At 42.6% G+C, this 57671-nt stretch carries 52 protein-coding genes, 4 pseudogenes and 2 other annotated features; of the genes and pseudogenes, 9 read left to right on the top strand and 47 right to left on the bottom strand.

Going from position 1 to position 57671, the window contains the following annotated elements; translation table 11 throughout:
* Positions 1-30 precede the first annotated feature (30 nt).
* From NXM86_RS03565 to msrA, 5 genes and pseudogenes are all read right to left on the bottom strand, one after another.
* Positions 31-414, bottom strand: coding sequence for a hypothetical protein (locus tag NXM86_RS03565; RefSeq protein WP_498958624.1), 384 nt, complete (start codon positions 412-414; stop codon positions 31-33).
* A gap of 228 nt (positions 415-642) precedes the next feature.
* A pseudogene (gene pheT, locus NXM86_RS03560) lies at positions 643-3056 on the bottom strand (phenylalanine--tRNA ligase subunit beta).
* A 16-nt stretch (positions 3057-3072) separates the two neighbouring features.
* Positions 3073-4107, bottom strand: coding sequence for a phenylalanine--tRNA ligase subunit alpha (gene pheS / locus NXM86_RS03555; protein WP_498958623.1), 1035 nt, complete (start codon positions 4105-4107; stop codon positions 3073-3075).
* 142 nt (positions 4108-4249) lie between these two features.
* Positions 4250-4486, bottom strand: a binding site (T-box leader).
* A gap of 119 nt (positions 4487-4605) precedes the next feature.
* Positions 4606-5370, bottom strand: a complete 765-nt coding sequence (locus tag NXM86_RS03550) for a TrmH family RNA methyltransferase (RefSeq protein ID WP_081188833.1) — start codon at positions 5368-5370, stop codon at positions 4606-4608.
* A 3-nt stretch (positions 5371-5373) separates the two neighbouring features.
* On the bottom strand, positions 5374-5901 hold the full coding sequence (msrA, locus tag NXM86_RS03545; protein WP_015864756.1) for a peptide-methionine (S)-S-oxide reductase MsrA: 528 nt from the start codon (positions 5899-5901) through the stop codon (positions 5374-5376).
* Positions 5902-6076: 175 nt separating this feature from the next.
* Between msrA and sspI the strand changes: the two genes are divergently transcribed.
* A complete protein-coding gene (gene sspI, locus NXM86_RS03540; RefSeq protein ID WP_015864757.1) occupies positions 6077-6292 on the top strand; it encodes a small acid-soluble spore protein SspI in 216 nt (71 codons plus the stop codon).
* Positions 6293-6567: 275 nt separating this feature from the next.
* Here sspI and NXM86_RS03535 read toward each other — a convergent pair whose 3' ends face one another.
* The 24 genes and pseudogenes from NXM86_RS03535 to NXM86_RS03420 all read right to left on the bottom strand — a co-directional run bounded on the left by NXM86_RS03535 (position 6568) and on the right by NXM86_RS03420 (position 30317).
* Positions 6568-7653 (bottom strand): M42 family metallopeptidase, encoded by a 1086-nt coding sequence (locus tag NXM86_RS03535; RefSeq protein ID WP_498958622.1) that lies wholly within the window; start codon positions 7651-7653, stop codon positions 6568-6570.
* A gap of 66 nt (positions 7654-7719) precedes the next feature.
* Entirely contained in the window at positions 7720-8205 is a 486-nt protein-coding gene (locus NXM86_RS03530) for a dUTP diphosphatase (protein ID WP_062753162.1), read from the bottom strand.
* Between the two features lie 12 nt (positions 8206-8217).
* Positions 8218-8469 (bottom strand): DUF1294 domain-containing protein, encoded by a 252-nt coding sequence (locus tag NXM86_RS03525; RefSeq protein WP_498958621.1) that lies wholly within the window; start codon positions 8467-8469, stop codon positions 8218-8220.
* Between the two features lie 64 nt (positions 8470-8533).
* Entirely contained in the window at positions 8534-8890 is a 357-nt protein-coding gene (gene rplT, locus NXM86_RS03520) for a 50S ribosomal protein L20 (RefSeq protein ID WP_062679218.1), read from the bottom strand.
* Positions 8891-8915: 25 nt separating this feature from the next.
* Positions 8916-9110 (bottom strand): annotated as a pseudogene (gene rpmI / locus NXM86_RS03515) (50S ribosomal protein L35).
* A 21-nt stretch (positions 9111-9131) separates the two neighbouring features.
* Positions 9132-9704, bottom strand: coding sequence for a translation initiation factor IF-3 (infC, locus tag NXM86_RS03510; protein WP_285755524.1), 573 nt, complete (start codon positions 9702-9704; stop codon positions 9132-9134).
* Between the two features lie 43 nt (positions 9705-9747).
* Positions 9748-9881: a sequence feature (ribosomal protein L20 leader region), on the bottom strand.
* A gap of 167 nt (positions 9882-10048) precedes the next feature.
* Entirely contained in the window at positions 10049-11983 is a 1935-nt protein-coding gene (gene thrS / locus NXM86_RS03505; RefSeq protein ID WP_062679219.1) for a threonine--tRNA ligase, read from the bottom strand.
* A 349-nt stretch (positions 11984-12332) separates the two neighbouring features.
* Positions 12333-13205 (bottom strand): putative sporulation protein YtxC, encoded by an 873-nt coding sequence (gene ytxC / locus NXM86_RS03500; RefSeq protein ID WP_498958620.1) that lies wholly within the window; start codon positions 13203-13205, stop codon positions 12333-12335.
* A gap of 98 nt (positions 13206-13303) precedes the next feature.
* Entirely contained in the window at positions 13304-14239 is a 936-nt protein-coding gene (gene dnaI / locus NXM86_RS03495) for a primosomal protein DnaI (protein WP_041269723.1), read from the bottom strand.
* Positions 14240-14254: 15 nt separating this feature from the next.
* Positions 14255-15640, bottom strand: a complete 1386-nt coding sequence (locus tag NXM86_RS03490; protein ID WP_062679220.1) for a replication initiation and membrane attachment family protein — start codon at positions 15638-15640, stop codon at positions 14255-14257.
* Between the two features lie 73 nt (positions 15641-15713).
* Complete coding sequence (gene nrdR, locus NXM86_RS03485; protein ID WP_015864769.1) at positions 15714-16175, bottom strand: transcriptional regulator NrdR; 462 nt, start codon at positions 16173-16175, stop codon at positions 15714-15716.
* Positions 16176-16243: 68 nt separating this feature from the next.
* Positions 16244-16642, bottom strand: coding sequence for a hypothetical protein (locus tag NXM86_RS03480; protein WP_062679221.1), 399 nt, complete (start codon positions 16640-16642; stop codon positions 16244-16246).
* A gap of 136 nt (positions 16643-16778) precedes the next feature.
* Entirely contained in the window at positions 16779-17153 is a 375-nt protein-coding gene (gene speD, locus NXM86_RS03475) for an adenosylmethionine decarboxylase (RefSeq protein WP_003248680.1), read from the bottom strand.
* Positions 17154-17618: 465 nt separating this feature from the next.
* A complete protein-coding gene (locus NXM86_RS03470; protein ID WP_015864771.1) occupies positions 17619-18647 on the bottom strand; it encodes a glyceraldehyde-3-phosphate dehydrogenase in 1029 nt (342 codons plus the stop codon).
* A gap of 122 nt (positions 18648-18769) precedes the next feature.
* The gene (coaE, locus tag NXM86_RS03465; RefSeq protein ID WP_062753170.1) at positions 18770-19369 is read right to left on the bottom strand and encodes a dephospho-CoA kinase; all 600 of its coding nucleotides are present in this window, start codon (positions 19367-19369) and stop codon (positions 18770-18772) included.
* Positions 19370-19474: 105 nt separating this feature from the next.
* Complete coding sequence (gene mutM / locus NXM86_RS03460; protein WP_089098009.1) at positions 19475-20299, bottom strand: DNA-formamidopyrimidine glycosylase; 825 nt, start codon at positions 20297-20299, stop codon at positions 19475-19477.
* A 15-nt stretch (positions 20300-20314) separates the two neighbouring features.
* Complete coding sequence (gene polA, locus NXM86_RS03455) at positions 20315-22951, bottom strand: DNA polymerase I (RefSeq protein ID WP_081188837.1); 2637 nt, start codon at positions 22949-22951, stop codon at positions 20315-20317.
* Positions 22952-23045: 94 nt separating this feature from the next.
* The gene (pnpS, locus tag NXM86_RS03450; protein ID WP_171699279.1) at positions 23046-24803 is read right to left on the bottom strand and encodes a two-component system histidine kinase PnpS; all 1758 of its coding nucleotides are present in this window, start codon (positions 24801-24803) and stop codon (positions 23046-23048) included.
* Positions 24796-25500 (bottom strand): response regulator transcription factor, encoded by a 705-nt coding sequence (locus tag NXM86_RS03445; protein WP_171699278.1) that lies wholly within the window; start codon positions 25498-25500, stop codon positions 24796-24798. The genes pnpS and NXM86_RS03445 overlap by 8 nt, the downstream gene beginning before the upstream one ends.
* An 87-nt stretch (positions 25501-25587) precedes the next feature.
* Positions 25588-26058 carry a MaoC/PaaZ C-terminal domain-containing protein gene (locus NXM86_RS03440; RefSeq protein WP_205424507.1) on the bottom strand — a complete coding sequence of 157 codons (471 nt, stop codon included), beginning with the start codon at positions 26056-26058 and terminating at the stop codon, positions 25588-25590.
* A gap of 82 nt (positions 26059-26140) precedes the next feature.
* Complete coding sequence (gene mdh / locus NXM86_RS03435; RefSeq protein WP_015864778.1) at positions 26141-27079, bottom strand: malate dehydrogenase; 939 nt, start codon at positions 27077-27079, stop codon at positions 26141-26143.
* A 22-nt stretch (positions 27080-27101) separates the two neighbouring features.
* Entirely contained in the window at positions 27102-28376 is a 1275-nt protein-coding gene (gene icd, locus NXM86_RS03430) for an NADP-dependent isocitrate dehydrogenase (RefSeq protein WP_171699276.1), read from the bottom strand.
* Positions 28377-28450: 74 nt separating this feature from the next.
* Positions 28451-29569 (bottom strand): citrate synthase, encoded by a 1119-nt coding sequence (gene citZ, locus NXM86_RS03425; protein ID WP_062679226.1) that lies wholly within the window; start codon positions 29567-29569, stop codon positions 28451-28453.
* Between the two features lie 292 nt (positions 29570-29861).
* Positions 29862-30317, bottom strand: coding sequence for a DUF441 domain-containing protein (locus NXM86_RS03420; RefSeq protein WP_062679227.1), 456 nt, complete (start codon positions 30315-30317; stop codon positions 29862-29864).
* A 112-nt stretch (positions 30318-30429) separates the two neighbouring features.
* Here NXM86_RS03420 and ytvI point away from each other — a divergent pair, with 112 nt between their 5' ends.
* On the top strand, positions 30430-31548 hold the full coding sequence (gene ytvI, locus NXM86_RS03415; RefSeq protein ID WP_062754959.1) for a sporulation integral membrane protein YtvI: 1119 nt from the start codon (positions 30430-30432) through the stop codon (positions 31546-31548).
* 48 nt (positions 31549-31596) lie between these two features.
* Here ytvI and NXM86_RS03410 read toward each other — a convergent pair whose 3' ends face one another.
* The 7 genes and pseudogenes from NXM86_RS03410 to dnaE form a co-directional block, all read right to left on the bottom strand.
* Positions 31597-31986, bottom strand: a complete 390-nt coding sequence (locus NXM86_RS03410) for an FxsA family protein (protein ID WP_015864784.1) — start codon at positions 31984-31986, stop codon at positions 31597-31599.
* Positions 31987-32054: 68 nt separating this feature from the next.
* Positions 32055-33818, bottom strand: coding sequence for a pyruvate kinase (gene pyk / locus NXM86_RS03405; protein ID WP_062754960.1), 1764 nt, complete (start codon positions 33816-33818; stop codon positions 32055-32057).
* A gap of 30 nt (positions 33819-33848) precedes the next feature.
* A complete protein-coding gene (gene pfkA, locus NXM86_RS03400) occupies positions 33849-34808 on the bottom strand; it encodes a 6-phosphofructokinase (RefSeq protein ID WP_015864786.1) in 960 nt (319 codons plus the stop codon).
* A 171-nt stretch (positions 34809-34979) separates the two neighbouring features.
* Positions 34980-35957, bottom strand: a complete 978-nt coding sequence (gene accA, locus NXM86_RS03395; RefSeq protein ID WP_015864787.1) for an acetyl-CoA carboxylase carboxyl transferase subunit alpha — start codon at positions 35955-35957, stop codon at positions 34980-34982.
* Positions 35942-36814 (bottom strand): acetyl-CoA carboxylase, carboxyltransferase subunit beta, encoded by an 873-nt coding sequence (accD, locus tag NXM86_RS03390; RefSeq protein WP_015864788.1) that lies wholly within the window; start codon positions 36812-36814, stop codon positions 35942-35944. Before accD ends, accA begins: the two co-directional genes overlap by 16 nt.
* Before the next feature lie 78 nt (positions 36815-36892).
* Positions 36893-37489: a FadR/GntR family transcriptional regulator gene (locus tag NXM86_RS03385; protein WP_089098014.1), complete on the bottom strand. Its 597-nt coding sequence runs from the start codon at positions 37487-37489 to the stop codon at positions 36893-36895.
* 168 nt (positions 37490-37657) lie between these two features.
* A pseudogene (gene dnaE, locus NXM86_RS03380) lies at positions 37658-40968 on the bottom strand (DNA polymerase III subunit alpha).
* A 108-nt stretch (positions 40969-41076) separates the two neighbouring features.
* On the opposite strand from dnaE, the gene ytrH reads away from it, so the two are divergent.
* Positions 41077-41418 (top strand): sporulation membrane protein YtrH, encoded by a 342-nt coding sequence (gene ytrH / locus NXM86_RS03375; RefSeq protein ID WP_015864790.1) that lies wholly within the window; start codon positions 41077-41079, stop codon positions 41416-41418.
* Positions 41415-41924, top strand: a complete 510-nt coding sequence (ytrI, locus tag NXM86_RS03370) for a sporulation membrane protein YtrI (protein WP_015864791.1) — start codon at positions 41415-41417, stop codon at positions 41922-41924. Before ytrH ends, ytrI begins: the two co-directional genes overlap by 4 nt.
* A gap of 45 nt (positions 41925-41969) precedes the next feature.
* On the opposite strand, the gene NXM86_RS03365 is transcribed toward ytrI, so the two are convergent.
* Positions 41970-42917: a DHH family phosphoesterase gene (locus NXM86_RS03365; protein ID WP_015864792.1), complete on the bottom strand. Its 948-nt coding sequence runs from the start codon at positions 42915-42917 to the stop codon at positions 41970-41972.
* Positions 42918-43041: 124 nt separating this feature from the next.
* On the opposite strand from NXM86_RS03365, the gene NXM86_RS03360 reads away from it, so the two are divergent.
* A complete protein-coding gene (locus NXM86_RS03360) occupies positions 43042-43353 on the top strand; it encodes a YtpI family protein (RefSeq protein ID WP_089098016.1) in 312 nt (103 codons plus the stop codon).
* A gap of 25 nt (positions 43354-43378) precedes the next feature.
* On the opposite strand, the gene NXM86_RS03355 is transcribed toward NXM86_RS03360, so the two are convergent.
* Together NXM86_RS03355 and NXM86_RS03350 are read right to left on the bottom strand one after the other, a co-directional pair.
* Positions 43379-44689 carry a CBS domain-containing protein gene (locus NXM86_RS03355; RefSeq protein WP_062679264.1) on the bottom strand — a complete coding sequence of 437 codons (1311 nt, stop codon included), beginning with the start codon at positions 44687-44689 and terminating at the stop codon, positions 43379-43381.
* Positions 44690-44816: 127 nt separating this feature from the next.
* Positions 44817-45497: a metal-dependent hydrolase gene (locus tag NXM86_RS03350; protein ID WP_015864795.1), complete on the bottom strand. Its 681-nt coding sequence runs from the start codon at positions 45495-45497 to the stop codon at positions 44817-44819.
* Positions 45498-45625: 128 nt separating this feature from the next.
* Between NXM86_RS03350 and NXM86_RS03345 the strand changes: the two genes are divergently transcribed.
* The gene (locus NXM86_RS03345; RefSeq protein ID WP_062754962.1) at positions 45626-46720 is read left to right on the top strand and encodes a M24 family metallopeptidase; all 1095 of its coding nucleotides are present in this window, start codon (positions 45626-45628) and stop codon (positions 46718-46720) included.
* A gap of 71 nt (positions 46721-46791) precedes the next feature.
* Here NXM86_RS03345 and ald read toward each other — a convergent pair whose 3' ends face one another.
* From ald to NXM86_RS03330, 3 genes are all read right to left on the bottom strand, one after another.
* On the bottom strand, positions 46792-47913 hold the full coding sequence (ald, locus tag NXM86_RS03340) for an alanine dehydrogenase (RefSeq protein ID WP_062679238.1): 1122 nt from the start codon (positions 47911-47913) through the stop codon (positions 46792-46794).
* A 211-nt stretch (positions 47914-48124) separates the two neighbouring features.
* Complete coding sequence (locus NXM86_RS03335; protein ID WP_015864798.1) at positions 48125-48886, bottom strand: SDR family oxidoreductase; 762 nt, start codon at positions 48884-48886, stop codon at positions 48125-48127.
* A 120-nt stretch (positions 48887-49006) separates the two neighbouring features.
* Complete coding sequence (locus tag NXM86_RS03330) at positions 49007-49150, bottom strand: hypothetical protein (protein ID WP_015864799.1); 144 nt, start codon at positions 49148-49150, stop codon at positions 49007-49009.
* Between the two features lie 113 nt (positions 49151-49263).
* On the opposite strand from NXM86_RS03330, the gene NXM86_RS03325 reads away from it, so the two are divergent.
* Positions 49264-49713, top strand: coding sequence for a universal stress protein (locus NXM86_RS03325; protein WP_015864800.1), 450 nt, complete (start codon positions 49264-49266; stop codon positions 49711-49713).
* A 23-nt stretch (positions 49714-49736) separates the two neighbouring features.
* Here NXM86_RS03325 and argH read toward each other — a convergent pair whose 3' ends face one another.
* Both argH and NXM86_RS03315 read right to left on the bottom strand, forming a co-directional pair.
* Positions 49737-51116, bottom strand: coding sequence for an argininosuccinate lyase (argH, locus tag NXM86_RS03320; protein ID WP_015864801.1), 1380 nt, complete (start codon positions 51114-51116; stop codon positions 49737-49739).
* Positions 51113-52321 (bottom strand): argininosuccinate synthase, encoded by a 1209-nt coding sequence (locus NXM86_RS03315; protein ID WP_015864802.1) that lies wholly within the window; start codon positions 52319-52321, stop codon positions 51113-51115. Before NXM86_RS03315 ends, argH begins: the two co-directional genes overlap by 4 nt.
* A gap of 189 nt (positions 52322-52510) precedes the next feature.
* On the opposite strand from NXM86_RS03315, the gene NXM86_RS03310 reads away from it, so the two are divergent.
* Both NXM86_RS03310 and NXM86_RS03305 read left to right on the top strand, forming a co-directional pair.
* Positions 52511-52825, top strand: a complete 315-nt coding sequence (locus NXM86_RS03310; RefSeq protein WP_015864803.1) for a hypothetical protein — start codon at positions 52511-52513, stop codon at positions 52823-52825.
* A 158-nt stretch (positions 52826-52983) separates the two neighbouring features.
* Positions 52984-54641, top strand: a pseudogene (locus NXM86_RS03305) (acetate--CoA ligase).
* Positions 54642-54687: 46 nt separating this feature from the next.
* Here NXM86_RS03305 and NXM86_RS03300 read toward each other — a convergent pair.
* From NXM86_RS03300 to NXM86_RS03290, 3 genes are all read right to left on the bottom strand, one after another.
* Positions 54688-55203: a MogA/MoaB family molybdenum cofactor biosynthesis protein gene (locus tag NXM86_RS03300; RefSeq protein WP_062679240.1), complete on the bottom strand. Its 516-nt coding sequence runs from the start codon at positions 55201-55203 to the stop codon at positions 54688-54690.
* Positions 55204-55273: 70 nt separating this feature from the next.
* The gene (locus NXM86_RS03295; protein WP_062754972.1) at positions 55274-56467 is read right to left on the bottom strand and encodes an acetate kinase; all 1194 of its coding nucleotides are present in this window, start codon (positions 56465-56467) and stop codon (positions 55274-55276) included.
* 214 nt (positions 56468-56681) lie between these two features.
* On the bottom strand, positions 56682-57671 hold the full coding sequence (locus tag NXM86_RS03290) for a class I SAM-dependent methyltransferase (protein ID WP_015864806.1): 990 nt from the start codon (positions 57669-57671) through the stop codon (positions 56682-56684).

Here is a 57671-nt window from a genome sequence, read left to right as displayed (position 1 = left end):
CCCGTCTGTTCGAGTATAAAACAAAAAACACTACCAGATATGTGGAAGCACCATCAACGACAGCCATCCCACGACGGATAGCCCCACTATCGTCCACGCAGCGAGGCGGGAACGAAGACGTGTTCCGAGCCAAAACACAATAATCCCCACTAACATGATGAAATTGGGAAAACTGAAAAGCGACGCGTGAAAATAAAAAATATCGAAACAAACAACCGTAACTAACGTCAAAACAATAAACGGCTTGTTCCCACGAAGCCGCGGAAACGCACGCGCCATAGCCTCTTGAACGAAAAATAGCGTGATGCTCCAGCTAAACAGGAACGGCCACCCGATGAAAGAAAAAGTACGAAACGGAATATAGAAAAGGAGATCACCGCTTTCCTCTACATTGCCAAAAAGAAAACTTGCCAAAAAAATATATCCGTAAAGAAGGCCCGCGGCGCTAAGGAATTGCCATAAATATGGTCTAGGCCTGGATTCGCCAATAAAATAGGACATTTTCTTTCCTCTTCCTCCATGCTATTCCCATAAGCGATCATAACAAAACAATAAGGTATATTTTCTTCGCTGCTACATGAAGCTCCCCTCTTTGCAAAAAATCCCCCGCCTTATGTTTCCGCATAAGACGAGGGATTCTATTTATCCGCGCAATGTCGCGCCGAATTGCTGTTCCACTGCTTGGATCACTTTTTCATGAACGGCGGTTACTTCTTCGTCTGTTAATGTGCGTTCCGGATCATAATAACGGAGCGAGAAGGCGATCGATTTTTTGCCGTCTGGGAGGCGGTCACCCTGGTAGACGTCGAAAATGGATACTTCTTTTAATAGCTCGCCGCCCGCTTCGATAATCGCTTTTTGCAGCTCGCCGGCGACGACGTTTTCATCGACGACAAGGGCGATGTCGCGGGTGATCGACGGGAAGCGCGGAATCGGCGAGTAGCGGATATCCTCGACTTCCGCGTTTAACAAGTCGGTCAAGGCAAGTTCAAAGACATATGTTTCTTTTAAATCATATTCTTTTTGCACGACCGGATGGAGCTGACCGACAAACCCAATCGTCTTGCCATCTAGCAAAATATGAGCGGTGCGTCCCGGATGCATATGCTCGCGTTTTGCTTGTTTATATTCAATGCGGTTCGTTAAGCCTAGCAATTCGAACAATCCGTCTAAAATGCCCTTGACTACATAGAAATCAACCGCTTTTTTCTCACCTTGCCATAAGTGGGCGTGCCATACGCCTGTTAAGACTCCGGCGAGACGTTCTTTTTCGCTTGGCAGTTCTTTTCGCCATTGGCGAGATATACCGCTCCTGTTTCATAGACGGCGACGTTTTCGACTTGGCGCGCGCGGTTATAGCTCGCTACTTCCAACAGATGAGGCAGCAAGCTTTGACGAAGGACGCTTCGTTCTTCGCTCATCGGCAGCGCCAAGCGGATCGGTTCCGCCGTTTCTAACGCGAACATCATCGCTTTTTCCTCGCTTGTCAGAGAGTACGTAATCGCTTGGAACAGGCCAACGTCTTCTAAGTAACGGCGCACTTGCCGGCGTTTTGCTTGATAAGGGGTCAATTTGCCCGGTTTTGCTTCCGCGACTGGCAAGGTTGCCGGCAGACGGTCATAGCCGTACAATCTCGCTACTTCTTCAATAATATCTTCTTCAATCGAAATATCCCGACGGCGTGATGGAACGGTAATCGTAAATGTTCCGTTATCTTCGGTAAACGCAAATTGCAAGTTCGTTAAAATCGTTGCGACTTCGTCTTTCGTAATCATCGTGCCGAGCACGCGGTTAATGCGGTCCAACGTAATGGTGACCGTCACTTCTTTCTCTTTTAACGTATTGACTTCAACAATGCCGCCAACCACTTCACCGCCAGCGTACTCTGCCATTAACGCGGCGGCGCGTTCGAGTGCTTCTTTTGTCCGTGCCGGGTCAATGCCTTTTTCAAAGCGCGTGCTTGCTTCACTGCGCAAGCCGTGATCTTTCGATGCTTTGCGAATGACAGGGCTCGTGAAATAAGCCGATTCGATAAACACCGTTGTAGTGTCATCTCGTACTTCGGAATTCGCACCGCCCATGACGCCAGCCAGCGCCACTGGGTCCGTACCGTTTGTAATCACAAGGTGGTCTTCCGTTAACGTACGCTTCGTATCATCCAATGTGACAATTGTTTCGCCTGCTTTCGCGCGGCGGACAACAATCTCCTTCGAACCGAGACGGTCATAGTCAAACGCATGAAGCGGCTGGCCGTACTCCAGCAAAATGTAGTTCGTAATATCGACAACGTTGTTATGCGGACGGATTCCTGCCGCCATCAGGCGCGTTTGCATCCAAAGCGGCGACGGGCCGATTTTCACGTTTTTCACAATGCGTCCTGCATATAATGGATTGTCTTGGGGCGCATCGACGCGCACAGAAATATAATCATGGACATTTTCGTTATTTTCTTGAAGCTCAATGGTTGGAAGTTTCACGTCTCTCCCTAAAATCGCCGCCACTTCATATGCGACGCCAATCATGCTTAAGCAATCGGCGCGGTTTGGCGTAAGTCCAAGTTCTAACACTTCATCGTCTAAATTTAATAATTCCAATGCATCGGCGCCAACCGGTGCGTCGCTTGGAAAGACGAAAATGCCATCAGCGTACTCTTTCGGAACTAATTTTGATTCAACACCGAGCTCTTGCAAGGAACAAATCATGCCGTTTGATTCTTCTCCGCGCAGTTTTGCCCGTTTAATTTTCAAATTGCCTGGCAAAACCGCACCGACTTTCGCAACCGCTACTTTTTGCCCTTTGGCAACATTCGGGGCGCCGCAAATAATTTGCACCGGCTCGCCTTCTCCGATATCGACGAGACATTTGCTCAATTTATCGGCATTTGGATGTTGTTCGCGCTCAAGCACATGTCCAACGACAACGCCTTTTGCCCCTTTATTCAATACTTCCACACTTTCGACTTCAATGCCGCTTTTGGTGATGAGGTCGGCTAGTTCTTTTGCTGTTATTCCCGTAAGGTCTACATATTCTTGCAGCCATTTATAAGAAACAAACATCGGTCAAACCTCCCTTTTACACACGATGGAATTGTTGTAAGAAACGAATGTCATTTTGATAGAAATGGCGGATGTCATCAATGCCGTATTTGAGCATCGCGATGCGCTCTGGTCCCATGCCAAACGCGAAACCAGTATATTTTTTCGAATCAAATCCGGCCATTTCTAATACGTTTGGATGGACCATGCCGGCGCCTAAAATTTCAATCCATCCTGTCCTTTTACATACGCTGCAGCCATGTCCGCCGCAATGGAAACAGGATACATCGACTTCGACTGACGGCTCGGTGAATGGGAAAAAGCTTGGACGGAAGCGGATTTCGCGGCCTTCGCCAAACATTTTGCGTGCAAACTCGCGCAGCGTTCCTTTCAGGTCGCTCATGCGAATGTTTTCATCGACAACAAGCCCTTCGATTTGCGTAAATTGATGCGAGTGAGTCGCGTCATCATTGTCGCGGCGGTACACTTTTCCCGGGCAGATGATTTTCACCGGACCGCGCCCTTGATGTTTTTCCATCGTGCGCGCCTGCACCGGTGACGTATGAGTACGAAGCAAAATTTCTTCGGTAATATAGAACGAATCTTGCATATCGCGCGCCGGGTGGCCTTTTGGCAAGTTCAACGCTTCAAAATTGTAGTAGTCTTTCTCGACTTCTGGTCCTTCGGCAATCGTATAGCCCATGCCGATGAATAAGTCTTCGATTTCTTCAATGACGCGCGTGAGCGGATGATGATTTCCTCTTTTAACCGGACGGCCTGGAAGCGTGACATCAATCGCTTCCGCTGCTAATTTTTTCTCGACTTCCTCTTGTTCGAGCTTTGCTTGCTTTGCTTCTAACGCGCTTTGAATCGCCTGGCGCACTTCGTTGGCAAGCGCGCCTATTACCGGACGCTCTTCTGGCGATAATGACCCCATGCCGCGGAGCACTTCGGTAATCGGGCCTTTCTTGCCAAGATAAGCGACGCGCACCTCATTGAGTGCTTTCAAGTCACTGGCTTGTTCAATTTTTTCGAGCGCTTCCTGTTGAAGCTGCTGCAACCGTTCTTTCATAAGAAAACTCCTCCTTTTCTTCAATCAAATAAACGAATGCTTCTTCTACTGCCCATGATTGATGCTCATGAAGCAACACTTTTCGAATATCTTTACGTGAAATCCACACTAGTATGTTCTATAAAAAAACTCGCCCCTTACCATAAGGGACGAGTGCACTCGCGGTACCACCCTTGTTAACAGCGCAAAAAGGCACTGTTCGCTTCATTGTGATAACGGCATAGGCCGGAACACCTTTACATTCCGCAAGCGCGGAATGGTCCCGGTGTCAACTCCAGAGGTGAATTCACTTGCTTCTACCATAAAAACGCTCCCAGTCTACGGCGTTTTCTCCCTGGATGGCGAGTGGCAAGCTACTCTTCTCTTTCATCGTTGTTTTCTATATTTCCCTATTTTTATATTATCTTTATATCCCATATGTTCAGATAAATAATGCTGTATTATATTATAAGCAAACGGCGAACATCGCGCAACACACACAATCTATATGAAAACAGCCTATGCTTTTGCGTCCCGTAAATGATAAAGCAAAATCCCGGCAGCGACGGCAACATTTAACGACTCGGCCTGTCCATAAATCGGAATGTATAAATTTTTCGTCGTCATTTGCAGCAATTTCTTATGAACCCCGCTTCCTTCATTGCCGACAAGCAAGGCAAACGGACGCGCCGGTTTGATATGACGATAATCTTCCCCATTTTCCAGCGCTGTTCCGTAAATCGCGACATTTTTTTCGCGCAGACGCTCGATCCATTCACGGAGATTTCCGCGAATAATCGGCAGATGAAAAAGCGAACCTTGGGTAGCGCGGATGACTTTCGGATTATACAAGTCAGCGCATCCTTCGCCAAGAATAACGGCATCGATTCCAGCCGCATCGGCGGTGCGGATCATTGTGCCGATGTTGCCCGGGTCTTGTACGGCGTCAATCAGAAGCACATTCGCCTGCGTCCAGTCTATATCGCCATAGGAAAACTGTTCGCATACGGCCGCGATGCCTTGCGGCGTTTCCGTATCACTGATCGCTTTCATCACTTCTTCTGTCACGATCGTTACAGGAAGGTGACCCGCATTCCAGCTTGGAGGAATCTCCTTTTTTTCGTCAACAATCAGTTCAACAAGAGGCGCATGGCTCTTTAGCGCTTCTTCGACTAAATGAAAACCTTCAATTAGAAATAACCCCATTTTTTCCCGGCCTTTTTTCGTGAGCAGTTTTTTCCATTCTTTCACTTGCGGATTTTTGGTGGACTGGATTCGTTTCAACGTTCACTTCCCCTTTACGCCCCAATGCTTGGCAATAAACTCATCGCGTCCTGATGCGGCGCGGTCTTCTTTATAATGCTTTGGGTTTTTCTTATGGTAGTTTTGGTGATATTCCTCGGCCGGATAAAACTTTGTTGCCGGCAAAATTTTCGTGACGATCGGCTTGGAAAACTTCCCGCTTTCCTCAAGCGCCCGTTTTGATGCTTCCGCTTTTTGCCGCTGCTCTTCATTATGGTAAAAGATCGCTGTCCGATATTGCGGGCCGCGGTCATGAAACTGTCCGCCGTCATCGGTCGGATCAATTTGGCACCAATACAGTTCAAGCAATCGTTCGTATGGAAAAACGTTTGGATCAAATGTAATCTGCACCGCTTCGTAATGCCCTGTCGTTCCCGTTTTCACTTGTTCATATGTCGGGTTTTCGACATGTCCGCCCGTATAGCCGGAAACAATGCCGTATATTCCATCGAGTTCTTCAAATGGAGTGACCATGCACCAAAAACAGCCTCCGGCAAATGTTGCTTTTTCCATGTTTCTCTCTCCTCCATGTAAAATCGTATTTTTCATTATAGCAAAAATTACAGCGATCAAACACCAAACAAATCAAATCAACAAACAATTTGTTTTCATTTTTGCATTTCTCATACATATTCAGAAAAATTCCCGTTAAAAATAAGCTTGTACTATATATAGAGGGGTGAATGGAATGGATTTAAACTTGCGCCATGCGGTTATACAAAATATCGCCAATAACACGAAGGAGCAATTGGAAGATACGATTGTTGATGCGATTCAGCGTGGAGAGGAAAAATATTTGCCGGGGCTCGGCGTCCTCTTTGAAGAGATTTGGAAACATTCGAGCGAGCAGCAAAAAGAGGAAATGCTTACAACACTGGAACAAGCAGTCAAACAACATGCATAAAAGGGAAGTTTTTTCGCTTCCCTTTTCTCCTTCACCGCTATCATTCGAATCCGTTTATAATCCGCAATCCATACGCCATCCCTAACTCAGACACAAACGATAACTTTTCATCATATGCATCCGCATTCCATACATTCACAGAAACCAATTTCTCTTCCCCCTAAGTTTGTTATGCTAATATATGTTTTTTCATTCCCGCATCTCTATCTTTCACTTCTGTAATCCCTTCGCTAAAAAGAAAAGCCGACATTGATTTGCCGGCTTTTCTTCGCTGATCATTCGAATGTAATTTGTTTAACTTTTTCCGCATCTAAACGCTTGATGACTTCGACAAGCAGCTTCACGGTATTTTCATAGTCATCGCGGTGCAAAATCGCAGCATGAGAATGGATGTAGCGCGTTGGAATCGCAATCGTCAGCGATGGAACTCCGCTTGCCGTCAAATGGATTGCGCCGGCGTCGGTGCCGCCGCCTGGCATTGCATCAAAATGATACGGAATGTTGAGTTCTTCAGCGACATCGATCACAAATTCGCGCAAACCGCGATGCGATACCATTGTTGCGTCGTATAAGACGATGTGCGGTCCTGCCCCAAGCTTGCCCATCGCTTCTTTTTCTGAAACCCCTGGCGTATCGCCGGCAATGCCGACGTCCACAGCAAAAGCGATATCCGGCTGAATGGAATGAGCCGCTGTTCTCGCTCCGCGCAAACCAACTTCTTCTTGCACCGTTCCAACACCGTACACGACGTTTGGATGACCCGTATCTTTCAGTTGTTTTAACACCTCGATCGCAACCGCACAGCCGATGCGGTTGTCCCATGCTTTCGCAAGCAGCATTTTTTCATTATTCAACACGGTAAATTCAAAATATGGAACGATCGAATCACCCGGGCGAACGCCCCATTCCATTGCTTCTTCACGGCTTGTCGCTCCGATGTCGATGAACATATCTTTGATTTCAACCGGTTTTTTTCGCGCTTCCGGAGGCAAAATATGCGGCGGCTTCGAGCCAATCACACCTGTAATTTCGCCTTTTTTCGTTAAAATCGTCACGCGTTGAGCCAGCATCACTTGTCCCCACCAGCCTCCCAACGTTTGAAAGCGGATAAATCCTTTCTCATCGATTTGCGTCACCATGAAACCAACTTCGTCTAAATGCCCAGCGACCATAATTTTCGGGCTGTCGCTATCGCCTTTCTTTTTCGCAATCAAGCTGCCAAGACCGTCTGTCGTTACTTCATCGGCATAAGGAGCTATGTACTTTTTCATCACTTCGCGCGCTTCCCGTTCGTTTCCTGGAACGGCTTTCGCGTCCGTCAATTCTTTGAGCATCGTTAATGTTTCATCTAGCTTTGCCATTATGAAACCCCTTTCCTTTTTCATCCTCATTATTATACACGAAACAACAGGAATGTACAAAATTGGTTAATAATTCTGATTTTGCCGCTCATGATTAACTTGATTTTTTTGTTTATAGGCTTGTTCGATTTCTTCCATAGAAAAGCCTAGCTGTCCGCCAAGCAGCAAATACTCGGTAAACAGTCGGTTATAGCTTTGCCGTGATTTCGTTTTTCTAAACTCATCCGCCGCTCGAAAAACAACGAGAAATTGCTCGACAAGCGGCAAAGTAGCCAATTGCGGCGGAATCTCGGAATATAGAAAATCACTCTCCAAGCCGAGCGATAAAATAAAATGAAGGCCATCGACGTATTCTTCGAGCACCTTTTCTCGCGGAGACGGCGGCTTCACACTCCAAAATTTGAAACAGCGTGTTTCATTCGCAAGTTCGCCAATTTCGACAAGTAAAGCAAGTATTTTTTTATCAAACAAATCTTCCTCCTGTAATCTGTGTTGCGCTTCAATGCGCTCATCCAACTGCCGCTGCAGCGAGTAAAGTGACGATAAATCCATATTTTTCTCCTCCTATAAGTAAAAAATAATGCATGTCATTGCTTCGATGGCGGCAATAAGCGTCAATCCGTAACGAAAGGAACGGTGTTTCGTTTTGTGGCGGAACAAATGCATGCCAGCCGTTGTGCCGATCGCACCGCCAATGATAGAAATGAACCAGATCGTACTTTCGGCAATGCACCATTTTCGATGTTTCGCTTTATATTTGTCAGCTGCCATGATGAAAAAACCGATGAGATTGATGAACACAATATATTGTACCATGTTGATTTCCTTTCTATGAAAAAATGGCCATCCCCATAAACGAGAATGGCCATTGCTTCATTCATTATTGAAGTTTGCTTTTTGCAAGTTCTGCAAGTTGTGCAAACGCTGCTTGGTCGTTTACCGCCAAGTCCGCTAACATTTTGCGGTTTACTTCTACACCCGCTAATTTCAAACCGTGCATAAAACGGCTGTACGAAAGACCGTGCATGCGTGCTGCTGCGTTGATGCGCGTAATCCAAAGTTTGCGGAAATCGCGTTTCCGTTGACGACGGTCGCGATACGCGTACATTAACGATTTCATTACTTGTTGGTTTGCGACTCTATATAAAGCATGTTTCGCTCCGAAATAACCTTTTGCTAATTTCAGCACTTTTTTGCGACGTCTGCGCGTTACCGTTCCACCTTTAACACGTGGCATATATATTCCCTCCTATATGTCTCCATTATTTCAAGTTGTCAAGCAATTGACGAATGCGTTTAAAGTCGCCAGGAGATACAAGCGTGCTTTGGAAGTTTACGTTTTTGTTTTGCGTTTTCTTGCAAATAATGGCTTGTATAAGCATGACCGCGTTTTAATTTACAGTACCAGTCTTTTTAAAACGCTTTGCAGCGCCACGATGAGTTTTCATTTTTGGCATAGGGTGTTCCTCCTCACTCGATTATTTGTCATTTTTCGGTGCCAGTACTAAAAACATGCTGCGTCCGTCCATTTTTGGCGCAGTTTCGACAACGCCGATATCCGAACACGCTTCGGAGAATCGCTCTAATACGCGTTGACCGATTTCTTTATGCGTAATCGCCCGTCCTTTAAAGCGAATCGTCGCTTTTACTTTGTCGCCTTTTTCAAGGAACTTGCGCGCGTTGCGGAGCTTTGTATTGAAGTCGTGCTCCTCAATCGTTGGACTTAAGCGAATCTCTTTGACGTTGATGACTTTTTGTTTTTTACGCGCTTCTTTTTCTTTCTTTTGCTGTTCAAAGCGGAATTTGCCGTAATCCATGATGCGGCATACCGGCGGTTTCGCATTTGGTGCTACAAGAACTAAATCAAGATTTAATCTTGCAGCAATTTCAAGCGCCTCTTGTCGAGATTTAATTCCTAATTGTTCACCATTTGGGTCAATTAAACGGACTTCGCGTGCACGAATATTTTCATTAATAATAAAATCTTTGCTAATAACCAGCCACCTCCAAGGTTTTTTCCGAATTACTTGTTTGTCGCATCGCACACCCAACTTGAGCGGTTCCGGAAAAACAGCCGATCATCAGCCTTTTCCTGCTAACAAAAAAGTGTGGATGCATACGACACCCACACTACTTACGTTCGAAAACAATATCGCGAACCGTAACGACCTGTCAACAGCCATGCCGGCGTCAACCAGGTGAGAAGCGGGGTGCTTCTGCTTTAGTCACAAACAAGTATTCTATTCACTCTATACAATATATCACCTTGGAAGTGGCATGTCAAGGCGGTTTTCTTGATTGACAAACAACGTCTTTCATTATAGCGAATCATTGGCAGTTTGGCAAGTGAAAATGCGAAAACCGTGAAGAAAGAACTTCACGGTTTTCGTATTGCCTAGTTTCGACGCACTTCCGCTTTCAGAGCGGCAATAAAATCGTCGAGAGACATCGTTTCGCTTTTTTGTTCGCCGTATTTACGGACGTTGACGGCATTTTCTGCCATTTCTTTGTCACCGACGACAAGCATGTAAGGGATTTTTTGAATTTGCGCTTCACGAATTTTGTAGCCAATTTTTTCATCGCGTTCGTCGACTTCGACGCGGAATCCTTGCGATTGCAACGCTTCTTTCACTTTATACGCATAGTCGAGATGCGCTGCTGGCGACACAGGGATCACTTCGACTTGCACTGGGGCAAGCCAAGTTGGGAACGCGCCTTTATATTCTTCAATCAGAAACGCAACGAAACGTTCCATCGTGGAAACAACCCCGCGATGGATGACAACCGGGCGATGCGGTTTGCCGTCTTCGCCGATGTATGTTAAATCAAAGCGTTCCGGCAATAAGAAATCAAGCTGCACCGTTGACAATGTTTCGTCTTTTCCAAGCGCTGTGCGCACTTGCACGTCTAATTTCGGACCATAAAACGCCGCTTCCCCTTCGGCTTCATAATACTCTAATCCCAATTCATCCATTGCTTCACGCAGCATGTTTTGCGCTTTTTCCCACATTTCATCATCATCGTAATATTTTTCTTTATCATGTGGATCGCGGTAAGAAAGCCGGAACGAATATTCATCCAAGCCAAAGTCTTTGTATACTTCTAAAATTAAGTTAACGACGCGTTTGAACTCATCTTTAATTTGGTCTGGACGCACAAAAATGTGAGCATCGTTTAATGTCATGCCCCGGACGCGCTGCAAGCCGGAAAGCGCTCCAGACATTTCATAGCGATGCATCGTTCCAAGTTCGGCGATGCGAATTGGAAGCTCCCGATAGCTATGAATCTTGTTTTTATAAATCATCATATGATGCGGACAGTTCATTGGGCGCAGCACAAGCTGTTCGTTGTCCATTTCCATCGGCGGGAACATGTTGTCTTTGTAATGATCCCAGTGGCCGGAAGTTTTATATAATTCGACACTGCCAAGCACTGGTGTATAAACATGTTGATAACCTAATTCAATTTCTTTGTCCACAATATACCGCTCGATAATGCGGCGAATCGTTGCCCCTTTTGGCAGCCAAAGCGGTAGCCCTTGTCCGACTTTTTGCGAAGTCATAAACAATTCAAGCTCTTTTCCTAATTTGCGATGATCGCGTTCTTTTGCTTCTTGCAACTGGCGAAGATATTCATCTAAATCTTCTTTTTTGAAGAACGCCGTTCCGTAAATGCGCTGCAGCATTTTATTATTGCTGTCTCCGCGCCAGTACGCTCCTGAGATGTTCAACAACTTAAACTCTTTAATTTTTCCTGTCGATGGAACGTGGACACCGCGGCAAAGGTCAAAAAATTCGCCTTGTTCGTAAATGGAGATCGTTTCTCCTTCTGGAATATCGTTAATTAATTCCAGTTTTAAATCATCGCCAATTTCTTCGTAAAGGCGAATCGCTTCTTCGCGGCTCACTTCTTTCCGGACAATTTCCAAGTTTTCTTTCACAATTTTCCGCATTTCTTGTTCAATTTTCGGCAAGTCTTCCGGCGTTAATGATTCTTCCATATCGATATCGTAATAGAAACCATTTTCAATGACCGGACCGACGCCAAGTTTTACATTTTTATACAGACGCTTAATCGCTTGGGCCATTAAATGGGCAGTACTATGGCGCAAAATGTCCAGCGCTTCTGGCATATCTTGCGTAATGATCGAAATCGATCCATCTTCCTGAATCGGTGTGCGCAAATCAATAAAACGATCGTTTAGTTTGCCGGCAATCGCTTTTTTCTTTAATCCCGGGCTAATCGATGCAGCGATTTGTTCTGTCGTTGTTCCTTTTGGAAACTCCTTTACCGCTCCATCAGGGAATGTAATGCGAATCATTTCCGACATACACTTTTCCTCCTCCTTCTTTCGTGTTGAAAATAAAAAAACTCCTCCCTCAACAAAGGGACGAGTTTGTTTCGTGGTTCCACCCTTCTTCCCACCGCTGGCAAAAAAGACATACTTCGCCTCTGGCGATGGCTCGAATAGAATAACGGTCGTACCGTCGACAATTACTAGACTTACGTCGTTCACTGCCGCAGCTCCGAGGTGGTAAGTGTATTTTTCGTGTTAGGAAGGTTGCAGCCGATGCCTTCCCTCTCTGGAAACCGTAAAAATACACCCGTGTCCTCATCATCACTTTTCCGGATTTCTTTTATGTACGTTATTATAGAATGAGTATAGGAAAAAATCAAGTTCATCTATCTTGTTTTGCGCCGATGGCTCGATATTTTGCAAAATCGCTTTGGCTGCAGAGGAAAATCCGCTCTTGAAATACATTTTGAATCGTTTGAATCATCCCATCATCGATATCGTCTGTATACAAATAAATGATGTTCGGTGCAATAGACACAAGCGGTGCTAATATGGAAGAATCAATGTACATCGGCTGGCAGATGATCAAATTACGGTCGATCATTTGTTTTAATTCACTCGCTGTTATTTCGCATAACTTTTCATCAAAAAAAAGAAAAGATGGCGGCTTGTGGACTAAATGAATGACGGATAATTTCGGCTTTTTGGATGACACACAGTCACGCAACATTTGCACAAAATTTTGATATTCCTGCTCTAGTTTATATTCATCAATAGCAAGTTCGACGTAGTGTTGGAGCCGTTCCATATATGGCTTCAGGCGAAACGTAATAAAGGATGAAAAGGAAAAGGAAAGACCATCTTTTAAAAAGTGCTGTAGCGCGTTCGCAATCAATGTTTCCCGTGAAATGGAAGATTGCTTTCCCTTTCGATAATCATATCGCTCCCCATCGAGAAAGGAATGGGCAAGCTGTAAAATTTGATGTTGTTCTTCTTTATCTTGAAAATAAAACGTGCCAGAAATAATCGATAATAATAGCCGATCTTCGATAAAACGAAGAATAAATTTTGTCATTGCTGGTATTAAATCTGATAAAATAACCTGATCGGTGTTGTCATATATGTAAATCGTGACGAGGGAATCTCCATTGTATGTTGCTTGAAAGAGCAGATTCATTGTTTTTTTCTGCCTTTCTTTCAGCAAACAAAACAACTTTTCAGCATCATTGGCTTGTTCAAAATAAATTTCAATCAAACGTTGTCCCCCCTTTTACGAGTTAAATGCTTGTTCTATATATATGGGGACAAACGGTCGTTTAGAATAAAAAAGGATATTTCCACTAAGGAAATATCCTATTCAAGCCGGCGATTTCTTCCCTTTATTTCTACTGGATGTGCCAAATAACGGATCCGCTCCATAATGCGCGCAGCTTTCATCTGCTCTTCTTCCCCGCGCTGCGAATAGGTCAAATGATGCGCTAATTGCTGTAAATCAAAGTTCGACGTAAAAAATGTCGGCAAGTTTTCAAACATCCGATATTGCAAAATAGGACCTAATAAGTCATCGCGCACCCAGCTTGACATTGATTCCGCGCCGATATCATCAAGCATTAAAATCGGCACCTTTTTGACATAATCGAGTTTTTCATTAATCGTTTGGTCTTGCAGCGAGCTTTTTAACTCACGGAAAAATTCCGGCACATACACGATAAGGGACGAAACGTTTTTTTGCGCAAGCGCGTTGGCGATCGCGCCAAGAATATACGTTTTTCCGACGCCGAATGATCCATATAAATAAAGTCCTTTCATCTTTTTTCCCGGCTCATACTCCGAAACAAAACGATCGGCAAGTTCAATCGCCTTCATTCGTCCCTCATCGGTAAGATCAATGTCAGACAGCGAAGCTTGCAAAATTTCACGCGGAACAAACAAACTTTGAATCAGTGATTCCTGCCGTTTTCGTTCATCATATTTTATTTTTGCCGGACAGCGGTCATACTCGACATCAATGACAGTTCCTTTTATAACAAGATGAGGATGATATCCTTTTAAAAAGTTTTTGCATTGATCTAAACTAGGGCATTGTGCGCAGTTTTTGCTTTGCTCCATAAACTCATACAGCTTCATTAAACTGCGGTCTATCATCTCTTTTGTAATTTCCCGCTCGTGTTCACGTAAAAATGCTTGTACTTCTGGGTGTGACAAAATTTGTCGTTTCATTTGTTCATAGCGCTGTTGAAAATCTTTTTTATGAAGCAGTCGATTTAACAGTTGATCCATTCGTTCCATCATTTCCACATCCTATTATTCATTGCGGTATTTTTTTAATCGTTCCTCTAATTCCCGGCGCTTTTCTTCGATATTGATATTTTCCTCTTTGTCTTGATCATCGTTTTGACTATAATCCATATTAAGCCATTCTGGCAACAATTCTTTTCGCACTGCTTTTCTGTTTGTTCTTTTGCTTTTTTCATTTGCCCAGCTTTGATATGTTTTTGCTTCTTGCTTTGCCAGCTCCATTGCCTCTTTGACGGTGCGTACTTTTTTCCGCGCCCAATGACTGGCAATTTTTTCAACATATGCTTTGGATAGTTTCATATTTGTACGCAACATCACATAATAAATTAATACGTTCACAACACCCGGAAGCAATTTCTGTTGAAACATAATGTCCTCAATCAGCTGCAAATCGCTCATCGATGGTTCGGCTCCGCCAGATATTTCTATTAACAATTGGCGGGGGGAAATGGTTTCAAGCTGCTTTATCAACAGTTCCTCTTTCGTTTTTGGTTCGACATTCGTCATCGTACGATACGGAAGCGGCTGCACTCGCGAACTTAAGTTAGGAGGAGAATCTCCGCGTTCAAATTCATACCACTCATGAACGGCTTTCCGCAATGCATCGATATCAATATGGTTAGACGGATCAATCACACTCATGACAATTTTTTGCATGTCAAGCGGTCCAACACCGTATAAAAAGGCTAATTTTTTTATCGCTTCTTTTACCTTTGCCGTAATCGCCCGCTTTGGCACCATATGTTTAGATAAACCGGCAAAAAATAGTTCGAAATCAAATACATCATCGCTAAGTTCGTACGTATTCTCTTTTCTGCTGATATACTCATACCCATCAACAAGCCGCAAATCTTCTTGCGTTTCTTCATTCATATTAGCAACCATTTGTTCCACATGCACAGACGCAAATACATCATGAAACGCGCGAGTAATAGGAGAAAATTTCGTTTGGTCAATGGATGGGGTGGAAAAGAACTGTTTCAGCTCTTGAAACTTATGTTTGCCGATACGGTTATAGAGGAAAACGTTAAGCATTCCATCCATGAAAAATTGCTCTGGTGTAAGCGGCGGCTGCAGCTCATAAATAAACAATTTCGGTTCTTCATTATTGACATACGTCTTTAATAGCCCAATTCCTTCTAATTTTAAACGTTCTTCATAGATTTCTCGCAAACTGCATTGCATAAGCACCATTAAACTATGATGGGTCGTTTCTTTTTCCGAAAGAAGCTCCTGCTCGCACCATAACGTCATATAAAGACTTAATGCCCGATGGCCTATTAGCGGTTGATAAAGGAGAGTGAGCACTTTTCGGTCAAAATCATGCAACACTCCATTGCTCCGTACCGTATAACGGTCAACAGGAATTAATTCTTTCCAATGATGTTCCATTATTCTCGACCTTCCGTATTAAGTTTTAACGATGAAAAAAAGGGCTTATTATCTATTGCGCAAAAAGCCCTTTTTAACGTTGTTCTTTTTTAATTAGCTCTTTTAGTTCTTCAATAAATACATTTAAATCTTTAAATTGGCGATACACGGAAGCAAAACGGACGTAAGCAACCTCGTCCACTTTCGATAAACGTTCCATCACCATTTCACCGATCGTTTCGCTTTTCACTTCCGCTACTCCTTGATTGCGAAGCTCCCTTTCAATGTCCTGCGTAATTTTTTCGAGTTCTTCTAAAGCAACAGGACGCTTTTCACACGCTTTAATTAAACCGCGCAAAATTTTATCACGGCTAAATTCTTCGCGCATTCCTTGTTTTTTCACGACAATCAGCGGCATTTCTTCCACTTTTTCAAATGTTGTAAAGCGATAGTGGCATTGTTCGCATTCCCGTCTGCGCCGAATCGAACGTCCTTCATCCACCGGACGCGAATCAAGGACTCTTGTGCCGTGATGCTGGCATGATGGGCATCTCATATAACCAACTCCGTTTTTATTCTTATCTTTATGATAACGGAACAAATAACAGCGGGCAAGTTGTTTCGCTATGCGTTCATTCCCGACCCAATGTATGGAAGGCGTTGGTCCAATTTTCGATATAAATCAATGATGACCTGCCGACTCCGCCCAAAATCAAATGGCAAAAAGGTTGTTTCCGTTGTGACCGAAAAATCGACCGCTGTCTCTAGCGGGCGAACGGAAATGACAGTAACCACAATGAATACTTTTTTTCCACGGCGAGTTGTCGCGCTGAACTCTCCTCTTTCTTCAGAAACAGATAATAATTCATAATCAGGTGAAGAAGTGAACAATTCTTTTACCGTCTGGATTACAGTATTATTTGTCGCCTTATAGTAACGGCTCCGCAACTGTTCGTCCTCATGATTTTCTCTCGTTTCACAATGATTGGTTAACGCATATTTTAGCTTTTTCCAAACACTCATCATTACTTTCCCCTTATTTTTCTGTTTATAACGCTCCGTAATTACTATTATCATATCATCATTTTTGACTAAGATGTATATTAGACAAGTAAAAAAGAGGCGCGTCTTTCGCACCTCTTTTAATTTCGCTCGTTAATTATAATGCTTGTGCTTTTTTCACTTCAATTGGACGCATGCCACGCGGAAGTTCAATCGTTTCACGCGTTTGTGCTCCAAGTTTATCGGCGATATAATCCGCCGCAATTGTCGGATCTAAGTGTCCACATGTGTAAACATCGATACTTGCATAGCCATGTTCTGGAAACGTATGAATAGTCAAGTGCGATTCAGAAATAATAACAACTCCACTAACACCTTGTGGCGCAAACTTGTGGAATGCGACTTCGCGAATTTCTGCTCCAGATTTCAACGCAGCATCAACAAACGTTTTCTCAATAAATTCGATGTCGTTCAGCTTATCAAAATCGCATCCCCATAATTCTGAGATAACGTGACGACCCATTGTGTCCATTCCATTAATCCCCCTTCAAACAAATTTTCTTAAAAAATAAAGCATGAAACTCTTTTGCAATATGGCATGTATAACTACCACGGGGGAAAGTTAGTCCTAAGAGGTCCTAACCCTTTAAGTAGTCACATTACCGTTGCCTTTAAGAAGTTCACGAGACATAGTATACTTTGTTTACATATTTTTTTCAATATCCTTTTTTGTATTTTTACGTTATTAAGAGAGTATTTTTTGCCATCTACATGTTACTGTTTCCGAACGGAACGCATTTTATAATGATATCAAAGGGTCATTATGATCACGCATGATTTTCCAGCAGGGAAATATGAATCGCCGTGTAAACCGGCATATGATTGACCGTGTTGAAAAAACAGCGGACACTGTTAAACGAATTCCGTGCTTTCCTTCCTGTAGACTGATTCGGGGCGCACCAAAGCTAAAAGCTGGCCGCAATGGCCAGCTTTTTTATTATACGTTTACGCTTAACTTTTCCTTCATTTTATTTGCTATCATATTCGCTAAATCGACGACGCGGCAAGAATAACCCCACTCATTATCGTACCAGGCTAACACCTTGATTTTGCGCCCTTCCATCACCATCGTGGACAATCCATCAATAATCGCTGAGTGTGGATTCGTGTTGAAGTCGATGGAAACAAGCGGTTCCATTGTAAAATCAAGAATTCCTTTTAGCGGACCGTTTGCTGCGCGAATAAACGTCTCGTTTACTTCTTCTACTGTTACCTCTTTTTTCACATCCACGACTAAATCGACTAACGATACGTTTGGCGTCGGAACGCGGAGCGCCATTCCGTGCAATTTTCCTTTTAAGTGAGGCAGTACTAATCCTAACGCTTTTGCCGCACCGGTCGTTGTTGGAATGATCGATTGCCCGCAAGAGCGCGCACGGCGCAAATCTTTATGCGGATTATCAATATTTTTTTGGTCGTTCGTATATGCATGAACGGTCGTCATTAAACCGTTTTCAATTCCAAACGCCTCATCAAGAACTTTCACAACAGGAGCAAGGCAGTTTGTTGTACAAGAGGCGTTGGAAATAATAAAGTGTTGGTCAATGTCAAGCACATGTTCGTTTACGCCAACGACAATCGTTACATCCTCATTTTTCCCAGGTGCTGTTAAAATCACTCGTTTGGCTCCTGCCTCTAGGTGAAGGCTTGCTTTTTCCCGGGAATTAAATTTTCCTGTTGCTTCGATCACAATGTCAATATCCAACTCTTTCCACGGCAACTCTTTCGGATCGCGCGAACTGAGCAGCTTAACTTTTTTACCGTTGACAAGAAGCCCATCTTCTAGTGGGACCACTTCACCATCAAATTTCCCATGATTCGAATCATATTTTATTAAATGCGCTAACGTTTCGGATGGGTAACTCGCATTAATCGCTACGATATCCAGATCCGGGGAATAAATCGCCTTGCGGAATACCATTCTCCCGATTCGTCCGAACCCATTAATCGCCACTTTCGCTTTCATTTATGTTCTCCTCTCATATATATGTTATACTAATTAACCGATTTGTACATAAAAAGTATATCATATTTTTATGATATGTGGAGAAAAAAATCATCAAAATAATAAAAAAAAACGCCCTTTTTTTATAGGGCGTTCCATTCTTTTAAAATTTGCAAAAGTTGTTGTTTGGTTTCTTCAATTGTTCCGTTATTGTTGATGACCGCATCCGCTTTTTTCACCTTTTCATGAAGCGGCATTTGCGATCGAATTCTTGCAAGAGCCTCCTCTTCGGAAAAACCGTTCCGTTTCATCAAGCGCTCAAGCTGGATATCATTATCAACATATACAACAATGATTTTATCAATCAAGTGAGTAAGTTCGCTTTCAAATAAAAGCGGAATATCTAAAACGATCGTTTTTGCCCCTTTTTGAACGTACGCTTCTTTTTCAGCAAGCATACGCCGGCGGACAGCCGGATGCACGATGGCGTTCAGCTTTTTTCGTTCCTGCTCATTATAAAAAACGATCGCTCCTAATTTCGCTCGGTCAATTTCCCCATTTTCCTGCAAAATGTCCTGTCCAAACGTCTTAATAATTTGTTCGTACGCTTCCTCTCCCACTTTGACGACATCGCGAGCAACTTGATCGGCATCAATAACGGGTATGCCAAGACCGCGAATCATCTCCGTTACTGTGCTTTTTCCGCTCGCGATGCCGCCTGTTAATCCGATCGTAAGTGTCATATTTTCCTCTCCCTAAAAGTGCAGAATAATAAATTTGTGTGCGCTTTGCGGGACGTAGGCAAGTCATTGACTTGCCTACGTCAGCCATATCAAGTCGCATTTATATTAATGCTGACAAAATGCACAATAATGAGTCCCCCGGCCGGCAACAACCGTTTTTTGAATCGGCTGCCCGCAGCGTTGGCACGGCTCTCCTTTTCGTCCGTACACAAATAACTGCAGTTGAAACGTTCCTGCTTCTCCATTTGTGTTAACGTATGACCTTACCGTGCTTCCTCCTTTTTCAATCGCTTCTTGTAATATTGTCACCATTTCGCGATGTAAGCGAGCAACTTCCTCGTCAGTTAATGACGATGAGATACGTTCAGGATGGATTCCAGCACGGAATAGTGACTCATCTACATAAATATTGCCGAGCCCAACGACAACCGTTTGGTCAAGAAGTGCCGTTTTGATCGTACGGTTCGTTTTTCGCAACCGCTGTGCAAGAAAATTGGCAGTAAATGTTTCCGAAAACGGTTCAGGACCTAACTGTGACAAAGGCAGCCGCGCATCTTCTTCTCCTTTTCGATAAAGATGCATCGTTCCAAATTTTCTTACGTCGCGATAGCGAAGTTCTGTGCCGTCTATAAATCGAAAAATAATATGCGTATGCGGTTCGATAGGATCTTCCTTTTTACAAACCGCATAACGTCCTTCCATACGCAAATGAGAAATAAGCACATGTTCATCAAGAATAAATTTTAAAAATTTCCCCCGTCTATGAATATCACGAATTGTTTGTCCTTTCATTGTTTCAATAAATTCGGTAACATCTGCCGGATACTTAATGATTTTTGGCCAAAATACTTGGATATCGGCAATGGTTTTACCGGCGGTTAATGGAATAAGAGTGCGACGAATGATTTCGACTTCCGGCAGTTCTGGCATACGTAATCCCTTCCTTTACTTTGCGTCATACCATGTTGGTCCAAAATGATAATCCACTTTAAGCGGTACCCGTAATTGCACCGCATTTTCCATTACTTCCGGAACAATTTGTTGCAATCGTTCTACTTCTTCTTTAGGCGCTTCCAAAATGAGTTCGTCATGCACCTGCAGCAACATTCGTGCTTTCATGTTTTCTTTTTTCAACCGATTCGATAAATCGATCATCGCTTTTTTAATAATATCGGCAGCGCTCCCTTGAATCGGTGTATTCATCGCTGTTCGTTCCGCAAAGCTGCGCAAGTTGAAGTTTCGGCTTGTAATGTCCGGCAAATAGCGGCGACGATGCAAAAGCGTAGTAACATAACCTTTTTGTTTTGCCTCTTGGACGATATCTTTCATATATTGCTTTACCCCTGGAAAAATCTCAAAATATCGTTTAATAAATTCACTTGCTTCCTTCCTAGTAATATTTAAGTTTTGCGACAGCCCATAGTCGCTGATGCCGTAAACAATGCCAAAGTTTACCGCTTTCGCTTGCCGGCGCATGTTTGGCGTCACTTCATCTGCGTTCACATGAAAAATATCCATTGCTGTTTTCGTATGAATATCTAAATCGTGACGAAACGCATCAATTAAATTTTCATCATTTGCAATATGGGCAAGCACACGCAATTCAATTTGCGAATAATCCGCGGAAAAAATCACCCAATCCGGTTCTGATGGAACGAACGCTTGTCGGATTTTTCGCCCTTCTTCTAAACGAATCGGGATGTTTTGCAAATTTGGTTCCGTAGAGCTCAACCGTCCTGTCTGGGTGAGCGCTTGGTTAAAAATCGTATGAACTTTGTTCGTGTCATGATGCACCACTTTTAATAACCCTTCGATATACGTTGATTGCAGTTTTCCTAATTGGCGGTAATGCAAAATTTTCTCGACAATTTCATGTTGTGGCGCAAGTTTTTCGAGCACTTCCGCCGATGTGGAATAGCCTGTTTTCGTTTTTTTCAATACAGGCAGTTGCAGCTTTTCAAACAAAATGACACCTAACTGTTTTGGTGAATTGATGTTGAACTCTTGACCAGCTAATTCGTAAATTTCTTGTTCTATTTCTTTTAGCTGTTCCGTCAATTCTTCGCCCATCTCTTTTAACCGCTTGACATCAATTTTCACACCGGTAAACTCCATCTCCGCAAGAATGGAAGATAGGGGCAATTCCAAATCAGTGAATAAAGAATATTGCTCATTTTCCTGTAAATCACAAATAAAATCTTGCTCTAATGCGCGTATCGCCGCTGCTTTACGCACGAGATGTTCCGCTAAAACTGGCTCATCCGGAATTTTTTGTTTCGCGCCTTTTCCATATACTGCTTCATCGGACTGAACGTCCATATATTGCTTCGTTTTTGCAATAGAAGCGACATCTTCTGTAGATTGGGATGGATTTAACAAATACGAAGCGATTAATAAATCAAATTGAATACCGCGCAACTGTATTCCTTGCCATTTTAAAGAAACGATTGCCCGCTTGCCATCAAAAACGCTTTTTTTCTTTGATTCATCTTCCAGCCATGTTGTAAATAAAGAAGACGACAACGCGGTATCTGTACGAATAAAGAAGTTTCCATGCTCATTGGCGATCGCAAAGCCCAAAATCGGCGCCTTATGATAGTTTGATTCCAACACTTCGACAACGAGGGCCGCCTTATCGGACAAAATGGATTCCGTTACCTCATCGACGATCGTATAATCGATGTCCGATAGCGCAACCTCCGTCTCTTCTTCGCCTTGCGGGGCCGCCATTTTTTCAAGAAGCGAGTTAAAACCAAGTTCTTTAAATAGAGCAATCACTTTATCAACATCATATCCGTTATATTCTATATCATCTAACGAAAGATCGACTGGAGCATCGCGTAAAATGGTTGCCAGCTGTTTGCTCATAAGAGCAAGGTCACGATATTTTGCTAAATTCTCTTTCAATTTATTTCCGCTTACTTGCTCGATGGAATCCAGCAGGTTTTCAATCGTGCCAAACTCTTTTAACAGCTTTAATGCCGTTTTTTCGCCGATTCCCGGCACCCCTGGAATATTGTCCGATTTATCTCCCATCAATCCTTTTAAATCAATAATTTGCTCCGGTGTTAATCCGTATTTCTCTTGCACTGTTTCTGGAGTATAGGATTCCACATCGGTGATACCTTTTTTTGTAATATCTACCGTTACATAATCAGTCGCAAGCTGTGTTAAATCGCGGTCTCCGGAAATAACTTTTACTTCAAATCCTTCCTTTTCCGCTTTTGTGCATAACGTACCAATAATATCGTCCGCTTCATAATTTTCCAACTCATAGAAACGAATTCGGTACGCATCAAGCAGCTCCCGTAATAGTGGAAACTGTTCGGATAATTCCGGAGGCGTTTGCTGCCGTCCTCCTTTATATTCTTCAAACGTCTTGTGGCGAAATGTCGTTTTTCCCGCATCAAAGGCAACGAGCATATGTGTCGGCTTTTCTTCTTCTAAGATTTTCATTAACATCATCGTAAATCCATACACCGCATTCGTATGAATCCCTTTATCGTTATGTAAAAGCGGCAGCGCAAAAAAAGCGCGGTACGCAATGCTATTTCCATCAATGAGTACGAGTTTCTTCTTCAAAACATTCCCTCCTCCAACACTCTTGTTCTTATTGTAACATGATTTGCTTTGTAAATAAAAAAGACGAGAACATTTTTTCGTCCTCATCTTTCCACTAATCGAACTGCATTTGTTTCGGAAAATGCACCGTAAATGTCGTTCCTTTTCCGACCGTGCTTTTTACCGTAATATGACCGTGATGTGCTTCCACTAAATGTTTTACAATGGCCAGCCCCAAACCAGTCCCGCCGGAGTTGCGGCCTCTTGCCTTATCCACACGGTAAAACCGCTCAAAAATGCGTGGGATCTCCTGTTCATCAATGCCGATCCCTGTATCTTTTACGTGAACAAGAATTTCTTTTTCTTTTTCCTCTATCATTAATTCCACTTTTCCGCCTTTCGGTGTATACGTTAAAGCATTTGTAATTAAATTAATAAATATTTGCTTAATGCGGTTCGCATCTCCTTCCATATATACCGATTTTGGCGCATGCAAATAAAAATCAATCCCTTTTTCTTCGGCCTTTTGTTGAAACATGACGGCAATTTCACGCAAAAGATCCGCAAGATCCACCGTTTCCAAATGAAGTCGAAATCCTTGCTGCTCTATTTTCGACAAATCGAGCAAATCTTGCACTAACGTTTGCAATCGTTCGCTTTCTTTCAAAATAATCGACAAAAAATACTCCAGCGTTTGTTCATCTTTCATCGCGCCATCAAGCAATGTCTCAGCAAACCCTTTAATCGACGTAATCGGTGTTTTTAATTCATGGGATACGTTCGCAACAAAATCTTTGCGCATTTGTTCTAGTTTTTTCAGTTCAGTAATATCATGGAAAACAAGAACAATCCCTTTCCATTCATCATTCGTTCCAATAATTGGGGCACCGTATACTTCAAAATGCTTTCGATCGATCCCTATCGTCAGCAACAGCTGTTTGCGAATTTTTGTTTCTTTCATAAAAATTTCATTTACAAGTTGAACAATTTCTTTATGGGCAAACGCTTCTGTATACGGCCGGTATAAATAATCAACCGGATGAATATGGAAACTCTCTTTAAAGGCGCGGTTAATTAAATTGATATATCCCCGGCTATCGATCAAAATGAGCCCAATTCCAACGTTTTCAATCAGTGTATGCAAACGGTCTGTTTCCATTTCCCGCGCCTTGCTTATCTCTTGCAAATTGCGGGCAAGCCGGTTAATAGAATGGACGAGCATTCCTGTTTCATTATTTTTTACATGCGGAACTCTCGCTTTATAATTCCCTTTTGCCAATTCAAATGCCACTTTTGTTGCTGCTTCGATCGGTTTCATATATTGATCAGCTATTTTTAGCCCTAACAAAATAATGACAATAAGTGCTGTACCTAAACTGCTAATTAATACCCCCCAAATTTGCTGAGTCACTTTTTTTAACGAATTGGTCGGGGAGCTTAAAATGACATATCCCGCGTTTTTCCCGTTTTTTGTAAAAGGAACGATATAGTAATAGACATCATCTGTTTTTTCAATAACGGAAAATTGATTTAATTGGTTTCTCCGCAAAATATTGCGAATGATCTGTTCATGGTCTTCATCGCTAATATGAGCAACATGTCCTGTATCAAACAACGTTTTTTCATGGTTATCTAATATGGTAATACGTGACGATAACGCTTCGCTCATCTCTTGTAAATCTTGGCGAATTCGATCAAGTGATTCATTTTTTAATAAAATGGCAACTGCTTTTGCTTCCTTTTCCATTCGTATATTCATAGTTTCCACATAAAAGTCTTTAAACAACTGCCCAAGCAATATACCGAGACAAATCAATACCGTGACAATTAATGTCACAAGCCCAAACAATAGACGCGATCGGAAGCTAGTCATTCCGTTTTGGCCCCTCTAGTTTATATCCAAGCCCTCTTATTGTTTTAATATATATAGGTTTTTTTGTATCTTGTTCAATTTTTTCACGCAAATGGCTGATGTGAACATCGACAATACGAGTATCCCCAGCAAAATCATAGTTCCATACCGAACTTAGCAGTTGATCCCTCGTTAATACTCGACCTTTATGTTTTGCTAAATAAACAAGCAGTTCAAATTCTTTTGGAGTCAGCTCAAGACGCTCCCCACGAAAATATGCCTCATAGCTGTCAGGAAGAATCTTTAAATCTCCGATGACTATTTCTTTTGTTTCCATTTCTCCATTAGAAAGCTGCGTGCGCCGCAAAATCGCTTTTACTCTCGCTACTACTTCACGCGGACTAAACGGCTTTGTCATATAATCATCAGCGCCGAGTTCAAGCCCAAGCACTTTATCAAATTCATCATCTTTCGCCGTTAACATTAAAATCGGTGTCATCACTTTTTGCTGGCGCAATTGTTTACATACTTCCACCCCATCGAGCTTTGGCAGCATCAAATCAAGAATAATAAATGCTGGCTGTTCGAAATCTACCTTTTCTATTGCTTCCTCGCCGTCATTTGCGGTCACAACCGTAAAACCCGCTTGTTCCAAATTGTATGTTAAAAGTGTGACAATCGATTGCTCATCATCAACGACTAATACTTTTTTACACATATACGCCCCACCACATCAATAATATTATTCGTTTTTATCATACCATAAACATGCAAAAAACCGCCTCAAATAAGGCGGTTTTTTCATTTAAAAATTTTCTAATGCCCAGCTATCCAATGTTGGCAGTGCATACGGCGGACAGACGGATAAAGTACCTTCTAACACTTTTTCTGATTCTTGACGTATCGCTTCGACAGCAATCGCAATATGATGGCATTCTTCATCTACTTCCGTCACTTCAAACAAAAATTGCAATTGTTCATAATGGTAAACCGGCTTCAGAAAATGAATTTCCTGCTTTGTAATATGGCTTCCCGGTCCCGGCAAATATTTCGAAATAGCCGATGTGATCATACCTGTCAGCATCACCGCTGGAACAATCGGCTTTTTAAACGGTGTCTGTGAAGCGTAATCGTGTTGAATGTATAACGGATTTGCATCATCTGTTAATCCAAGATAAAGCAATAAATCTTTATCTTCCATTTTGGCGTTAATTACTAATTTTTCCCCGACCGTGATTTCTGATATATTTCTCCCTAGTTTTCGTTTTCTCAGCACTTAAAACACCCTTTGTTTAGAAAGCGCTTTCAATAAATATGTGGCAAAAATTCGGGGGATTCCCGAATTTTTGCCTTTGCCATTATTCTAATACTCTCATCACGTTTTTGACAGATTCGACGGATTTGGCAAGCGCCGCTTTTTCTTCTTCAGTAAGCTCTAGTTCGATGACTTTTTCAATGCCGTTTCCGCCTAAAATCGTCGGCACACCCAAGTAAATGCCTTCGTAACCGTATTCGCCTTCAAGATAAGCGATTGCTGGAAGAATGCGGCGTTGATCTTTAATAATCGCTTCCACCATTTCTGCAAGCGATGCAGCAGGAGCGTAATAAGCACTTCCATTGCCCAATAAGTTCACGATTTCACCGCCGCCTTTGCGAGTGCGTTCCACAATCGCGTCTAGGCGGTCTTTCGGAATTAATTTTTCGAGCGGAATGCCGCCAGCATAGGAGTAACGAACGAGCGGCACCATGTCATCACCATGTCCTCCTAATACAAAACCAGTAACGTCTTTCACAGAAATATTCAACTCTTGTGCAACAAACGTGCGAAAACGAGCTGTGTCTAATACGCCAGATTGACCGATTACCCGGTTTTTCGGAAATCCAGATTCTTTAAATACCGTATATGTCATCGCATCAACAGGGTTCGTCAATACGATAATATAGCAATTCGGCGAATATTTGACGACTTCTTTTGTTACTTGTTTCATAATTTTTTGGTTTGTTGTAACAAGATCGTCGCGGCTCATGCCTGGTTTGCGCGCGATCCCTGCTGTAATAACAACAATATCGGAATCGGCAGTATCCGCATAATCGGAAGTGCCGATAATATTTGCATCAAAACCTAGCACTGGACTTGATTCCAACATGTCCAACGCTTTTCCTTTTGTCGGATTTTCTAATTGTGGAATATCGACAAGAACGACGTCTCCTAGTTCTTTTTGCGCCAAAATAAATGCGGTGGTTGCTCCGGTAAATCCCGCACCGATCACTGAGATTTTTTTGCGTTTCATTGTCATTTTTCCCCATCCTCTCCCAGTTTTATTCCATATTCCGGATGAGTGCGTCAGCGAATTCTGAACATTTTACTTCCGTAGCGCCCTCCATGAGACGAGCAAAATCGTATGTAACGATTTTTGCGGCAATCGTTTTTTCCATTGCTTTGACAATGAGTTTTGCCGCTTCGTTCCAGCCGAGATGCTCAAACATCATCACACCAGATAAAATGACCGATGATGGGTTCACTTTATCCAATCCTGCATATTTCGGAGCCGTTCCGTGAGTAGCTTCAAAAATGGCATGCCCTGTTTCGTAGTTAATGTTTGCTCCCGGAGCGATACCAATGCCGCCAACTTGTGCTGCTAACGCGTCAGAAATATAGTCGCCGTTTAAGTTCATCGTTGCAACCACATCAAATTCGCGCGGACGCGTTAAAATTTGTTGTAAGAAAATATCGGCAATGACGTCTTTGATAATAATTTTTCCGGCTTCTTCTGCTTCCGCCAGCGCCTTGTTCGCTGCTTCTTTTCCTTCTGTTTCGACAATGCGGTCATATTGCGCCCACGTAAATACTTTGTCGCTGAATTCTTCTTCTGCTAATTCATAGCCCCAATTTTTAAACGCGCCTTCCGTAAATTTCATAATATTTCCTTTATGAACAAGCGTAACCGATTTTCGTCCGTGTTCAATCGCATAGTTGATTGCGGCGCGCACTAACCGTTTCGTTCCTTGTTCGGAAATTGGCTTAATGCCGATACCAGAAGTTTCTGGGAAGCGGATTTTGCGAACGCCCATTTCATTTTGCAAGAAATCAATCACTTTTTTCACTTCTGGTGTCCCTTTGGCATACTCAATTCCAGCATAAATATCTTCCGTGTTTTCACGGAAAATGACCATATCTGTATCTTCTGGACGTTTTACCGGAGAAGGAACACCTTTAAAATAGCGGACAGGACGCAAGCAAACGAATAAATCCAACTCTTGACGAAGCGCTACGTTCAATGAACGAATTCCTCCGCCGACTGGAGTCGTCAACGGTCCTTTAATCGCGATTATGTATTCCCGAATAGTATCAATGGTTTCTTGTGGAAGCCACTCGCCGGTTTGTTTGTACGCTTTTTCCCCTGCGAGAACTTCTTTCCAAACGATTTTCTTTTCCCCTTTATACGCCTTTTCTACTGCTGCTTCCAACACACGAGATGCGGCAGCCCAAATGTCTGGACCTGTCCCATCCCCTTCAATAAATGGAATAATTGGATTGTTTGGTACATTTAACACACCATTTGTTACAGTAATTTTTTCACCTTGCGCCACCATAACAACCTCCAAATATATTTTGTTAAAGGTGAGAATAATTATATCTTCTCACCTTTTATAAACTATAAACATAATCAGCCGCGTTGTTCAATCGGCACATATGCCCTTTTTGCCGGACCTGTGTATTCCGCGCGCGGACGAATGAGACGATTGTTATCGTATTGTTCTAAAATATGGGCAAGCCATCCAGACATACGGCTTACTGCAAAAATCGGCGTAAATAAGTCATGATCAATTCCTAAGCAGTGATAAACAGATGCCGAGTAAAAATCAACGTTTGGTGGCAGTGATTTTTCGGAAGTAACAATTTCTTCAATTCTCGCTGACATTTCATACCAATGTGGTTCACCAACAAGCTTCGTTAATTTTTCCGACATCTTTTTCAAATGTTTCGCACGCGGATCGCCCTTTCGGTAAACGCGATGGCCAAAGCCCATGATTTTTTCTTTATTTTCTAACTTTTTGTAGATATATGATTCTACATTATCAATCGTTCCAATTTCTTTTAACATTTTCATAACTGCTTCATTTGCGCCGCCGTGAAGCGGTCCTTTCAACGCTCCAATCGCCGCTGTCACACCAGAGTAAACATCTGATAATGTCGCTACGCAAACACGCGCAGTAAATGTCGATGCGTTTAATTCATGATCCGCATGTAAAACAAGCGCTTTGTTAAACGCTTCAACAGCCGTTTCATTTGGTTCTTTGCCTGTCAACATGTAAAGGAAGTTAGCTGCAAATCCTAAATCTTTTCTTGGCTCGACAGGCTCCAACCCTTTGCGGACGCGGGCGAATGCTGTAACAACTGTAGGAATTTTTGCTTGCAAACGAATCGCTTTGCGATAGTTTGCTTCTTTTGTCATTACATCCGCTTCTTCGTCGTATAGCCCTAACATAGAAATCGCTGTCCGCAATGCTGCCATCGGATGAACTTTGTCGATTGGATACTGTTTAAAATGTTCAATAATTTCTTTCGGAATTGCCGCATTTTCCGCCAATTGCTGTTTTAGCTCTTCCAACTGTTGTCTCGTCGGAAGTTCACGATGCCAAAGCAAATAAATAACCTCTTCGAACAAAGCGTTTTCTGCCAAATCATCGATGTTGTAGCCTACGTATGTTAGCGTGTCATCAATAATCGAGCTAATGCTTGACGTGGTTGCCACAACCCCTTCTAGACCGCGTGTAACTGTCATCGTGATCTCTCCTTTTCTTTAAAATTCCCCTTCTCTCAATTGCAATTTATACGATATGAGAGCGAGCGCTTGCTCGAAATAAAAGTAAAAAAAGTTTAATGTAGAAAGTGCTTACATTTTATAATATATTCCCTGTTGTCCGCCGCCTTTTGCTAGAATAAAAAGCGGCAGCGGGGATGTCGCTAAATAGGCTTACGTCTATATTATAAACAATTATCTGACTTTTGTGAATCCAAAACCTCTTATTCTTTAAATATTATTACAAAAAAATAAATTCGGTTTAAATAACTATTTAAAAATATTCTATCACTTTCATCACCATATAAGCAATCCCCGCACCGATTAGTGGACCGACAGCAACGCCATGAAAAAGCGACACTGCAATAATCGTCCCAAATACGAGAGCAGCCGTCATATGCGGGTCCGTTGCCAATAATGTGACTCCACCTTTCGCGACTAATGCGACAAAGATTCCTGATAATAGCGCGATCCAAGCCGAAAGCGACTGCAGTGATGCGATTAATTGTCTAAAACCAATCTCTCCCGTAGCAATCGGCGCCAATACAGCAATCGTGATCACCGTAACTCCCCAATGAATTCCTTTTTCATGGACGATAGGCAGCCACTTTTCTCCCATCCCGACCATTTTAATAATTAATAAAATAGCAACCGCAATCATTAATGATTGGTTTTTGGCAATAAATCCGATAATAAATAAAATAAGTAAAAACAATATTGGTTCGCTCACTAACTCTCTTCCTTTCTTTAATTAAAATATTCAGAGCGTGAAACCTTCTTCTTTGCGTATACGTAATGAAATCTGTATTATATAACTATGGAAAATTTATGGAGGTGAAACATTGTCCCGCCATCACTTATATAGCTTTCTTCGCTTTTTGTTTGTGATCGCTGTAGTTATATTCGGATCAATGGCTCTTTATTATGTATCCACCGTTACATATCCATTTATTATTGCGTTTTTTATTGCTTTCTTGATCAATCCGTTAGTCGATTTTCTAGAAACAAAAACGAAAATGCCAAGATGGCTGGCAGTGATTGTAACATTAATTGTACTATTCGCAATCGTTGCCGGTCTTGTTACTTTACTGATTGCGGAAATTGTTTCAGGTACACAATACTTGGCAAATGTTGTACCAGAGAATTTCCAAAAATTAATTACGTATATGGAAACATTAGTTGCCCAACAAATCATTCCTCTTTATAATGATTTAGCTGTTTTATTTAAAAATTTAGATGCTAGCCAGCAAGATACGATTATAAATAATATCCAAGCGGTAGGTACACAAATAGCAACAACGGTCGGGCAATTTATTCAACATGTGCTTCAGAACATTCCACTGCTGCTCGCTTGGCTTCCAAACGCTGCTACCGTCTTTATTTTTTCACTATTAGCTACATTCTTCATTAGCAAAGATTGGTATCGGCTTACTGGAATCGCCCAAAAAATTTTGCCAGCAAAAGCACGCAAGAGTGGAAAAACAGTATTTCTCGATTTAAAGAAAGCATTATTTGGTTTTATTAAAGCTCAAGCTACGCTTATTTCGATTACAACGGTAATCGTTTTGATTGGATTGTTAATTCTTCGTGTCAATTATGCGATTACCATTGCGCTTATTATTGGGATTGTAGATATTTTGCCGTACTTAGGAACGGGAATTGTCTTTGTTCCTTGGATTATTTATGCGGCGGTAAGCGGTGATGTACCGTTTGCCATCGGGTTGGGCGTACTTTATATTGTCGTCCTCGTTCAACGACAAATCATGGAGCCAAAAGTATTATCGTCATCAATCGGACTTGACCCGCTTGCTACATTAGTAGCATTATTTGTCGGATTTAAATTAATCGGGTTTCTAGGATTAATTATTGGACCTGTTACACTTGTCATTATCCGTACGTTGCACAGCGCCAACGTATTTCGTGATATTTGGAATTTTATTATCGGAAAGCCAACAACATAAACACAATCAAAGAGAAAGAGCCTTTCAACACACGGAAAGGCTCTTTTTTCATCTATAAATGCGAAAAAACATTTTTGTATCAAACAATGATTTTAACCAACGGGCGATATACGGCTTAATCATGGACCGGGTAGCAGGAAGAAGAAGAAAGACCCCAGCGATATCACTAAAAAAGCCTGGTGTTATGAGAAGTACTCCACCGATGAGCACACAAATGCCATCGAGTATCGCTCCGCTTGGAAGACGTCCATAGAAAAACTCCCGTTTGGCTTCTTCAACAACGGCTAGCCCTTGTTGTTTTGCAAGCCACACTCCTATCATTCCAGTCAGCATGATCAATGCGACCGTTGACCAAATGCCAATAAGTTTGCCGGAAAGAATAAACAGCCCGATTTCCAAGGCAGGAATAACGATAAACATTCCGATAAACCATTTCATTTCTTTCTTCTTCCTTTCAGAAAAAAGAATAAAAACAGAGAAAATTTCTTCTCTGTTTTTATTATACCTTACAGCACGCTTGCATGTCCTTGATAAACAGCTCCAAATCCAGCATCAACTGTAATTTCCTGCCCATCTTTTAAAATCGATGTAGCATTTTCTACACCGACAATAACAGGAATGCCGAGACTTAAACCAACGACTGCAGCGTGGCTTGTTAATCCGCCTTCCTCGGTAATAATCGCTGCCGCTTTTTCCAATGCTTCCATCATATCCGCATCTGTGCTACATGTTACTAAAATTCCGCCTTCTACCATTTTATTGATTGCTTCCTCTGCCGTTTTCGCAATAATCGCCTTTCCAAAAGCAGACTTACGACCGATTCCTTGCCCTTTTGCGATAATGTCACCGATGACATGCACTTTCATTAAGTTCGTCGACCCCGTTTCTCCTACTGGAACTCCCGCGGTAATGACGACTAAATCACCGTGTTTTACTACTCCTGATTTTACCGCAGCTTCCACGGCAATATCAAGCATTTCATCGGTTGTGTTCGCTTGTGGAGCTACTTGCGAATATACCCCCCATACGAGCGCCAATTTCCGCGATACAGATTCACTGGCAGTAACAGCAACGATTGGCGCTTTTGGACGATATTTTGACACCATATATGCCGTTCTTCCACTTACTGTTGGCGTTACGATTGCCGCCACGTCTAAATTTAAAGCCGTATGCGCAACAGACTGCCCAATTGCATCTGTGATTGTCGTCGCGCTTTCTTTTGTCCGCTGTGCTAATATTTCCCGGTATTGCAACGCTTGTTCGATACGCAGCGCAATTTGATGCATGGTTTTTACTGCTTCTACTGGATAGTGCCCTGCCGCTGTTTCTCCAGATAACATCACCGCATCTGTCCCATCAAAGATCGCATTCGCGACATCGCTTGCCTCGGCCCGCGTCGGTCTCGGATTTCGCTGCATCGAATCTAACATTTGTGTGGCTGTAATAACCGGTTTACCAAGCATATTGCATTTTTTAATAAGCGCTTTTTGGATAAGCGGCACTTCTTCGGCTGGAATTTCCACCCCAAGATCGCCGCGCGCCACCATTAGTCCATCTGTAACCTCTAAAATATCATCAATATTATCCACGCCTTCTTGATTTTCGATTTTCGCAATGATTTGAATATGAAGCGCGTTGTTTGCCTCAAGCAATTCACGGATTTCTAATACATCGGAAGCGCGCCGCACAAAGGAAGCAGCAATAAAATCAACACCTTGCTCAATACCGAATAAAATATCTTGGCGATCTTTGTCCGTAATACCTGGCAAATTGACGCGGATACCAGGCACATTGACTCCTTTTTTGTTTTTCAATACACCGCCATTCAATACTTTCGTCACGATTTCGCGCGCTTGTTTATCGACTGAAATCACTTCTAATCCGATTAGACCATCATCGAGGAGAATTTTTGCACCAGAAGTGACGTCATCGACCAGTCCTTCATACGTAACTGAAATTTTTTCCGGTGTTCCAAGCACTTCCTCCATCGAAATAATCAGCTGTTCTCCTTCTTTTAGCTCAATTGCCCCGTTTTCCATATTATGCGTACGGATTTCCGGTCCTTTTGTATCTAATAAAATCGCTACCGTTTTTCCCGTTCGTTTTGCCGCTTCCCGAATGTTTTGAATGCGACGCCCGTGCTCAGCATGGTCACCGTGAGAAAAATTTAAGCGCGCTACATTCATCCCGGCATGGATCAATTCTACAAGCTTGTCCACACTTTCGCTTGCAGGACCGATCGTACAGACGATTTTTGTTTTCCGCATCATCATTTCTTCTTCCTTTCCACAGGAAATATATTAGATGGATAGCTCTTTCGATAACAAATACATTTTTTGGTCAACGGTATGTTTGTTTGCTAATGCTTCCACAATATCATGGTCGACAAGCTGATTATTTTGGATGCCGACGCAGCGGCCGCCTTTGCCTTCTAACAATAGCTCTACTGCCCGTGCACCTAAGCGGCTGGCTAACACACGGTCAAACGCGGTTGGAGAACCGCCGCGCTGAACATGTCCCAACACTGTGACGCGCGTTTCAAATCCTGTCGCTTCTTGAATTTTCTTTCCAAACTCGACTCCGCTTCCGACACCTTCAGCAACGATAATAATACTATGTTTTTTGCCTCGTTCATGACCACGCTTTAACCGTGCAATAACATCATTCATATCGTAATCGGCTTCTGGAATCAAAATCGTTTCTGCACCTCCAGCAAGCCCTGACCATAACGCAATATCCCCAGCATGACGCCCCATTACTTCAATCACATATGTTCGTTCATGCGATGTAGCAGTATCACGAATTTTGTCAATCGCGTCAATCACCGTGTTTAAAGCCGTATCGAAACCAATCGTAAAATCTGTTCCAGGAATGTCATTGTCAATGGTTCCTGGCACCCCGACACAAGGAAATCCGTGCTCTGTTAATTTTTTGGCACCTTGATAAGAACCATCTCCACCGATGACGACTAATCCTTCAATCCCGTGTTTTTTCAATTGTTCAATCCCTTTTAACTGCCCTTCTTCTGTCTTAAATTCCGGACAGCGCGCCGTATACAGTATTGTACCTCCGCGATGGATAATATCGCCGACATCCCCTACTTCTAATTTTTTAATTTTCCCAGCAATCAAGCCAGCATACCCATAATAAATTCCAAATACTTCTACTCCATGATAAATCGCCTTACGGACGACAGCGCGAATCGCTGCATTCATACCTGGTGAATCTCCGCCACTTGTTAACACACCTATACGTTTCATGTTGCCACCTCATTCGCTCATTGTTTCACAAAACATTTAAAAACGTCTGACCTCATACCTTTAAAACACATCTATAAAATAACACGAAGCATAACAGAACACAATAGACAAGTTTATTGAAACGGCTTACAATATAACAAAGCTGCCCCATAGAATGAGACAGCCTTGCTTTTATCTTACCCAAATGTCATCACGAGAAAACGCAAATTGCCCGATCTGTTTAAATTTTTCATATCGCTGTTGAACAAGCGTTTCCCCATCAAGCTTTAAGAGCTGCTTTAGCGATCGTTTCAGCACTTTATCAATTTCCGCCGCTTGTTGGTCCACATCGCGATGGGCACCGCCGCGGACCTCCGGAATAATTTCATCAATCACCCCAAGTTCTTTTAAATCATTCGCTGTAATTTTCATCGTTTCCGCTGCGCGTTGGGCAAGCGACGCATCTTTCCATAAAATCGCAGCGGCTCCTTCTGGAGAGATCACAGAGTAAGTAGAGTTTTCCAGCATATGAATATGATTGCCAACGCCGAGCGCAAGCGCGCCGCCGCTTCCCCCTTCACCAATAACGATGCAAACAATCGGTACCGTAAGTCCTGCCATCTCAAATAAATTTCTGGCAATCGCTTCGCTTTGCCCGCGCTCTTCCGCTGCTTTTCCGGGATATGCCCCTTTTGTATCAATAAAACAAATGATTGGCCGTTGAAATTTTTCCGCCTGTTTCATCAGACGCAATGCTTTTCGATATCCTTCTGGATGCGGCATTCCAAAATTACGTCGAATATTTTCTTTCGTGTCTTTTCCGCGCTGATGACCAATGACTGTCACAGGCAGACCGTCATATTTGGCGATCCCTCCAACAATTGCCTCATCATCTCCAAAACAGCGGTCACCATGGCATTCCAAAAAATGAGTAAACAGCCGCTCAATGTAATCAAGCGTTGTCGGACGATTCGGGTGACGCGCAATTTGAACGCGGTCCCATGGAGTTAAATTCGCATATATGTCATTTTCCAATTTTGCAAGGCGCGCTTCCAATTTTTCAATTTCCGATGAAAGGTCTACATCTGTGCTTTTCATAAATTCTTTTAACTCACTAATTTTTTTGCGCAATTCTATAAGCGGCTTTTCAAATTCTAACTCTGCCACCATCCGTGTCCCCCTCCTCCTTGATGAATATCAAGCACGGTCGTTAATGTATCTTTTAAATCATGGCGATGAATGACGGCATCAAGCTGCCCGTGTTTTAATAAAAACTCTGCCGTTTGAAAGTCTTCTGGAAGTTCCTCCCTTACCGTTTGTTGAATCACGCGTCGGCCCGCGAAGCCAATGAGCGCTCCTGGTTCTGCAAAATTATAGTCTCCCAGCGAGGCAAAACTTGCGGATACCCCTCCGGTAGTCGGATGTGTCATCACCGAAATAATAAGACCGCCCTCATCGCTGAACAATTTTAAAGCGGCGCTTGTTTTGGCCATTTGCATTAAACTTAATACTCCTTCCTGCATGCGCGCGCCTCCGGAAGCCGTAAAAATAAGAAATGGTACATGGAGCTCTCTCGCTTTTTCAATCGCTCTCGTAATTTTTTCACCAACAACAGAACCCATGCTTCCCATCCGAAACGCCGAATCCATCACAGCGATCACAATCGGGTATCCATTTAACGTTCCTTCGCCAGTAATGACCGCTTCGTTTAGGTTCGATTTGCGGCGGTCTTCTTCGAGTTTTTCTATATATCCTGGAAACTGCAATGGATTCACTGACACCATATCCGCATCATATTCATGAAAACTTCCTTCGTCTAACAAGCTATTAATTCGTTCACGGGACGGCATCGTATGATGATAGCCGCAGCTCATGCAAACCCTCAAATTTTTTACCAGTTCTTTCGTATACATAATTTTTTTGCACTTGGGGCATTTTGTCATAATTCCTTCTGGAACTTCGCTTCTCACTTTTTCGGAAGGAATCGATGCATATTTCTTCTTTTTTGTAAATAAGTCTTTCCACATGAGGTGCTCCCTCCTCCACTTTTTCACTCTATCATTACTACTGTATCGGAAATGAGTAATATTTTTTGTAAAACGGTGTCATCTTTCTTTCGACAATCGATGTTGCGTATATGTTTCCCAAATTTTCGCCACAGCGGCAACATCCCGCTTCGCAAACGCTTTTAGCATCTGTTCATAAAATTCATCTGGAAATGCATCCTCATCATAGATTGTTTGCGAAAAGTTATGGAGCACGCGCCAAATCCGTTCGAGCAAATAGTTTTGTGAAGCTACTGTCACCCATTTGAAAAAAAGCTCATAACTGATCATTTTTTGTCGAACGCTTTTTTCAAGTTGAGCCAGTTCCTGTTCTGTCCATCGTTGGCAAGCAAGCTGCAAACAAAGCTGTTCTATAAGCCTTTTCGTTTCCGCTAAATCTTCTTTTGCTCGCTCATCTTGTAAAATAAACATTCCGAGTAAATTAATAAGCTGATGATTCCCAACTTCTTTGATATACGTTCCTTCTCCTCTTCGCGTTTCAATTAAGCCGAGAAATTCAAGCGCTCTTAACGCCTCGCGCACAGAAGAGCGACCGACTTGCAGACGCTCTGATAATTCTCGTTCAGAAGGTAGTTTATCGCCGGCGACAAGTCCGTCTTCGCGAATGATCCGGCGGATTTGTTCGAGCGTTTCAATGTATACTTTTGCGTCTTTTACTTGTTACCCCTCCCTGCATGCTTGCTCTATGCATTGTTCAGGAAATTCTAATGAAATCATGTATTTCTTTCCTCCAATTTCCATCACTGGTCTGACCACTTAATGCTTATACGATATAACAAAATTGAAAAATAGTAAAGAAATAAATTATTTTACTACAATATGTTCATCCCCTAGCAGCGCTTTCAATGAAGCGATACATTCATCTGTTAAAGCGACATCATATTCTTCCGTAAGCTTCACCATCTTTTGCTCTTGCTCGTAATATAGAAAGACAGGCGTTTTTCCATGATATTTTTGCAGCAGCTCTTTTAGCGTAAACAATTTTCCAGACGCTATATGTTCCGGACGAATTTTTACATAAAGCGCCTCCATCGCAGGTACGTCTGCTTTGCGAATGACCAGCTGCGCTTTCCTTTACGAACCTCTACTTTTCCTTCTAATAACCGCACTGTTCCCTTTTTTAAAACTGAAGAATAACGACGATATACATCTGGAAACGCAACCACATCCATTTCCCCGCTTTCATCACTAACCGTAAAGAAAGCCATTTCCTCTCCTGTTTTCGTACGTGTTTTTCTCTCTTCCACAATATATACACCCACTTTAACAGGAAAGTCCGTTTTTTCCCTTATTACACTCATGACTGAGCGGACACCATCCAAACGGAACACCTTCCGATAAGCAGATGTTGGGTGAGGAGAAACATAAACACCGAGCAATTCTTTTTCGTACATTAACTTTTCCTCTAATGACAAAGAAGGTGCTTCTACATATTTTGGCTTCAATGATATATCTGAAAATAATCCTTCTTCGACATACGGACCAACAAGCTGCGCATGTTCTAAAGCAACATCGACGCTTGCTAATAATGATGCTCTTTCGATTCCAAATTCATCAAAGCAGCCTGACAAAATAAGAGATTCTATCGTTTTTCGGTTGATGCCTTTTCCGAATAAGCGAACACAAAAATCAAAAAAGTCCGCAAAAGGCCCCTTTTTTCGCTCTTGTACAATCGCTTTGACTGCCGCTATTCCAACATGTTTAATCGCGGCTAAACTGTAGCGAATCTTTTCATGCTCCACTGAGAAAGAATAACGGCTTTGATTAATCGAAGGCGGCAATAATTCAATCTGTTTTCGTCTTGCTTCATAAATATATAAAGATACTTTTTCTTCGTCTCCGATCACGCTCGTTAATAATGCTGTATAAAAATAAAGCGGATAATGGGCTTTTAAATAAGCAAGTTGGTAGGAAAGCATGCTATAAGCAACGGCATGACTTCGGTTAAACCCATAATTAGCAAAACGGACAATCATATCATATACATCATTTGCAAACCCTTCGTCATAACCTTGGTCGATACAGCCTTGTACGAACTCATTCCGCTGTTGATCTAAAATTTCTTTTTTCTTTTTCGCGACTGCCCGGCGCAATAAATCTGCTTTTCCTAGCGAAAAACCGGCAATGTTCGCAGCGATTTGCATAATTTGTTCTTGATAAATAAGAACACCATATGTCGGCGCTAAAATCGGCGCTAAATCTGGATGAAGATAAGAAACTTTTTCTTCTCCGTGCTTTCTCTTTATATACGAAGGAATGTAATCGATCGGTCCAGGCCGATATAACGCGTTCACCGCCACGATATCCTCAAATTGTGACGGCTTCAATTGCTTTAATACCTGCTTCATCCCATCCGACTCTAACTGAAAAATTCCATTGGTGTCTCCCTTGCTGACCAGCTCGTATGTTTTGCGGTCATCAAGCGGAATGGAACGCACATCGATGGTTTTTCCAGTTTGTTGCTGAATAAGACGGCATATATGTTCAAGCAATGTTAACGTGCGCAAGCCAAGAAAATCCATCTTTAATAGACCTAGCCGCTCTAATGCGTCCATCGGGTATTGCGTTAAATACAATTCACCATGGCCTTGCTGCAGTGGAACGATTTGGGAAAGCGGCTCACTGCTAATAATCACACCCGCCGCATGTGTCGAAGTATGGCGCGGAAGTCCTTCAACCTTCATTGCGATTGCAATCCATTGTTTCAACAAGGAAGAAGCTTGAACCGCTTGGCGAAAAGCAAATGATTGATGATATGCTTCTTGAATCGTTATTCCATGTTTGTTAGGAACATACTTGATGATGTTTTCCATCTCTTTCGAATCAATCTGTAACACTTTGCCAATGTCCCGGAGGGCCGCTTTAGCGCCAAACGTACCGAACGTAATGATTTGCGCCACATATTGTTGTCCATACTTATTGGCGACGTATTGAATAACTTCTCCACGCCGGTCATCGGGAAAATCAATATCAATATCCGGCATTGACACCCGTTCTGGATTTAAAAACCGCTCAAATAATAGACCATATTGAATCGGATCGATGTCTGTAATATAAAGTGTATACGCGACAAGCGATCCTGCTGCCGACCCTCGCCCTGGACCCGTAACAATCCCTTTTTTTCGAGCGAAATTCATAAAATCCCAAACGATAAGAAAATAATCACTGAAATCCATTTGCTGAATGACATCGAGTTCATATTCAAGCCGTTTGATGTAAGCATCAGAAGGGGACGAAACTCGTTCATATAGTCCTTTCAGACAAAGGCGCCGCAAATAATGATCTGCGTTTTCCTTTTCTGGAACAGGGTATTTCGGCAGCTTTAATGTGTCCAAGCTGATATGAAGATGGCATTGATCCGCGATTTTCCTGCTGTTTTCCACCGCCTCGGGCAAATCAGAAAACCGCTTTTTCATTTCCTCTGGCGATGTTAAATATCGTTCTCCATCTGTCGCCATCCCCGTTTTTATCACCGCGCCTTGTTTGATCGCTAATAAACAGTGCTGCACAAACGCATCTTCTTTTTCAATATATTGAACATCGTTTGTTGCCACAAGCGGGGTATTGGTTTCGTTGCTTAAATGAATCAACTGCTGCTCATATGGTTCTTGCTGCTTATTTTCTCCTCGCTGTACGGAAAGGTAAAAATCATCTCCAAAAATTTGCTTATATCGTTCTAACACTTGCTTTGCCTTTGTTATTTCGTTATGGGCAAGCAATGTTTCAATTTGCCCGCTTTTTCCTGGGGTTAGTGCAATTAATCCGCCACGATAATGCCATAGCCATTTTTCTGGAATTCCTTCTTGTGTTTTCGTTTGAATCGTACTGCTTATTTTTATTAAATGCTGATAGCCTGTTTCGTTTTTTGCTAATAAAACGAGCGGATATGTGCTTTCCCCCTCCAGCACAATGTCTGTGATCATCCCAATAATCGGCCGAATGCCGTAACGTTTACATTCCATATAAAAAGGAATTGCTCCGTACAATACGTTTTCATCTGTTAATGCCAGTGCAGAAAATTGCAGGTCTTTTGCCTTTTTTACCAAATCGCTGATTTTCGCTGGACTTGTTAACAGGCTGTAACAGCTGCGAACGTGAAGGTGAACAAACGACAACAATCTCCCCCTCCTTTTCCTCCATTATAGTGGACAAAACTTTTTCATTGCAAAACATACTCTTCCCCGATCGTCCATATACATAGTAAAAGAAAGGGTGGGGCGAGTATGAGCGAAAAGATGCCATTTTTGCCTGCTTTTATTCAAAGTTATTTTATTGCTGTCGGCGTGCTGTTAGGCGGTGCGATGATCGGGGCGCTCGGCGCGTTTTTAAGCGGAGAACAGCCGCTTACGGCAATGTATCGATTTGCCGGTGATTTGCGAATTTGGGCTGTGGTTGCTGCCATTGGAGGAACGTTCGATACGTTTTATATGGTAGAACGGGGATTCTTTTTTGGGGAAACTCGCGACATTATTAAACAGTTTCTTCTCATTCTTTCCGCGATGGGAGGCGCGCAGACAGGCGTTACCATTATTACTTGGCTGACACAGGAGCATATTTCTTCATGAGAATCCCGCCTCATTACAACTATCCAACATGGCAGCGTTTTTTTGCCGGCGTTGCGATCGGAGCGCTCATCAGCTGGTTTGTTTTTTTACATTTATTCGGCGTCTTGCAAGAAAAACAAGTTCGAAAAATCATCGAACTTCAAGACAAAATTGCCGATTTGGAAGATGAAATCCGCATTTGGCAAGAAGACTACGTCAAACAGAATAAAATAAACAAAAAAAAATTAATGGTACAAGAAATTTCTGTCCACCTCGTCAACGCGGAGCAATATAAACTTGACTCTTATACGACGTTTCGCATTGAAGAAAGCGTAAAGGAGGATGTTTCCCACTTAAAAGCAAAAGATATCGAAACCGTTTATAACAGCCGGGAGTTGCTAAAGCGGGCTATTGAAAATAAAACATACACCATCAACGAGCAACCGTATAAGCTGGAAATTTATCAGATGTTCGTCTTTACTACTTTATCGATTGAACTAAAATTAAAACCGCTGCCTTCCTCATAAAGAGGAAATGTCCCGGATCTTGCCATACCGGGACATTCCTTCATTTTATTGAGAAAGACACGCTGCTTTCAAATCTTCAATGACGCGGTCCGCATCATCCCAAGAATCAATCGAAGCGCCTGCGGCAAGCGGATGGCCGCCGCCGCGATATTTTTTCGCTACTTCATTGACAATTGGGCCTTTGGAACGAAGGCGGACGCGAATTTCTTTCTCTTCCTCGATAAAAAATACCCATGCGACAACTCCTTCGATATTGCCAAGAAGGCCAACTAACTGCGATGCTTCGGAAGCAGTAACGCCATATTGCTCAAGCAGCGATTTCGGCATTTTTATCGCTGCCACTCCTTCTTTCGATACCGTAAAATTTTGCAGCACATATCCACTTAAATGCGCCACATTCAACTTCGTACGATACAATCCATCATATAGCTCCGTCAATGAAAATCCATATTGAATCAGTTCGCTTGCATAACGAAACGTTTTTTCGCTCGTTCTTGGGAAAAGGAAACGGCCTGTATCTCCGACAATCCCCGCGTAAATAAGACGTGCCGCTTCTTTTGTCATCACAAGTCCTTCTTCTTTACCAGCTAAATAAAATTCATAAATCATTTCGCTTGTGGAACTTGCGTTTGTATCTACCCATAATATGTCTCCATATGGGTCTTCGTTTGGATGATGGTCAATTTTAATCAATTGTTTGCCAAGCCGATAACGATCATCGCAAATCCGATCTGTATTTGCCGTATCACAAACAATCACGAGCGCATTTTCATATGTTTTGTCTTCAATGACATCCATCCGCCGTAAAAATTGCAACGACTCTTCTTCCTTCCCAACCGTATACACCGTTTTTTCTGGAAAAGAGGCTTTCAAAATCTCCGCCAATCCCCCTTGTGACCCATACGCATCAGGGTCTGGGCGCACGTGGCGATGAATGATGATCGTATCAAATTGATGGATCGCTCTTAAAATTTCCAAACATTTCTCTTTCATCTTTCTTCCCCTTTTTTGCGGCTGTATTTTTTTTCATTATACGCGAACAAGAAAGGTCATTGCTAGAATTCTTCCTCATTTCTATGTACAATAAGGTAGAAAGAAATAATGGAGGGTTCTATTTATGCCAACACTCGTGATTTTCATTATATTTTCCTTTTCTTTTTACGTCTATTATAAAATAAAGTATTTTCGCTCCCACCGTCCGATGGAACGACGTTGGCTTTCCGCCAAATCAAGCATTGCTCTCGGTCTATTCGTGTTCTTTTTCGGATTAAATCAGTTTTTTCTCCATTCTTCCACCATCACCTATATTATCGGTACTATTTTCTTGCTAATTGGCGCCGGAAGCGCGTGGGCGGGCTATCGCGCCTATAAGCATTATTTGCCTCTCGTTTTGGAAGAAGCAAAACAAACAGCAAAAAACGGGGCGTAAATCGCGTCCCGTTTTGATACGACTTCTAACGGTCAATTAATTGACACATCATTAGCGCTTTTCCAACGACGACACCTTCGTTATACACTTCCACATCGACTTTTCCAAATTTCCGTCCAATTTCTAGCAGTTTCGCTTTCACATCGATCGTGCTTTCGATTTGCACTGGTTTAATAAAATAAATCGTAATATTTTCAATCACTAAATCTCCGCGTTTATATGCCCGAAGCGCACGCGTAGCCGCTTCCGTCACAATCGTTGTAAATACTCCATACGATAGTGTTCCTAAATGATTCGTCATTTGCGGAGTAATCGTGCAGCGAAACATCTCCTCTTTCCCGTCACTATTGGCTTCCTGAAATTGGCTTGTAATAATATCATCAATGGTTTCACCAACTTGCGGCTGGCGTTGAATCATCTGAAGCGCTTTTAATACGTCTTGGCGGCTAATAATTCCTTGAAGCCGGTTATGTTCGTCAACAACTGGCAATAATTCGATGCCTTCCCATACCATGATATGGGAAGCGGAGGCGACCGATGTCTTTCCTTTTACCGTGATCGGGTGCTTTGTCATCGCCTTTTCAATCGGCAATTTTCGGTCAAAATCAAGCACATCTTTTGTAGTAACAACTCCTTGTACTTTTAACTGCTGATCCACAACCGGAAACCGGCTATGTCTTGTTTCACGATTGAGCTCATACCAACGTTCAATCGGATCGGTCGTATATAAATATGCTGTTTTTTCAAGCGGTATTAAAATATCTTCGACAAGAACAATTTCCTTTTTAATTAACTGGTCATAAATCGCTCGGTTAATCATCGTCGCTACTGTAAACGTATCGTAGCTTGTCGAAATAATCGGGAGCTGTAATTCGTCTGCTAATTTTTTTACATGGTCTTCCGTATCAAATCCGCCGGTGATTAATACGGCTGCTCCGGCTTCGAGCGCCCGTTCATGCGCTTTCGTACGGTTTCCAACAATCAACAAATCGCCAGCGCCCGTATAGCGCATCATCGCTTCCAACTGCATCGCGCCAATAACGAACCGGTTCAGCGTTTTGTGCAATCCTTCGCGCCCGCCTAACACTTGCCCATCAACAATGTTTACCACTTCTGCATACGTAAGTTTTTCAATATTTTCTTTCCTCTTCTTTTCAATCCGAATCGTACCGACCCGTTCAATCGTGCTCACATACCCTTTATTTTCCGCGTCTTTAATGGCGCGATAGGCGGTTCCTTCACTTACCCCCATTTCTTTCGCAATTTGCCGCACAGAAATTTTTTCACCGACCGGTAAACTATGAATATATTGCAAAATTTGTTCGTGTTTTGTCATCGCCAAGTTTCTTCACCCTTTACATAGTCTCCTATTTTCATTATACGGGTGGAGCAAATTCAATTCAATGAAACGACCAAACACACTTGTTCCTAAAAAAGCGCCTCCATAAGAGACGCTTTTTCATTTATAATTCAATACCTTCTCCTGGTTTTAATACACGTCCTACGCCATCAGGAAGCAGCGCAACAAATTGGTGCGGATCTTGGGCGATGACCGGGAACGTATTGTAGTGAATCGGCACGACTATTTTCGCGCGAAGCCATTCCGCCGCAACCGCAGCATCTTCCGGCCCCATTGTGAAATTATCTCCGATCGGCAAAAATGCGACATCAATAGAATTGCGCTCACCGATCAGTTTCATATCCGAAAACAACCCCGTATCTCCAGCGTGATAAATCGTTTTGCCTTCGGCGGTGAATAAAATTCCAGCCGGCATACCCAAATAAATAATTTGCTTGTCCTCTGTCACATAACCGGAACCATGGAACGCTTGCGTTAATTTCACTTTTCCAAAATCAAATTGATGCGCTCCCCCGATATGCATCGGGTGGGTATTTACTCCTTGCCATCCTAAATATGTAGCTAATTCAAAAGGAGCAATGACGAGCGCGTTATTTTTCTTAGCCAGCTGCACTGTATCCCCAACATGGTCGCCATGACCATGAGTAAGCAAAATGACATCTGCTTTCACATCTTCCAATTTTAAATCTGTCGCGCCGTTACCTGTAATAAATGGATCAATAAAAATCGTTTTCCCATTTGTTTCAATTTTTACGACGGAATGTCCATGATATGTTACTTTCATGATCATCCTCTCCTTTCATCATTATTATTCGCGGTGGTGGATGCATTTCCCTGCCCATACGCTTATAAACATTTACATTTTCTTATATTCCTGCTACTCTCAAAGTATATAGAAAGGAAGGGTGCAGAATGAACAAACGACTTCAATTATTTTCCGAGTGGCTTCAAGAACAACATATTTCATTTGCGCTTATTACGTCAAGTCCGAACGTCTTTTATTTAAGCGGGTTTTATTGCGACCCTCACGAGCGGCTTTTAGCGTTGCTCATCTTTCCGCAAGAAGAGCCGGCATTAATTTGCCCGCAAATGGAAACGGCACGCGTAAAACAAGCTGGATGGACATACGAAATTATTGATTACACCGATACAGACAATCCATGGCAGCTGCTTGAGCATCATGTTCGCTCAAGAAATATTGCTGTAGAGCGAATTGCTGTCGAAAAAAGCCATCTTTCTCTCGAACGATACGAACTGCTTCATACCTATTTCCAAGCGCGTTCATGGATAAACGCGGAAGAAAAGCTGCGGCAATTGCGAATGATCAAAGAGGAGAAAGAAATTGCCGTATTGCGCCAGGCGGCAGAACTTGCAGACTATGCCGTCGAAGTAGGAGTAAACGCAATTGCCGAAGGGAAAACAGAACTAGATATTATCGCAACCATCGAATACGAAATGAAGAAAAAAGGCGTACGGGAAATGTCGTTTGCCACGATGGTACTGACCGGCAAAAACACCGCTAACCCACACGGTGTGCCGGGACTGACAGCTATTCAACGTGGTGATTTTGTTCTATTTGATTTAGGCGTCATTGTGGACGGCTACTGCTCTGATATTACAAGAACGGTTGTCTTCGGTGAAGCGACAGAGGAACAGCAAATGATTTATGATACGGTTCTGCGCGCGCAGCTTGCGGCGATTGATGCCTCTAAACCAGGCGTGGAAATCGGCAATGTCGACCGAGCCGCAAGATCGATTATTGAACAGGCAGGATATGGTCCATATTTTACACATCGCGTCGGCCACGGTTTAGGCATCGAATTACATGAATATCCATCTATGAATGCAACAAATACGATGCCGCTAGAGCGCGGTATGACGTTTACCATTGAACCTGGCATTTATGTTCCTTCTGTCGGCGGGGTGCGTATTGAAGACGATGTGTTCATCACCGATAACGGTGCAGAAATTTTAACGAAATATCCAAAAGAGCTTATAATCGTTTAAAGACAGATAAATAAAAGAAGCGGTCTTTCGGGATGTTGCCGAAAAGGCCGCTCTTTTTGTCGAAAACAAGATTATGATTGTTGCAGCAATGTTTTCGCATCTTTATAAGGCAATCCATGTGCCTGCGCTACCGCCTCATACGTAATATAACCGTTCAACGTATTAATTCCTTTCAACAACGCTTCGTTTTGCAAACAAGCTTCTCGATATCCTTTATTAGCGATTTGCAGCGCGTAAGGTACGGTAACGTTTGTCAGCGCAAATGTTGACGTTCTTGGCACCGCACCAGGCATATTCGCTACTGCGTAATGAACAACTCCATGTTTCACATAGATTGGATCATCATGGGTTGTAACGCGATCGGTCGTTTCAAAAATTCCTCCTTGATCAATAGCAATATCCACAAGAACAGAACCTGGTGACATTGAACGAATCATTTCTTCTGTGACAAGTTTTGGCGCTTTCGCTCCTGGAATTAACACCGCACCAATCACTAAATCAGACTGTTGCACTGATTCGGCAATATTATACGAATTTGACATTAACGTCGTCACACGATCCCCAAATAAATCGTCGAGCTCGCGGAGCCGATCTGGATTAATATCTAAAATCGTCACTTCCGCTCCAAGACCAACTGCCATCTTCGCCGCATTGGTTCCAGCAACCCCGCCGCCGATAATCGTTACTTTTCCGCGGCGCACTCCTGGTACACTTCCTAATAAAATTCCTTTCCCGCCATGCGGTTTTTCTAAAAACTGCGCTCCCACTTGTACGGACATTCGCCCCGCCACTTCACTCATTGGAGTTAATAATGGAAGCGAGCCATTTGGCAACTGCACCGTTTCGTAAGCAATTCCGACTACTTTTTTTTCGATTAATTCTTTCGTTAGCGCTTCTTCCGCCGCTAAATGTAAATACGTAAATAAAATAAGACCTTCGCGAAAGTAAGAATACTCTTGTGGAAGCGGCTCTTTCACTTTCATGACCATTTCGGCCGACCACGCTTCTTGCGCCGATGAAACAATCGTTGCTCCTGCTTTTTCATATTCTTCGTCGAAAAATCCTGAACCAAGCCCCGCTCCTTTTTCTATATATACCTCATGTCCTGCTTTCACTAATGTCATTACTCCGGCCGGTGTGATCGCTACTCTGTTTTCGTTATTTTTTATCTCTTTTGGAACACCGATTTTCATTGCAACGAATTCCTCCTAGTTCATTTGCTTACTATAACATATTATTTTGTTAATAAAAGGTGAGATCATCATTACTTATCTTTCTCCTATTTTCACTTAAATAAACGATCACTTTTATCTATCAAATGTTTTTTTTCACATCCAATGGAACATAGAAAAACAGAAAAATCACCCCACTGCATCGAGCAAGGTGATTTTTGGAAAAATGCGCTTATGTCCAGTATCGATGAATAACATTTACTCCTCCTGTCACATCGATGATCGCTCCTGTAATCATGTCTGAATCTTCTTCGCATAAGAAAGCAACAACACGAGCGATATCTTCCCCTGTTCCCGAGCGCCCAATTGGTGTCTCATTGTCTTTTATTGTACGCGAATAGGCGATCGTCGCTTCTTTCATCTCTCCAACAATATTGCCTGGGCAAACCATATTAGCTGTAATGCCATATTCCGCTTCTTCTAGCGCGATTGTTTTCGTTAATGACACTAACCCGACTTTTGCGGCACTGAACGCGGATCGGTTCGGCCATCCCGGCGCTCCTGCCGCACCTTGAAAACCATATGTAATAATGCGGCCAAATCGCTGTTTTCTCATCACTGGAATCGTTTTTTTCAATAAATGAAATACCGCACTTAAATTTCCTTCAATCATTTCGTACCACTCATCTTCTGTATAATCAGCTAATTTTTTTCGCTCAAAAATATACGGCCCTGCGTTATTAATTAAAAAATCAATCCGCCCAAACCGATCTAACGCCGCGTCCACAAGCGCAGATAAATCCTCTTTTTTTGTGACGTCACCGCGAACAAATTGAAGTCGCTCTTTTAGATGGGCATACTTTTCTTGCAGTGATTGTACCGCTGTTTCATCACTCCGATAATTGACGGTTACCGAATATCCTTTTTCTAACAACAGTTCCGTTACTTTTCTCCCCAGCCCTTTCGCTCCGGCTGTGATGAGGGCATGTCGCACATCTACTCCTCCTCACCTTAACAACTTCCTGTCTTTACTTTACTATAAAGATATGTCTAAACGCATCTATCTCGCTTAAAAAAATCATCATGGCGCATAAACACCATGATGTAGTGGAAATTATTCACCAACTTCACGCTTTGGATTATAGTGAAGTTCATCACGATCAACAACCCCGCTATGATATGCATCCATAATTTGCTCGCTAACCATTTTTACTGCATCTTCATCATAATCGAAATCTTTTCTATAGTTTTTTTCCATAATTATATCCCTCCTCGTTCATAGAAATATCATACATATGGTAGTTTCTCATTACTTGTAGCAGGTATACTAATAATAGAGATAGCACTTTTATCCAAAGGGAGTGGAGAACAATGACAATGACGTATAAGACGATTGTTGTTGCCATTGATGGTTCCAAAGAAGCGGAATGGGCATTCAAAAAAGCGATCCAAATTGCTAAACGTAATAATGCGAAACTTATTCTTTCTCACGTCATTGATTTACGGAGCTTTGCCGCCCCATTTGAATTATATGACAGCACCGCCGTTAAACGGTCTGAAGAATACGCAAAAGAGCTTTTAAACGGTTACCAACAACAAGCGTTGGACGCTGGATTAAACGATGTGGTCATCGACATTGAATTTGGCTCCCCAAAAGTAAAAATCGCTAAAGATGTAGCGCAAAAATATAAAGCTGATTTGATCATCTGTGGAGCAACAGGATTAAACGCAGTCGAACGCCTGTTAATTGGAAGCGTTTCCGAACATATCACCCGCTATGCGAAGTGCGATGTGCTTGTCGTGCGAACCGAAAAAGAATAAAGAAAAACACTCCGCAGCATCCGCTACGGAGTGTTCACTATTTTTTTAGCTTTTTCCAACGCTTTTCTTACTTCGGAAAAACCTGTTCCGCCCGCGCTATTGCGGCGGTTAACAGCGGTGTATGGCTTAAGCGCTTCATATATATCTTCTTCAAACAACGGTGACGCTTCCTTATAGACATCCAGCGGCAAATCGGCTAAAAATACGCCTTTTTCAATACAAATTAGCACGAGTTTGCCAACAATCTCATGCGCCTCGCGGAATGGTACCCCTTTGTTGGCTAAGTAGTCGGCAAGCTCCGTTGCATTCGAAAAATCTTGTTTTGTCGCTTTTTCCATAACATCGACGTTTACTTTCATCGTTTTAATCATACCAGCGAAGATTTTCAGCGATCCAGTGACCGTTTTCACCGTATCGAACATGCCTTCTTTGTCTTCTTGCATATCTTTGTTGTACGCAAGCGGCGTTCCTTTCATCACTGTCAAAAGCGCTAATAAATTTCCGTATACCCGTCCCGTTTTTCCGCGAATTAATTCTGCCATGTCCGGATTTTTCTTTTGCGGCATAATGCTGCTTCCTGTGGCGAACGCATCGTCAATTTCAATAAATTGAAACTCTTGGCTTGACCAAAGAATAAGCTCCTCGCAAAAACGTGATAAATGCATCATCAGCATGGAGCTGTTGCTTAAAAATTCAATGATAAAATCACGGTCGCTCACCGCATCGATACTGTTTTCGTAGATGCCGTCAAAGCCAAGAAGCTCCGCGGTCAAATGACGGTCAATTGGAAACGTTGTTCCAGCGAGCGCTCCTGCCCCGAGCGGTGATTTATTAATGCGCTTTAATGATTCACGGAATCGCTCGCGGTCGCGTTCAAGCATCCAAAAATACGCAAGCAAATGATGGGCAAACGAAATCGGCTGCGCCCGCTGCAAATGTGTATATCCCGGTACAATTGTTTCCACGTGCTCCTCCGCTTTTTCGACAAGCACCTTTTGCAATTCTTGAATAAGCGCGATGATTTCCGTTACGCGTTTGCGCAAATATAAATGCATATCGGTTGCCACTTGGTCGTTGCGGCTTCTTCCTGTGTGCAGTTTCCCACCGACAGGGCCAATTTCATCAATAAGCATTTTTTCAATATTTAAATGAATATCCTCGTAGGCAACAGAAAATTCGAGCTTGCCTTGTTTCGCTTTTTCTAGCAGCGTAAACAGTCCGGCCTTGATTTTCTCCACATCCTCACTTGGCAAAATTCCGCATTTGCCAAGCATCGTTGCATGAGCGATGCTGCCCTCTATGTCTTCTTCGACTAACTCTTGGTCGAATGGGATCGACGCTCCAAACTCGTCGACCCACTCTTCCGCTGTTTTCTTAAAACGTCCTCCCCAAAGCTTTTTCACACGTTCACCTTCTTTTGATTGTTGACGATGCTGTATACTTTCGTTGGCAATCCGTACAAGGAAATAAAGCCAACGGCCGCTTGATGATCAAATTGGTCATCCGCCGTATATGTCGCAAGCTTTTCGTCGTATAAGGAGAACTCTGATTTGCGCCCTTCGATAATCGCATGCCCTTTAAACAGCTTCACACGCACCACGCCAGTTACGTTCTTTTGCGTTTCTTTTAAGAAAGCGACAAGCGCGTCTTTAATTGGTGAGAACCACAAACCGTTGTAAATGACTTCCGCTAATTTTTGCTCGATAATCGGTTTAAAATGCGCTACTTCCTTTACAAGTGTTAAGTCTTCTAATTCTTTATGCGCCTTAATTAACGTCATCGCTCCAGGACATTCATACACTTCGCGCGATTTAATGCCGACTAGGCGGTTTTCGACATGGTCGATGCGTCCAACCCCATGTTTTCCGGCAATGGCGTTTAACTCCAAAATTAGCGAAGCGAGCGAATACGGCTTGCCGTTTAATGTCTTCGGCACGCCTTGTTCAAAACCGATTTCAATGATTTCCGGCACATCCGGTGTATTCTCCAACGCTGCCGTTAATTCGTATGCTTCTTCCGGCGGAGCCGCCCAAGGGTCTTCTAAAATACCGCACTCGTTGCTTCTGCCCCATAAGTTTTGGTCAATCGAAAACGGACTGTCTAGATCGACTGGAATCGGAATGCCATGTTTTTTCGCATACTCGATTTCCTCTTCACGCGACCAGCTCCATTCGCGAACCGGCGCGATCACTTCCAAATTTGGATTTAGCGCTTTAATGGATACTTCAAAGCGAACTTGGTCGTTTCCTTTTCCTGTACATCCATGCGCAACAGCAACCGCCCCTTCCAATTCCGCAATTTCCACTAATTTTTTCGCAATAAGCGGGCGCGATAAGGCGGAGACAAGCGGATATTTTCCTTCATAAAGCGCATGTGCCTGCAATGCAATAAGCGCATATTCATCAGCAAATTCTTCCTTGACATCAATAACATATGACTTAATCGCTCCGACTTTTAACGCTTTTTCTTTCACGAAATCAAGATCTTTTCCTTCTCCAAGGTCTAAACAGCAAGCAATGACATCATAACCTCGCTCTTGCAGCCACTTAATCGCAACAGATGTATCTAAACCACCGGAATACGCCAGCACAAGTTTCGGATTCGTCATATTGTATTCCCCTTCCCTTTCACATAAATATACTTGCACATAAATAAATATTCACTAAGTATATTATCACTTTATCAGTTTTTATAAGGTTTTTCAATAGTTATTCATAAAAAAGTATAAAAATACTGAAAGTTGGTTCTTTCTGTTCTTTTTTATAAAATAGAAAATAAGGGAAAGCGAGGGAGAAGCATGGAGCAATATTTCATTTATGATCAACGTCTTGGCATTCCATTGCCGAAACTTGAAAAAGACTGGGAGGATTATAGCGAAGACGAACAACACGCAATTTTGCTGCGATGGGAAAATATTCGTGGAACCATTCCCGACCGTATTGCCGAATTAGAAAAAATTATTAACGAAAAACAAGATCAGTTGAGTGATGAAAACGATTTTGAGCGATCATGCCGGTTAAATTCGGAAATAGCCGAACTCGCCTCGATCATCAACGATTTATGGATTTGGTATCGGATGAATCAAACGGTATCGATGCGCGCTCATCAATAAAACAATGAAGGAGCGAAAAGATGGCAGAAAAATGCTCCTTCTTTTTTTGCCTCTGGATACAATATACTATTTTATTTTTAAATAATATATTGAATATTTTTTCTTTTGCAATTATTATTGATATTGATTCTACCTTTTACAACAGTGGAGGGGTATAAATGCCAAATAAAACGTCCCATTCTTCATTAACCACTTCTTTTTCTTGGGAGACCGTGTTTCAACATTACGACTGGAATCCACGTGAACGTTTCAATGTCGCCATGAAGTATGTGACCGCTATGCAGAAGATCCAACTCGCATTGCTCTGTTTTACGAAAACCATTTAGGGGAAAAGCGAGCCATCACCTATCGAGAATTGCGGGATTGGTCGAACCAAATGGCGAATGTATTTCGCAAACTTGGAGTAAAAAAAGGAGATAGAGTTTGCGCTCTTCTGCCTAAAAATCCTGCTCTGGTCGTTTATATTTTAGCTGCTTGGAAAGTTGGCGCGGTTTATGTTCCATTATTTACAGCGTTTGGTCCACAGGCGATTGAATATCGGATTAATCATTCTGAAGCAAAAGTGATTTTGACGAATAAAGAACAACGTTCAAAATTACCTCCAAGAGAAAAAATGCCAACATTAGAGCATATTTTTGTCATTGATGAAACAAATGACCATAATGATTTATCATTTTGGGAAACGCTTTCAAAAGAGTCTGTCGATCATCAGACCGAAGAAACAACTGTGGACGATTTACTAGCTATCCAATACACATCCGGATCGACGGGGATGCCTAAAGGAGCCATGTGGTCGCACAACTTGCTCATTAACATATATCCTTATATGCGATACGCCATCGATTTACGGGATGATGATGTATTTTTAGGAGGAGCCGATCCGGGATGGGCTTACGGGCTGATCTTTTGCACATTTGCGCCAATGTGCTTTGGCGTGCCAATCGTCTTTTACGAAGGACCGTTTAAACCAGAAACGTACTATTCTCTTATGGAAAAATATCATGTAACGAATTTCGCTTACGCACCGACCGCTTATCGCGCGATGGTCGCAGCAGGAGCAGAATTAATCAATAAATACAATATCCGCGTGCGGGCAATGAGTTCCGCGGGAGAACCGCTTAATCCGGAAGTGATCCGCTTTTTCCAAAAACATTTAGGGGTTACTGTCCACGACCAATATGGGCTATCGGAAACGTTAATGCTGATCGGCAATTTCAACGCGGTTGACATGGAGATACGCCCTGGTTCGATGGGATGGGTGCTGCCGGGATTTGAAGTCGCGCTGCTCAGCGAAGAAGGCGTTCCGGTAGAGGACGGAAATGTTGGACAAATTGCTTTTAACACGAATTCCATTCCAAACGTGTTCAAAGGTTATTGGAAAGATCCTGAAAAAACGGCGGAGAGATTGATGGGAAATTGGTTCCTCACTGGAGACTTGGCAACGAAAGACGCGGACGGATACTTTTGGTTCCAAGGCAGGGCCGATGACATCATCTCTAGTGCCGGATATCGCATCGGGCCTTTTGAAATAGAGAGCTGTCTCATCGAACATCCAGCGGTAGTGGAAGCAGCGGCCGTTGGAAAACCAGATCCGTTAAAAGGGGAAATCGTCAAAGCCTTCGTCGTATTGGCAGATGGATTTACTCCATCAGACGAACTAGCGCAAGAATTATCATTATTCGTGAAAAACCGTTTATCAAAACACGAATACCCTCGCGAAGTGGAATTCGTAACGGAACTGCCTAAGACGCCTAGTGGAAAAATCCAGCGATTTATCCTACGCAATCAAGAAGTCGAAAAACAAAAAAACACCTAATCAGGCAAAAAAGTGTCCGATTCCTTGAACGGACACTTTTTTGCTTTCATCGTAAATCTTTCCTTATTTCCCGCACCACATGGCCAAGCTCCGGCAAAATCAATTTTGTCATCGCAAGGCGCACCGCTCCCGACGACCCTGGGGTGGAAAAAATCGCTGTATCGTTCGCTACGCCGGCAATCGCCCTCGATAATATCGCGGCTGAACCGATATCTTCCGTGTAGCTTAACATGCGAAACAACTCGCCAAAGCCAACGATTTCTTTTTCGATGATTTCTTTTACTGTTTCAATGGTCACATCCCGTTTAGCGATGCCTGTGCCGCCGTTTGTTAGCACCACATCAATATTTGTCTGTTCGCATCCGTGCAAAATCGCCTCTCGAATCGCTTCTTTTTCATCTTTTACGATTTCATAACTGACAACTTCATGACCAGCTTCTTTTAATAAATCCATCATTAATTTTCCGCTCTTATCCGTGTCTTTTGTCCTTGTGTCACTAATCGTAATGACTTTACAGCGGACGATGTGCGGTGCTTCTTTTTTATGTTCCGTAACGCTCATATCGATCACCTATTTGATTAAAATTTTTTATAAAAAAGCAGCCTTCATAAAAGGCTGCTTTTATTCCATATTAACCAATATTCGCCAGTCTGACAACATCCCGCGCAATCATGACTTCTTCGTTCGTCGGGATGACTAACACTTTTACCGGGGAGTGTGGATAGCTAATGAACGCCTCTTTGCCGCGCACTTTATTTAATGCAGGATCCCAGTATACTCCCATAAATTCAAGGCCGCGCAAGACTTTCGCACGGATCACTTCACTGTTTTCGCCAATTCCAGCCGTGAAAATGATCGCATCTACACCGCACATGCGCGCCGCATAAGAACCGATATATTTATGAATGCGATTAGCAAATACTTCAAGCGCCAGCTCAGCACGTTTATTTCCTTCTGCCGCAGCTTTTTCAAGGTCGCGCAAATCGCTAGAAAGACCGGAAATTCCAAGCATTCCGCTTTTCTTATTTAATACTTCAAGCACTTCATCCGCAGTCATTCCCGTTTTTTGCATAATGTAAGGGATAAGGGCTGGGTCAATGTTCCCTGAACGCGTTCCCATTGCTACACCAGCGAGCGGCGTAAAGCCCATGGACGTATCGATCGATTTTCCTCCTTCTACTGCCGCGATGCTGGCACCATTTCCAAGATGGCAAGAAATGAGGCGAAGCTGTTCAATCGGGCGGCCAAGCAATTCGGCAGCACGTTGTGTTACATACTTATGAGACGTACCATGGAACCCGTATTTGCGAATGCCAAATTTCGTATAGTACTCATATGGAAGGCTGTATAAAAACGACTGCTCCGGCATCGTTTGATGAAAAGCCGTATCAAACACCGCCACGGCAGGCACATTTGGCAATACTTCTTGAAATGCTTTAATACCGATGATGTTTGCCGGATTATGAAGCGGAGCAAGCTCAGATACTTCTTCAATTTGCTTTAATACTTCATCAGTAATCAGCACGGAATCACTGAATTTCTCCCCGCCATGCACAACGCGATGACCAATTCCGTCAATTTCTTCAAACGAACGAATAATACCGTGGCTGATTAGCTTGTCAAGCAGCATTTTCACAGCTACCGCGTGGTTTGGAATCGCTGTCACTTCTTGGATTTTTTCACCGTTGACCGTAATTGTAAAAATCGCATCGTCAAAACCGATTCGTTCCACGATTCCTTTCGTTAGAACGGTTTCGTTCGGCATCTCAAATAATTGAAACTTTAAGGATGAACTACCCGCGTTAATCGCTAAAATTTTGGACATATTTCAAACAACTCCTTTAATTTATCGCTATCGTTATTTTGTTCGGTTTTTAATTATTTCACTATACTTTTTCATTGTATGATTGTTCATCCACCCTTTCAAGCAAATTATTTGTGATAATTTGGTGACAAGCCTATATTTTTATCTTTCGAAAATAAAAATAATTACTATCTTCTGAAAATAAAAACAGTTCCCACTTATCACGGGAACTGTTTTACTTCCCTTTTTCTTCTGTAACCCATTCATCAATTTTTCTCATCATCGCCTGCATCGCCTGTTTATTGGAGAAACGGGGAAGTTCCGCTAACAACGCTTTTTTCGGTGCTTTTACGTTTTCTCCTTTCTTTTGCAAAATAAAAATGCTTTTTGCTGCTTGTTCTGTTTTAAACATCGATAGCGGCAGTTGCAACAATCCTTGAATAACCGCATGCTCTTTAATAAATTCATGCAATTTTGCCGCTTGGTCACTTGAAAATAATGTATTTGGAATTAAGAAAAACAAGTAGCCGCCTTCTTTTGTATAATACAAGCTTTGTTCAATGAACAAATGATGGGCGTATGAATGTCCTTCTTCCGCCTTTAATGCAAAGCGAGAAGCATTTTCTTTATGTGGATAATAACCGACAGGCAAATCACACACGACTACATCTGCAAGCTCTACAAATAGCGGCTGCAGCCCATCTTGATTAAAAAGCTGAATCGCGTGTTTTTGCAAATTCGCGTTCACATATGCCAGCTTGATTAATACATCGTCCACATCCACACCGTAACTTTTCGTTTGCTTCCCTTTAAGATGGTTAAGCACCGTTGTCAGCAAATTCGCGGTACCGACGGCAGGATCAAGAATGGTAAGCGCCAGATGTTGGCGAGTAAATTGATTGACTAAATAGCTTATAAATAAACTAACCGCATCCGGGGTCATTTGATGATGCGGTTGTGTATATTCCTTCATTCCTTTTAACACCGCAAGCTGAAATGCTTTTCTTATTTCTTCATTCGTAAACCGTTCGAGTTGAATGTCGGCATATTGTTTTTTGAGACGTTTCGCGTTGACTTCGCTCACTTCTTCTTGAAGGACATCGCCGTGAAACACATTTTCTCCCGTTTCTGCCACCGCTTCTAAATAGGTGCATTGTAATTCATCTTGCAAAATTTTGGCTGTTTCATCAAATAATGTAAACAAACGTTCTACTGGAGTTGCCAT

This window comes from Geobacillus sp. CX412, assembly GCF_027942335.1.
Lineage (GTDB): Bacteria > Bacillota > Bacilli > Bacillales > Anoxybacillaceae > Parageobacillus_B > Parageobacillus_B toebii.
This window is presented reverse-complemented; position numbering and strand designations above follow the sequence as displayed.

What these genes read in the sequence shown, in the direction of transcription:
- NXM86_RS03355 (WP_062679264.1), bottom strand. Translation starts at nt 44,689, where the DNA reads ATGACAAAACACGAACAAATTTTGCAATATATTCATAGTTTACCGGTC.
- ald (WP_062679238.1), bottom strand. Translation starts at nt 47,913, where the DNA reads ATGAAAATCGGTGTTCCAAAAGAGATAAAAAATAACGAAAACAGAGTA.
- nrdR (WP_015864769.1), bottom strand. Translation starts at nt 16,175, where the DNA reads ATGAGATGCCCATCATGCCAGCATCACGGCACAAGAGTCCTTGATTCG.
- pheS (WP_498958623.1), bottom strand. Translation starts at nt 4,107, where the DNA reads ATGAAAGAACGGTTGCAGCAGCTTCAACAGGAAGCGCTCGAAAAAATT.
- dnaI (WP_041269723.1), bottom strand. Translation starts at nt 14,239, where the DNA reads ATGGAACGAATGGATCAACTGTTAAATCGACTGCTTCATAAAAAAGAT.
- coaE (WP_062753170.1), bottom strand. Translation starts at nt 19,369, where the DNA reads ATGACACTTACGATCGGATTAACAGGCGGCATCGCGAGCGGAAAAAGC.
- NXM86_RS03410 (WP_015864784.1), bottom strand. Translation starts at nt 31,986, where the DNA reads ATGAAATGGTTTATCGGAATGTTTATCGTTATTCCTGCCTTGGAAATC.
- accA (WP_015864787.1), bottom strand. Translation starts at nt 35,957, where the DNA reads ATGGTGGCAGAGTTAGAATTTGAAAAGCCGCTTATAGAATTGCGCAAA.
- NXM86_RS03315 (WP_015864802.1), bottom strand. Translation starts at nt 52,321, where the DNA reads ATGACGAATCCGAAACTTGTGCTGGCGTATTCCGGTGGTTTAGATACA.
- pnpS (WP_171699279.1), bottom strand. Translation starts at nt 24,803, where the DNA reads ATGACTAGCTTCCGATCGCGTCTATTGTTTGGGCTTGTGACATTAATT.
- pyk (WP_062754960.1), bottom strand. Translation starts at nt 33,818, where the DNA reads ATGATGCGGAAAACAAAAATCGTCTGTACGATCGGTCCTGCAAGCGAA.
- NXM86_RS03290 (WP_015864806.1), bottom strand. Translation starts at nt 57,671, where the DNA reads ATGGCAACTCCAGTAGAACGTTTGTTTACATTATTTGATGAAACAGCC.
- rplT (WP_062679218.1), bottom strand. Translation starts at nt 8,890, where the DNA reads ATGCCACGTGTTAAAGGTGGAACGGTAACGCGCAGACGTCGCAAAAAA.
- NXM86_RS03480 (WP_062679221.1), bottom strand. Translation starts at nt 16,642, where the DNA reads ATGAGTGTTTGGAAAAAGCTAAAATATGCGTTAACCAATCATTGTGAA.
- ytrH (WP_015864790.1), top strand. Translation starts at nt 41,077, where the DNA reads ATGAGCGAAAAGATGCCATTTTTGCCTGCTTTTATTCAAAGTTATTTT.
- NXM86_RS03365 (WP_015864792.1), bottom strand. Translation starts at nt 42,917, where the DNA reads ATGAAAGAGAAATGTTTGGAAATTTTAAGAGCGATCCATCAATTTGAT.
- NXM86_RS03445 (WP_171699278.1), bottom strand. Translation starts at nt 25,500, where the DNA reads ATGTGTAAAAAAGTATTAGTCGTTGATGATGAGCAATCGATTGTCACA.
- NXM86_RS03330 (WP_015864799.1), bottom strand. Translation starts at nt 49,150, where the DNA reads ATGGAAAAAAACTATAGAAAAGATTTCGATTATGATGAAGATGCAGTA.
- citZ (WP_062679226.1), bottom strand. Translation starts at nt 29,569, where the DNA reads ATGACAGTTACACGCGGTCTAGAAGGGGTTGTGGCAACCACGTCAAGC.
- pfkA (WP_015864786.1), bottom strand. Translation starts at nt 34,808, where the DNA reads ATGAAACGTATAGGTGTGTTAACAAGTGGCGGAGATTCACCAGGTATG.
- NXM86_RS03470 (WP_015864771.1), bottom strand. Translation starts at nt 18,647, where the DNA reads ATGAAAGCGAAAGTGGCGATTAATGGGTTCGGACGAATCGGGAGAATG.
- ytrI (WP_015864791.1), top strand. Translation starts at nt 41,415, where the DNA reads ATGAGAATCCCGCCTCATTACAACTATCCAACATGGCAGCGTTTTTTT.
- NXM86_RS03530 (WP_062753162.1), bottom strand. Translation starts at nt 8,205, where the DNA reads ATGGATTTATCGTCACTTTACTCGCTGCAGCGGCAGTTGGATGAGCGC.
- NXM86_RS03325 (WP_015864800.1), top strand. Translation starts at nt 49,264, where the DNA reads ATGACAATGACGTATAAGACGATTGTTGTTGCCATTGATGGTTCCAAA.
- NXM86_RS03360 (WP_089098016.1), top strand. Translation starts at nt 43,042, where the DNA reads ATGCCAACACTCGTGATTTTCATTATATTTTCCTTTTCTTTTTACGTC.
- thrS (WP_062679219.1), bottom strand. Translation starts at nt 11,983, where the DNA reads ATGTCGGAAATGATTCGCATTACATTCCCTGATGGAGCGGTAAAGGAG.
- NXM86_RS03350 (WP_015864795.1), bottom strand. Translation starts at nt 45,497, where the DNA reads ATGAAAGTAACATATCATGGACATTCCGTCGTAAAAATTGAAACAAAT.
- NXM86_RS03490 (WP_062679220.1), bottom strand. Translation starts at nt 15,640, where the DNA reads ATGGAACATCATTGGAAAGAATTAATTCCTGTTGACCGTTATACGGTA.
- mdh (WP_015864778.1), bottom strand. Translation starts at nt 27,079, where the DNA reads ATGACAATGAAACGCAAAAAAATCTCAGTGATCGGTGCGGGATTTACC.
- NXM86_RS03345 (WP_062754962.1), top strand. Translation starts at nt 45,626, where the DNA reads ATGAACAAACGACTTCAATTATTTTCCGAGTGGCTTCAAGAACAACAT.
- sspI (WP_015864757.1), top strand. Translation starts at nt 6,077, where the DNA reads ATGGATTTAAACTTGCGCCATGCGGTTATACAAAATATCGCCAATAAC.
- msrA (WP_015864756.1), bottom strand. Translation starts at nt 5,901, where the DNA reads ATGGAAAAAGCAACATTTGCCGGAGGCTGTTTTTGGTGCATGGTCACT.
- accD (WP_015864788.1), bottom strand. Translation starts at nt 36,814, where the DNA reads ATGTGGAAAGACTTATTTACAAAAAAGAAGAAATATGCATCGATTCCT.
- speD (WP_003248680.1), bottom strand. Translation starts at nt 17,153, where the DNA reads ATGGACACAATGGGTCGTCACGTTATCTCAGAATTATGGGGATGCGAT.
- NXM86_RS03310 (WP_015864803.1), top strand. Translation starts at nt 52,511, where the DNA reads ATGGAGCAATATTTCATTTATGATCAACGTCTTGGCATTCCATTGCCG.
- NXM86_RS03295 (WP_062754972.1), bottom strand. Translation starts at nt 56,467, where the DNA reads ATGTCCAAAATTTTAGCGATTAACGCGGGTAGTTCATCCTTAAAGTTT.
- NXM86_RS03300 (WP_062679240.1), bottom strand. Translation starts at nt 55,203, where the DNA reads ATGAGCGTTACGGAACATAAAAAAGAAGCACCGCACATCGTCCGCTGT.
- NXM86_RS03535 (WP_498958622.1), bottom strand. Translation starts at nt 7,653, where the DNA reads ATGGCAAAGCTAGATGAAACATTAACGATGCTCAAAGAATTGACGGAC.
- NXM86_RS03525 (WP_498958621.1), bottom strand. Translation starts at nt 8,469, where the DNA reads ATGGTACAATATATTGTGTTCATCAATCTCATCGGTTTTTTCATCATG.
- icd (WP_171699276.1), bottom strand. Translation starts at nt 28,376, where the DNA reads ATGGTGGCGCAAGGTGAAAAAATTACTGTAACAAATGGTGTGTTAAAT.
- mutM (WP_089098009.1), bottom strand. Translation starts at nt 20,299, where the DNA reads ATGCCAGAACTGCCGGAAGTCGAAATCATTCGTCGCACTCTTATTCCA.